The sequence below is a fragment of the Micromonospora sp. NPDC049230 genome (assembly GCF_040647875.1).
In the GTDB taxonomy this organism is placed as follows: domain Bacteria; phylum Actinomycetota; class Actinomycetes; order Mycobacteriales; family Micromonosporaceae; genus Micromonospora.
Map to the genome: position 1 here is coordinate 56,523 of NZ_JBEZCZ010000029.1, position 45,864 is coordinate 102,386.

Annotated in this window: 44 protein-coding genes (1 of these 44 cut by a window edge); 26 read left to right on the forward strand and 18 right to left on the reverse strand. The window is 72.3% G+C overall.

Annotation, left to right across the window (positions count from 1 at the left end):
• Nucleotides 1-50 carry the beginning of an ABC transporter substrate-binding protein gene (locus AB0A95_RS23060; RefSeq protein ID WP_357557788.1) on the reverse strand. The gene continues 1,129 nt to the left of window position 1, outside the view, so the window shows 50 of its 1,179 coding nt (coding positions 1-50); the start codon lies at nt 48-50; the stop codon falls past the left edge of the window.
• Between the two features lie 444 nt (nt 51-494).
• Here AB0A95_RS23060 and AB0A95_RS23065 point away from each other — a divergent pair, with 444 nt between their 5' ends.
• The 4 genes from AB0A95_RS23065 (at nt 495) to AB0A95_RS23080 (ending at nt 5,078) form a co-directional block, all read left to right on the forward strand.
• Complete coding sequence (locus tag AB0A95_RS23065) at nt 495-3,614, forward strand: sensor histidine kinase (protein WP_357557789.1); 3,120 nt, start codon at nt 495-497, stop codon at nt 3,612-3,614.
• Nucleotides 3,611-4,018, forward strand: a complete 408-nt coding sequence (locus AB0A95_RS23070; RefSeq protein WP_030329975.1) for a roadblock/LC7 domain-containing protein — start codon at nt 3,611-3,613, stop codon at nt 4,016-4,018. The genes AB0A95_RS23065 and AB0A95_RS23070 overlap by 4 nt, the downstream gene beginning before the upstream one ends.
• 90 nt (nt 4,019-4,108) lie before the next feature.
• Nucleotides 4,109-4,474 (forward strand): DUF742 domain-containing protein, encoded by a 366-nt coding sequence (locus tag AB0A95_RS23075; protein ID WP_007465174.1) that lies wholly within the window; start codon nt 4,109-4,111, stop codon nt 4,472-4,474.
• On the forward strand, nt 4,455-5,078 hold the full coding sequence (locus AB0A95_RS23080; protein ID WP_184178649.1) for an ATP/GTP-binding protein: 624 nt from the start codon (nt 4,455-4,457) through the stop codon (nt 5,076-5,078). Before AB0A95_RS23075 ends, AB0A95_RS23080 begins: the two co-directional genes overlap by 20 nt.
• Nucleotides 5,079-5,121: 43 nt before the next feature.
• On the opposite strand, the gene AB0A95_RS23085 is transcribed toward AB0A95_RS23080, so the two are convergent.
• The 5 genes from AB0A95_RS23085 to AB0A95_RS23105 are packed head-to-tail and all read right to left on the reverse strand — an operon-like array spanning nt 5,122 to nt 12,659.
• Entirely contained in the window at nt 5,122-6,210 is a 1,089-nt protein-coding gene (locus AB0A95_RS23085; RefSeq protein WP_357557790.1) for a uroporphyrinogen-III synthase, read from the reverse strand.
• On the reverse strand, nt 6,210-6,557 hold the full coding sequence (nirD, locus tag AB0A95_RS23090; RefSeq protein ID WP_357557791.1) for a nitrite reductase small subunit NirD: 348 nt from the start codon (nt 6,555-6,557) through the stop codon (nt 6,210-6,212). The genes AB0A95_RS23085 and nirD overlap by 1 nt, the downstream gene beginning before the upstream one ends.
• Nucleotides 6,554-9,091 (reverse strand): nitrite reductase large subunit NirB, encoded by a 2,538-nt coding sequence (nirB, locus tag AB0A95_RS23095; RefSeq protein ID WP_357557792.1) that lies wholly within the window; start codon nt 9,089-9,091, stop codon nt 6,554-6,556. The genes nirD and nirB overlap by 4 nt, the downstream gene beginning before the upstream one ends.
• Nucleotides 9,088-10,527: an FAD-dependent oxidoreductase gene (locus tag AB0A95_RS23100; RefSeq protein ID WP_357557793.1), complete on the reverse strand. Its 1,440-nt coding sequence runs from the start codon at nt 10,525-10,527 to the stop codon at nt 9,088-9,090. The genes nirB and AB0A95_RS23100 overlap by 4 nt, the downstream gene beginning before the upstream one ends.
• Nucleotides 10,524-12,659 carry a molybdopterin oxidoreductase family protein gene (locus AB0A95_RS23105; protein ID WP_357557794.1) on the reverse strand — a complete coding sequence of 712 codons (2,136 nt, stop codon included), beginning with the start codon at nt 12,657-12,659 and terminating at the stop codon, nt 10,524-10,526. Before AB0A95_RS23105 ends, AB0A95_RS23100 begins: the two co-directional genes overlap by 4 nt.
• A 217-nt stretch (nt 12,660-12,876) precedes the next feature.
• Here AB0A95_RS23105 and AB0A95_RS23110 point away from each other — a divergent pair, with 217 nt between their 5' ends.
• The 7 genes from AB0A95_RS23110 (at nt 12,877) to glmM (ending at nt 18,355) form a co-directional block, all read left to right on the forward strand.
• On the forward strand, nt 12,877-13,572 hold the full coding sequence (locus AB0A95_RS23110) for a methyltransferase domain-containing protein (RefSeq protein ID WP_357557795.1): 696 nt from the start codon (nt 12,877-12,879) through the stop codon (nt 13,570-13,572).
• A gap of 88 nt (nt 13,573-13,660) precedes the next feature.
• The gene (locus tag AB0A95_RS23115; protein WP_088950199.1) at nt 13,661-13,918 is read left to right on the forward strand and encodes a DUF6364 family protein; all 258 of its coding nucleotides are present in this window, start codon (nt 13,661-13,663) and stop codon (nt 13,916-13,918) included.
• On the forward strand, nt 13,908-14,201 hold the full coding sequence (locus tag AB0A95_RS23120) for a hypothetical protein (protein ID WP_354823974.1): 294 nt from the start codon (nt 13,908-13,910) through the stop codon (nt 14,199-14,201). The genes AB0A95_RS23115 and AB0A95_RS23120 overlap by 11 nt, the downstream gene beginning before the upstream one ends.
• 141 nt (nt 14,202-14,342) lie before the next feature.
• Nucleotides 14,343-15,722, forward strand: a complete 1,380-nt coding sequence (locus tag AB0A95_RS23125) for a nitrate/nitrite transporter (RefSeq protein WP_357557796.1) — start codon at nt 14,343-14,345, stop codon at nt 15,720-15,722.
• A gap of 209 nt (nt 15,723-15,931) precedes the next feature.
• The gene (gene rplM, locus AB0A95_RS23130; protein WP_053653864.1) at nt 15,932-16,375 is read left to right on the forward strand and encodes a 50S ribosomal protein L13; all 444 of its coding nucleotides are present in this window, start codon (nt 15,932-15,934) and stop codon (nt 16,373-16,375) included.
• Between the two features lie 20 nt (nt 16,376-16,395).
• A complete protein-coding gene (rpsI, locus tag AB0A95_RS23135; protein WP_357557797.1) occupies nt 16,396-16,881 on the forward strand; it encodes a 30S ribosomal protein S9 in 486 nt (161 codons plus the stop codon).
• 118 nt (nt 16,882-16,999) lie between these two features.
• Nucleotides 17,000-18,355 carry a phosphoglucosamine mutase gene (gene glmM / locus AB0A95_RS23140; RefSeq protein ID WP_357557798.1) on the forward strand — a complete coding sequence of 452 codons (1,356 nt, stop codon included), beginning with the start codon at nt 17,000-17,002 and terminating at the stop codon, nt 18,353-18,355.
• A 65-nt stretch (nt 18,356-18,420) separates the two neighbouring features.
• On the opposite strand, the gene AB0A95_RS23145 is transcribed toward glmM, so the two are convergent.
• Nucleotides 18,421-19,614 (reverse strand): pyridoxal phosphate-dependent aminotransferase, encoded by a 1,194-nt coding sequence (locus AB0A95_RS23145; RefSeq protein WP_357078798.1) that lies wholly within the window; start codon nt 19,612-19,614, stop codon nt 18,421-18,423.
• A gap of 339 nt (nt 19,615-19,953) precedes the next feature.
• On the opposite strand from AB0A95_RS23145, the gene glmS reads away from it, so the two are divergent.
• Nucleotides 19,954-21,867 (forward strand): glutamine--fructose-6-phosphate transaminase (isomerizing), encoded by a 1,914-nt coding sequence (glmS, locus tag AB0A95_RS23150; protein ID WP_357557799.1) that lies wholly within the window; start codon nt 19,954-19,956, stop codon nt 21,865-21,867.
• Between the two features lie 4 nt (nt 21,868-21,871).
• On the opposite strand, the gene AB0A95_RS23155 is transcribed toward glmS, so the two are convergent.
• Nucleotides 21,872-23,479 (reverse strand): alpha/beta hydrolase, encoded by a 1,608-nt coding sequence (locus AB0A95_RS23155; RefSeq protein WP_357557800.1) that lies wholly within the window; start codon nt 23,477-23,479, stop codon nt 21,872-21,874.
• Entirely contained in the window at nt 23,476-23,772 is a 297-nt protein-coding gene (locus tag AB0A95_RS23160) for a hypothetical protein (protein ID WP_357557801.1), read from the reverse strand. Before AB0A95_RS23160 ends, AB0A95_RS23155 begins: the two co-directional genes overlap by 4 nt.
• A gap of 174 nt (nt 23,773-23,946) precedes the next feature.
• Between AB0A95_RS23160 and AB0A95_RS23165 the strand changes: the two genes are divergently transcribed.
• The 6 genes from AB0A95_RS23165 (at nt 23,947) to ung (ending at nt 29,443) form a co-directional block, all read left to right on the forward strand.
• Nucleotides 23,947-24,315, forward strand: coding sequence for a holo-ACP synthase (locus tag AB0A95_RS23165; protein WP_357078810.1), 369 nt, complete (start codon nt 23,947-23,949; stop codon nt 24,313-24,315).
• 54 nt (nt 24,316-24,369) lie between these two features.
• Nucleotides 24,370-25,839: an NAD(P)H-hydrate dehydratase gene (locus tag AB0A95_RS23170; protein ID WP_357557802.1), complete on the forward strand. Its 1,470-nt coding sequence runs from the start codon at nt 24,370-24,372 to the stop codon at nt 25,837-25,839.
• Nucleotides 25,840-25,919: 80 nt separating this feature from the next.
• Nucleotides 25,920-27,038 carry an alanine racemase gene (alr, locus tag AB0A95_RS23175; RefSeq protein WP_357557803.1) on the forward strand — a complete coding sequence of 373 codons (1,119 nt, stop codon included), beginning with the start codon at nt 25,920-25,922 and terminating at the stop codon, nt 27,036-27,038.
• A gap of 55 nt (nt 27,039-27,093) precedes the next feature.
• Nucleotides 27,094-28,197, forward strand: coding sequence for an alpha/beta hydrolase (locus tag AB0A95_RS23180; RefSeq protein WP_357557804.1), 1,104 nt, complete (start codon nt 27,094-27,096; stop codon nt 28,195-28,197).
• Nucleotides 28,194-28,676, forward strand: a complete 483-nt coding sequence (gene tsaE / locus AB0A95_RS23185) for a tRNA (adenosine(37)-N6)-threonylcarbamoyltransferase complex ATPase subunit type 1 TsaE (protein WP_357557805.1) — start codon at nt 28,194-28,196, stop codon at nt 28,674-28,676. Before AB0A95_RS23180 ends, tsaE begins: the two co-directional genes overlap by 4 nt.
• A gap of 65 nt (nt 28,677-28,741) precedes the next feature.
• Complete coding sequence (ung, locus tag AB0A95_RS23190) at nt 28,742-29,443, forward strand: uracil-DNA glycosylase (protein ID WP_357557806.1); 702 nt, start codon at nt 28,742-28,744, stop codon at nt 29,441-29,443.
• A 10-nt stretch (nt 29,444-29,453) separates the two neighbouring features.
• Here ung and AB0A95_RS23195 read toward each other — a convergent pair whose 3' ends face one another.
• Nucleotides 29,454-30,158: a helix-turn-helix transcriptional regulator gene (locus tag AB0A95_RS23195; protein ID WP_357557807.1), complete on the reverse strand. Its 705-nt coding sequence runs from the start codon at nt 30,156-30,158 to the stop codon at nt 29,454-29,456.
• Nucleotides 30,159-30,557: 399 nt separating this feature from the next.
• On the opposite strand from AB0A95_RS23195, the gene tsaB reads away from it, so the two are divergent.
• The 4 genes from tsaB to AB0A95_RS23215 are packed head-to-tail and all read left to right on the forward strand — an operon-like array spanning nt 30,558 to nt 33,022.
• Complete coding sequence (gene tsaB / locus AB0A95_RS23200; protein WP_357557808.1) at nt 30,558-31,235, forward strand: tRNA (adenosine(37)-N6)-threonylcarbamoyltransferase complex dimerization subunit type 1 TsaB; 678 nt, start codon at nt 30,558-30,560, stop codon at nt 31,233-31,235.
• Nucleotides 31,232-31,714, forward strand: coding sequence for a ribosomal protein S18-alanine N-acetyltransferase (rimI, locus tag AB0A95_RS23205; protein ID WP_357557809.1), 483 nt, complete (start codon nt 31,232-31,234; stop codon nt 31,712-31,714). Before tsaB ends, rimI begins: the two co-directional genes overlap by 4 nt.
• A complete protein-coding gene (gene tsaD / locus AB0A95_RS23210) occupies nt 31,707-32,753 on the forward strand; it encodes a tRNA (adenosine(37)-N6)-threonylcarbamoyltransferase complex transferase subunit TsaD (protein ID WP_357557810.1) in 1,047 nt (348 codons plus the stop codon). The genes rimI and tsaD overlap by 8 nt, the downstream gene beginning before the upstream one ends.
• 14 nt (nt 32,754-32,767) lie before the next feature.
• Nucleotides 32,768-33,022 (forward strand): hypothetical protein, encoded by a 255-nt coding sequence (locus AB0A95_RS23215; protein WP_039906914.1) that lies wholly within the window; start codon nt 32,768-32,770, stop codon nt 33,020-33,022.
• A gap of 23 nt (nt 33,023-33,045) precedes the next feature.
• On the opposite strand, the gene AB0A95_RS23220 is transcribed toward AB0A95_RS23215, so the two are convergent.
• The 8 genes from AB0A95_RS23220 to AB0A95_RS23255 all read right to left on the reverse strand — a co-directional run bounded on the left by AB0A95_RS23220 (nt 33,046) and on the right by AB0A95_RS23255 (nt 40,608).
• A complete protein-coding gene (locus AB0A95_RS23220; RefSeq protein ID WP_357557811.1) occupies nt 33,046-33,786 on the reverse strand; it encodes a DUF4142 domain-containing protein in 741 nt (246 codons plus the stop codon).
• Nucleotides 33,787-33,936: 150 nt separating this feature from the next.
• On the reverse strand, nt 33,937-34,233 hold the full coding sequence (locus AB0A95_RS23225) for a DUF1707 domain-containing protein (RefSeq protein WP_357557812.1): 297 nt from the start codon (nt 34,231-34,233) through the stop codon (nt 33,937-33,939).
• A 19-nt stretch (nt 34,234-34,252) separates the two neighbouring features.
• A complete protein-coding gene (locus AB0A95_RS23230) occupies nt 34,253-35,434 on the reverse strand; it encodes an ROK family protein (RefSeq protein WP_357557813.1) in 1,182 nt (393 codons plus the stop codon).
• A 20-nt stretch (nt 35,435-35,454) separates the two neighbouring features.
• Nucleotides 35,455-36,717, reverse strand: coding sequence for an ABC transporter permease (locus tag AB0A95_RS23235; protein WP_357557814.1), 1,263 nt, complete (start codon nt 36,715-36,717; stop codon nt 35,455-35,457).
• Nucleotides 36,714-37,532, reverse strand: a complete 819-nt coding sequence (locus AB0A95_RS23240) for an ATP-binding cassette domain-containing protein (RefSeq protein ID WP_357557815.1) — start codon at nt 37,530-37,532, stop codon at nt 36,714-36,716. Before AB0A95_RS23240 ends, AB0A95_RS23235 begins: the two co-directional genes overlap by 4 nt.
• A 114-nt stretch (nt 37,533-37,646) precedes the next feature.
• Nucleotides 37,647-38,741 carry a substrate-binding domain-containing protein gene (locus AB0A95_RS23245; RefSeq protein WP_357557816.1) on the reverse strand — a complete coding sequence of 365 codons (1,095 nt, stop codon included), beginning with the start codon at nt 38,739-38,741 and terminating at the stop codon, nt 37,647-37,649.
• Between the two features lie 180 nt (nt 38,742-38,921).
• Entirely contained in the window at nt 38,922-39,401 is a 480-nt protein-coding gene (gene ybaK, locus AB0A95_RS23250; RefSeq protein ID WP_357557817.1) for a Cys-tRNA(Pro) deacylase, read from the reverse strand.
• 10 nt (nt 39,402-39,411) lie between these two features.
• Nucleotides 39,412-40,608 carry a methyltransferase domain-containing protein gene (locus AB0A95_RS23255; RefSeq protein WP_357557818.1) on the reverse strand — a complete coding sequence of 399 codons (1,197 nt, stop codon included), beginning with the start codon at nt 40,606-40,608 and terminating at the stop codon, nt 39,412-39,414.
• Nucleotides 40,609-40,867: 259 nt separating this feature from the next.
• Between AB0A95_RS23255 and groES the strand changes: the two genes are divergently transcribed.
• From groES to AB0A95_RS23275, 4 genes are all read left to right on the forward strand, one after another.
• Nucleotides 40,868-41,182: a co-chaperone GroES gene (groES, locus tag AB0A95_RS23260; RefSeq protein WP_030330046.1), complete on the forward strand. Its 315-nt coding sequence runs from the start codon at nt 40,868-40,870 to the stop codon at nt 41,180-41,182.
• Nucleotides 41,183-41,252: 70 nt separating this feature from the next.
• Entirely contained in the window at nt 41,253-42,896 is a 1,644-nt protein-coding gene (groL, locus tag AB0A95_RS23265) for a chaperonin GroEL (protein ID WP_357557819.1), read from the forward strand.
• Between the two features lie 127 nt (nt 42,897-43,023).
• Nucleotides 43,024-44,973, forward strand: coding sequence for a molybdopterin-dependent oxidoreductase (locus AB0A95_RS23270; RefSeq protein WP_357557820.1), 1,950 nt, complete (start codon nt 43,024-43,026; stop codon nt 44,971-44,973).
• A gap of 131 nt (nt 44,974-45,104) precedes the next feature.
• The gene (locus tag AB0A95_RS23275; protein ID WP_357557821.1) at nt 45,105-45,497 is read left to right on the forward strand and encodes a hypothetical protein; all 393 of its coding nucleotides are present in this window, start codon (nt 45,105-45,107) and stop codon (nt 45,495-45,497) included.
• Nucleotides 45,498-45,864: the final 367 nt, after the last annotated feature.

The following is a 45,864-nucleotide window of genomic DNA, read 5'->3' on the forward strand; positions in this document are numbered from 1 at the left end:
ACTACGGCCGATGCGAGCGCCGCGATGGTCGCGGAGCGGATGGGGCTCAACTCAGTCCTCCAGGTGCGGGCGCGGGCGCTGCCCGGTCACCGCCGCTAATCCGTCCTCAGTGGAAGACGGGATCTCCTCTGCCGTACGGTGTGCGCGAAGCCTGCAAAACCTTGCCAATGGCCGGCGCTGTGGTCAAGCGCGGACCCCGGCAGCACTTTCGGGACGGCCATCCCACATGCTGGGGTAACGCAATGTTTGCAAAAGCTCACTTTGCATACACGCGTGACCACTCAGGAGTTACATGCCCTGTTCAGGGGCTTGCGGAAATGAAGGTATCAGTTGCCCGGATCACGGGATGCGCTCCGTCCGACCGTTTCCTACCTCACTGCGGCTTCCCAAACAGGATCTTCTCTGATGAAATCGCGGCCGTGCCGCGCGTGGTCCCCTCCGCTTACGGCATGGCTCGGCGGGTCAGGTGGGGAAGAAACGACGGAGGCGATGTCGTGAGCACCGGACCGACGACCCTGCCCGCGCTCGGCGACAGCGCTCGGCCCGCCCGCCGGCGGATGCCGAGACTGCGCGACGCCCGGATCCGGTCCAAGCTGGCGTTGATCCTGGTCGTCCCGGTGGCGGCGGTGATCGCGCTGGCCACGGTCCGGCTGATCGCCGTTGGCGAGGGCGCCTTCGACGCCACCCGAGCCCGGTCGCTGACGGCCCTCTCCATCGACGTCAGCGCACTCACCCAGGACCTCCAGGCCGAGCGGATGGCCGCGGCGGCCTACCTGGCCACCCCGCAGCAGCCGGCCGACGCGTACAACCTGCGGGTCCGCCAGACGCAGCAGAAGGTGGACGAGTACCGCGCCGAGCGGGGCCGGATCGGCGAGGTGCCGACGGCGCTGCGGGACCGCCTCGCCACCATCGACGACCACCTCGCCACTCTGGACGGCACCCGGCAGAAGGTGCTGGACCGCCGGCAGATGGCGGTCGCCGAGGCGGTGCTCCGCTACGGCGTCATCCTCACCGACCTGGTCGCCTACGGCGACGGCCTGGCCCAGCTGCCCGGCGACGAGAGCCTGTCGGACAGCCGCCGCGCGGTCTCCGCGTTCGCCCGCGCCAAGGCCTCCGTCGCCGAGGAGGAGGCGGTCGCCTTCACCGCGCTGACGGCCGGCCAACTCGACTCGGAGCAGTTCTCCTCCTTCGTGGCCACGCTGACCAGTCAGCAGGAGGCCCTCGTCGCCTTCTCCCTGGCCGCCGACCCGGTCCAGCGCGCGCTTGTCGACAGCACCGTCTCCGGTGACGCGGTCGGCCTGGCCGACCGGGTCGCCAACGACATCACCCGATCGGTTGGGCAGCGCCCGCTGGTCACCGCGCAGGACGCCACCGCCGCCATCGGCGCCGTGAACGACCTGATGCGCTGGGCCGAGATCCAACTACAGGACCGACTGCTCGATCAGGCAGACCAGGCCCGCTCGGATGTCATCCGACAGGCCGTGATCGAGTCGGTTCTGGTGCTGCTGACCCTGATCATCGCCGTGTCGCTGGCCGTGGTGCTGGCCCGCTCGCTCAACCACTCGCTGCGCCGGCTTCGGGAGGGTGCCCTCTCGGTGGCCAACCACGACCTGCCCGACGCGGTGCGGCGGTTGCAGACCATGGGCAGCGTGGGCGACGGCGGGGTGGAGGAGATCGTCCGCCAGGTGCGGGACCCGATCCAACTCAACAACCGCGACGAGGTCGGCCAGGTGGCGTTGGCCTTCAACGTCGTCCACCGCGAGGCGGTGCGGGTCGCCGCCGAACAGGCCGCGTTGCGTACCAGCGTCTCGGCGATGTTCCTCAACCTGGCACGTCGTAGTCAGACCCTGGTCGACCGGATGATCGGCGAGCTGGACGCGATCGAGCGCGGCGAGGAGGACCCGAAGCGGCTCGCGCAGCTCTTCGAGCTTGACCACCTGGCCACCCGAATGCGCCGCAACGACGAGAACCTGCTGGTCCTGGCCGGCGCCGACTCCGCCGTGCCGCGCCGCGACGACGCGCTCGTCGTGGACGTGCTGCGCGCCGCCCAGTCCGAGGTGGAGCTCTACAACCGCATCGAGTTCGGGACCGTGGACACCGACATCTCGGTCGCCGCGCACGCCGTCAACGACGTGGTACGCCTCGTCGCCGAACTGCTCGACAACGCCACCCGGTTCTCACCGCCGAACACCACTGTGGTCGCCGACGGTCGCCGGATCCGCGACTACGTCCTGATCCAGATCGAGGACCGTGGGCTGGGCCTCACCGACGAGCAACTCGACTCGCTCAACCGCCGGCTGGCGGCCCCGCCGAGCGTCGACGTCGCCGCGTTCCGGCTGATGGGTCTGGCCGTGGTCAGTCGGCTCGCCTCCCGCTACGGCATCCGGGTGGAGCTGCGTCGCAACGTCGAGGGCGGCACCGTCGCCCAGGTGACGTTGCCCGCCACCACAGTGGTGCTGCCCAGCAGCCGGGGCCGTGACCAGGTGCTCACCCGGCCGCGTCAGCCGATGGCCGTGGAGCAGACGCCGCTCACCCCGGCCGATCACAGCGAGCAGTTCGCCGGTGCCGCGACCGCGGCGGCGACCCTGCCCGACCAGTGGCGCACCAACACGCCGGCTCCCGCCCAGTGGCAGTCCCCGCTGGACTCGCGGGACACCACCCCTGCCGTACAGGCTGGTGGCTTCGGCGCCACCCGCTCGCCGGCACCGGCCGCCCCGACTCCGGCCGCCCCGCTCCCGCCGGCGCGGCCCGCGTACGGCACCAACGCGGGTGCCTCGGCGGGTGGCCCGACAGTGGCGTACCCGACCATCGATCCGCTGCCCCGGCGCGGCTCGACCGCGGAGGCCGCGGACGGCCGCGGCGCCCCCGGTCTGCCGGTCGGCCCGGTCGCCGGCGCCGGCGCTGTGGCACCGCCGCCAGCGCCGTCGGTGCCCGCCGCACCGGTCACCAACCGGCCGGACTTCCCGGCCGAGGCGCCGATCTTCCGGGAGATGGAGGCGGTCTGGTTCCGGTCGCACGGCGACGACGCCACCGCGATCTTCACCCGGCCCACCTTCGACGAGCCGCCAGCACCCGCCGCTCCGGCCGACGCCGGCCTGCGCACGGGCAGCGGCGGGCGGCCGAGTGCCGCGTCCGCGCCGCCCACGGCACCGGCCCGACCGCCCCTGCCGACCCGCACACCGGGCAGCTCCCACACCGACGGCACCACCACGCCGGGCACCGGGGGCCGGGACAGCGCGACCACCGGCGGGCTCGGCACACCGCCGTCGTACGCGCCGCCGCCGGCCGCCCGGCCGACGCCGGCCGCTCCCGCCGCTCCCACCGTGCCACCCGTGGACCCGGATGCCTGGCGGACCGCGGCGGACGAGGGCTGGTCCCGGGCCAGCCGGGCCGCCGAGCCGGCTCCCGCCGGGACCACCCGCTCCGGGTTGCCCAAGCGGGTGCCGCAGGCGCAGCTCGTGCCGGGTGGCATCGAACCGAAGAGCGGCCGGGACCGCAGCCGGCGGACCCCCGATGAAGTACGCGGTCTGTTGTCGGCCTACCACCGCGGTGTACAACGTGGTCGGACGGCCGGAACGGACCTGAACAGCACCTCGACCAAGGAGAGCCGATGAACAGGCCAGCTGCCATGCAGGACATGGGTTGGCTGCTCACCAACTTCGCCGACAGCGTGGCGGGCATCGCCCACGTGGTGGCGGTGTCCGCCGACGGGCTGCTGCTCGCGTCCTCCCGGGATCTGCCGGCGGACCGGGCCGACCAGCTCGCCGCGATCACCTCCGGCGTGGTGAGCCTGACCGAGGGCGCTGCCCGGATGTTCAGCGCGGGCGGGGTGTTGCAGACAGTCATCGAGATGGACAGCGGGTACCTCTTCCTGATGTCGATCAGTGACGGGTCGTCGATGGCCGTGCTGGCCGCGCGCAGCTGCGACGTGGGCCAGGTGGGTTACGAGATGGCGCTGCTGGTCGAGCGGGTGGGTGCCGCGCTGGTGCCGCTGCCGCGCGACGCGGTGCGCTCGTAGCACCGAGAAGACGGCGCTCGGCCGCGCGCCGAGTCAGGAAACGGGAGGCGGCACACACCGGCTCCGCGGGGGACGAGGAGGTGATCGGGGATGGACCAACGGCGCGCTGACCCGCGTGGCGCGCTGGTGCGTCCGTACGCGGTCACCCGAGGTCGTACCGAGCCTCGGCAGGACATCGCCCTGGAGGCAGTCCTCACCGCGTCCCCCACCCAGGTTGCCGAGTCCCGTTTCGCCGGGCATGACAAGCACCGCATCGCCACGGTCTGTGAGGGCCGAGCACAGTCGCTGGCGGAGATCGCCGCGTATACCCGGATGCCGCTGGGCGTCGCCCGGGTGTTGGTCGCCGACATGGTGGCCGAGAGCCTGCTGACGTTACACACTGCTGCTCCCGCCGAGGGGTTCGAGGAGCGGATGGAACTGCTTGGAAGGGTGCTAAGTGGACTTCGCAGGCTATGACCCCGCTGGGGGGCGGCCAGGCCGGGGAATCGTCTCCGCGAAGATCGTCGTCGCGGGCGGTTTCGGCGTCGGCAAGACGACACTGGTCGGGGCGATCTCCGAGATCACACCGCTGACCACCGAGGCGTTGATGACCGCGGCGGGTGTCGGCATCGACGACCCGTCCAAGGTGCCGGGCAAGGAGACCACAACGGTCGCCATGGACTTCGGCCGGATCACGATGGCCCAGGACCTGATCCTGTACCTCTTCGGTACACCCGGTCAGACCCGGTTCTGGTTCATGTGGGACGAGATCATCCGAGGTGCGGTGGGTGCCGCCGTCCTGGTGGACACGCGCCGGATCACCGACGCGTTCGCCCCGCTCGACTACTTCGAGAACCGCAACCTGCCGTACGTGGTGGCGCTGAACCGGTTCGACGGTGCTCCCCAGTACGAGCTGGAGGAGGTCCGCGAGGCGTTGGCCATCTCGCCGCAGGTGCCGCTGGTGATGACCGACGCCCGGCACCGGGACTCGGTCAAGCAGGTGTTGGTGACTGTCGTCGAGCACGCCATGCTGCGCCTCCAGGCGGAGCACGGACGGGGCTTCCCCACGCCGGTCGGCTGATGCGTGGTGTCACGGCCGGCACCCACCGGCCGGCCGTGACGCCCTAGTCGACGCGTAGCCGGTAGCCGCGCTTGACGATCGTCTGCACCACGCGCGGCGCGCGCAGGCCAGCCCGGAGGCGGGCCACCGCCATCTCCACGGCATGCTCGTCCGCGCCCCGGGGCAGCGTCCGCAGCAGCGCCGTGCGGGACAGCACCCGGCCGGGGGACTGGGCCAGCGCCCGCAGCACCGCCATCGGGGCGGGGGCGAGCGGCCGCAACTCGCCGTCGATCACCGCGGCGTGCCCGCGCAGCGTGAGCAGGTGACCGCCGGCCTTGAACGTCACGGTCCGGCGGGGCAGCTCGTCGACGATGGTCCGCACCAGAGCCCCCAGTCGGGCCCGGCCCGGCGCGCTCACCGGCACCCCGTAGCGCAGCAACGGCTCGGCGGTCACCGCGCCGACGCAACTGGCCAGGACGTCACCGCGGAACGCGGACAACACCGCGTCGGTACGGTCCCCGGACGCGCGCAGGAGTGCCTCGACCGCGGGCGCCGAGGTGAACGTCACCGCGTCCACCAACCGGCCGGTGATCAGGTCGATCAACCGGTGCAGCGGCGCCGGGTCGGTCGGCGGGGCCCACCGGTAGACCGGCACCTCGATCACCGTGGCGCCGGCCGCCTCCAGTGCGAGAGTGCAGTCGGGCTGCCGCTCACCGTGCAGCTGCATGGCGATCACCTGCCCGGCCACGCCGCGTCGGCGCAGGTGGTCGACGACCTCGTCGCAGCTCTCCGAGGCCGGTGACCACTGGTCGTGCAGTCCGGCCGCACGAATCGCGCCGCGCGCCTTCGGGCCGCGGGCCACCACGTACGAGTTGGTCAGCACCGAACGCAGCGGCTCCGCCAGCCCCCAGCCCTCGGCCGCCTCCAGCCAGCCGCGCATGCCGATGCCGGTGTTGGCCATCAGGATGTCCGGCGGTTGGTCGAGGCAGGCGCGGGTCGCCTCGCGCAGCTCCGTGTCGTCGGACAGCGGCACGATCCGCAATGCCGGAGCGAGCACCACCCGCGCACCCCGCCGTTCGAGCAGCGCCGCCAACTCGTCGCGCCGCCGGTCGGCGGTCACCCCGATGGTGAAGCCCGCCAGTTCTTCGCGCATCAACCCTCCTGTCGCAGCCGCACCTCGACCAGCCCGTCGCGGCAGCGCACGTCGTGCCGCCGCACCGTCACCCCCGGCAGGTCGAGACAGTCCCCGCCGCGCAGGTCGTACACCTGCTTGTGCAGCGGTGAGGCGACCGTCGGCACCCCGCCACGGCTGCCGACGATGCCCCGGGACAGCACGTACGCCCCGGAGACCGGGTCGCGGTTGTCGATAGCGAACAGCCCGTCCGCGGTCCGGAAGAGGGCGACCTGCACCCCGTCGACCAGGGCGGCGACGCCCCGGTCCGGGTCCAACCGGTCGAGGAGACAGACGGGGGTCCAGGTCAGCGTGATGGTCTGGGTCATCGCCGTACCTCCGGTAGGCCGAGGGTGACCGGTTGCCGACGGTGCCCGTCGGTCGGCTCGGATCCGGTCGGGGAGTGGTCGCGTACGGGCACCGGCTGGCCGCGTTCCCGGCCGAAGGTGATCGACGGGTCGGGCACGTCGGGAGCGTTGACGAAGGAGGTGTAGCGGCGCAGCCGATCCGGGTCGTCGAGCACGTCGCGCCACTCGTCGGAGTACGTCGCCACGTGCCGGGCCATCGCCGCGTCCAGCTCGGCGCAGAGCCCCAGCGAGTCGTCCACGATCACGGCGCGCAGGTGGTCCAGGCCGCCGTCCATCGCCTCGATCCAGCCGGCGGTGCGTTGCAGCCGGTCGGCGGTGCGGATGTAGTAGATCAGGAACCTGTCGATCAGCGTGATCAGGGTTTCTGTCGACAAATCAGTGGCGAACAGGTCGGCGTGCCGGGGCCGGAAGCCGCCGTTGCCACCGACGTAGAGATTCCAGCCGGTCTCGGTGGCGATGATGCCGAAGTCCTTGCTGCGTGCCTCGGCGCACTCGCGGGCGCAACCGGAGACGGCGGACTTGAGCTTGTGTGGGGCGCGCAGCCCCCGATAGCGCAGCTCCAACGCGATGGCCAGCCCCACCGAGTCCTGTACGCCGTAGCGGCACCAGGTCTCGCCCACGCAGGACTTCACGGTGCGCAGCGCCTTGCCGTACGCGTGGCCGGACTCGAAACCGGCGTCCACCAGGCGTCGCCAGATCTGCGGCAACTGTTCCACCCGGGCACCGAACAGGTCGATCCGCTGCCCGCCGGTGATCTTCGTGTAGAGCTGGAAGTCCCGGGCGACCTCGCCGATGACGATCAGCTTCTCCGGGGTGATCTCGCCGCCCGGGATCCGGGGCACCACCGAGTAGCTGCCGTCGCGTTGCAGGTTGGCCAGGAAGTGGTCGTTGGTGTCCTGCAACGACGCCTGCTCACCGTCGAGCACGTGCCCGCTGCCCAGTGACGCCAGGATCGACGCCACCACCGGCTTGCAGATGTCGCAGCCGCGTCCCCGCCCGTGCTCGGCGATGAGCTGGGAGAAGGTGCGGATGCCGCGTACGCGGACGATCTCGAACAGCTCCCGCCGGCTGACGTCGAAGTGCTCGCAGAGCGCACTGGACTGCACCACCCCGGCCGCGTCCAGCAGTTGCTTGAGCATCGGCACGCAGGAGCCGCAACTGGTGCCGGCCCTGGTGCACGCCTTCAACGCCGGCACGTCGGCGCAACCGTCGGCGATGGCGGCGTCCACGTCGCCACGGGTCACCGCGTTGCAGGAGCAGACCTGGGCGGTGGCGGGCAACGCGCCGGCGTCCGCTCCACCGCCGTCGGGGGCGAGCAACGCCAGTGGAGCCGCCGGCAGCGGGCCGCCCACGCTGGCCCGCAGCGTCGGGTACGCGCTGGCGTCGCCGACCAGCACCCCACCGAGCAGTGTGTGCGCGTCGTCGGAGAGGACCAGCTTCGCGTAGACCCGGGTGGCCGGGTCGGTGAACGTGACGTCCAGGCAGCCCGGGGTCGTGCCGTGGGCGTCACCGAACGAGGCCACGTCGACGCCGAGCAGCTTGAGCTTGGTGGCGGTGTCCGCGCCCGGGAAGGTCGCCGCCCCACCGACCAGCCGGTCGGCCACCACCTCGGCCGTCGCGTACCCCGGCGCGACCAGGCCGTGGCAGGTGCCGTCGACAGCCGCGCACTCACCGACCGCCCAGATCCGCTCGTCGGCGCTGCGGCACGTCTCGTCGACGAGCACCCCACCGCGCGGACCCACCGGCAGACCGGACGTCCGGGCCAGCTCGTCGCGTGGCCGGATACCGGCGGCCACCACCACCAACTCGGCCTCGACCGCGCTGCCGTCGGAGAGTTCCAGGGCGGCGACCGCGCCGTCCGGGCCGGGCCGGATCGCCGTGGTGGCCACTCCGAGATGGGTTCGCACGCCCAGGTCGTCGACGTAGCGGCGGAGCATCGCACCGCCGGCCTGGTCCACCTGCACGGGCATCAACCGGGGCGCGAACTCGACCACGTCGGTGCTCAGACCGAGCAGCCGCAGGGCGTTCGCCGCCTCCAGACCGAGCAGCCCACCGCCGATCACCGCGCCGACCCGCCGGCCCCGCGCGTACTCCCGGATCGCCGCCAAATCGTCAAGGGTCCGGTAGACGAAGACCCCGGGCAGGTCGGCCCCGGGCACCGGCGGCACGAACGGGTACGACCCGGTGGCCAGCACCAGCGCGTCGTAGTGGTACTCGCCCACGGCGGTGGTCACCACCCGCCGCTCCCGGTCGAGGGCGGTGACCGGCTCACCGAGGCGCAGCCGCACCCCCTCGTGCGGGGTGTGCACGTTGAGCTCGTCCTCGCTCACCCCGTCGAAGTACGCCGAGAGTCGCACCCGGTCGTACGCCGGACGCCCCTCCTCGGCCAGCACTGTCACCCGCCAGCGCCCGTGCGGGTCGCGGGCGCGCAGCGCGTCGACGAAACGCTGCCCGACCATGCCGTTGCCGATGACGACCAGTTCGCCGTCGTTCATCGCGTCACCTCCACCGATTCCGCTTGGCTGAGCCAGTCGACGATGCCGCCCACCGCGTCGCGGCAACCGCCGCATCCGGTGCCGGCCCGGGTCGCGGCCACCACCGCGTCGACAGTTCGGGCCCCGGAGCGCCAACTGCGCACCAGAGCGCCCTTGCTCACCGAGTTGCACTGACAGACCGTGGCCCCGTCCGGCATCAGTGCCGGAGACGCGGCCGGTGTCGCGCCAACAGTGCCGAGTGCCCGGCCCAGCAGGAGTGCCCGCCGGTCGGTCGGCACCGGGTGGCCGCGGTCGAAGAGTTGGATCACCGTGCCGACGGCCGGGTTGTCGCCGAGCAGGATCGCGCCGACCAGCCGCTCGTCGTGGATCCGCAACCGGGCGTACGTGCCCCGGCTCGGGTCGGCGAAGGTCAGCTCCTCACCCGGCCCGCCGCCCACCGCGTCACCCATCGACGCGAGATCGATCCCGGCGGCCTTGAGCCGGGTCACCACCGGCCGGGGTCGGTAGCGGGCCAGCGGGTCCGTCCCGGTGAGCACGTCGGCGAGCACCCGGGCCTGGGCCCAGGCGGGTGCGACAAGCCCGGTGAGCACGCCGTCGTGCTCGGCGCAGTCGCCGATCGCCGAGATGGAGCGGTCGCTGGTGCGCAGCCGGTCGTCCACGAGCACGCCACGGCCGACGCTCAGCCCGGCCGCCTGCGCCAGGGCGGTGTCCGGGCGGACGCCGCAGGAGAGCACCAGCAGGTCGGCGTGCAGCGTCCGACCGTCGGCCAGGTCGAGGCGTACGCCAGTGGCGTCCGCGGCCACGCCGATCGCCGGCACCGCCAGGTGGATGTCGACGCCGAGACCGGCGAGCGTGCCGGCGAGCACCGCACCGGCCGCCGGGTCGAGCTGCCGTTCCATCAGGTGCCCACGGGGGTGCACCACTGTCGTGGTCAACCCGCGGGTGGCCAGGCCGCGGGCGGCCTCCAACCCGAGCAGGCCGCCGCCGAGCACCAGCGCGCTGCGCGCGCCGTCCGCCGCGGCGAGGATCCGTCGGCAGTCGTCCAGGGTCCGGAACGGCACCACCCGCTCCGGCAGGTTGGCCGGGTCGAGGCCGGGCAGTGGCGGCACCACCGCCCGCGCCCCGGTGGCCAGCACCAGGTGGTCGTAGCCGATGCGTTCGCCGTCGGCGGTGTGGACCTCCCGGGCGGCCCTGTCGACAGTGGTCACCGGCACGCCGGTGCGCAGGTCGATGCCGTGCCCGGCGGCCTCGGTCAGCTCCACGTCCGGCTCGTCGACCCGGCCGGCCAGCAGGGTGGAGAGCATGATCCGGTTGTACGCCCGGTGCGGCTCCGCCCCGAGCACTGTGACCTTCCGGTCGCCCTCCCGGGCGTGCAGCTCTCCGGCGAGGCGGGCACCCGCCATCCCGTTGCCGACGATCACCACCCGGGCGGTCATGCCTTCTCCACCCGGACCGCGCAGATCTTGAACTCGGGCATCCCGGAGATCGGGTCGACCGCGTCGTTCGTCACCGAGTTGGCTCGCCCGGCCCCCGCGTAGTGGAACGGGGCGAACACCGTGTCCGGTCGGATCCCGGCGCTGAGTCGGGCCGGTGCGCACAACTCTCCTCGGCGCGAGGTGACCCGCACCGGGTCTCCGTCGTCGACGCCCAGCCGGGCGGCCAGGTCGGGGTGCAGCTCGACGAATGCCTCACCGGCGGCGCGGCGCAGCGCGGCCACCCGGCGGGTCTGGGTGCCGGACTGGTACTGCGCCAACACACGGCCGGTGGTGAAGTGCAGTGGGTACGCCGCGCTGACCTCCTCGGCCGCGGGCCGGTGGTCGACGGGGTGGAACCGGGCTCGGCCGTCCGGGGTGGCGAACCGGTCGGCGAAGAGCCGTGGCGTGTCCGGCCCGTCCTCGGTCGGGCAGGGCCAGTAGACGCCGTCGTCGGCGTCGATCCGGGCCCAGTTGATGCCGGCGTAGTCGGCGGCCCCGCCGGCCGAGGCGCGGCGCAACTCGGCGAAGACGACGGCCGGGTCGGCCGGGAACCGCGCCGCCGCGACGTCGGTGTCCGTTGCCTCGGCGGTCGCCAGTCGGGTCGCGAGGTCGGAGATGATGGCCAGGTCGGTCCGGACGTCCGGCGGGGGCGGGCGGAGCGCGCGCCGGCGCAGCACCCGACCTTCCAGGTTGGTCATTGTGCCGTCCTCCTCGGCCCACTGCGCGGTGGGCAGCACCACGTCCGCGAGCGCGGCCGTTTCGGAGAGCAACAGGTCGGCGACGACCAGCAGGTCGAGGTCGCGCAGCCGGCCCTCGATCCGTGCCGCTCGCGGGGCGGAGATCACCGGGTTCGAGCCGAACACCAGCAACGCCCGGGGACCCGCCGGTGTGCCGAGCGAGTCGAGGAGTTGGTAGGCCGGCACACCCGGGCCGGGCAACTCGTCGGCCGGCACCCCCCAGACGCCCGCCACGTGCTCGCGGGCCACCGGGTCGTCGATCTTCCGGTAGCCGGGGAGTTGGTCGGCCTTCTGCCCGTGCTCCCGCCCACCCTGACCGTTGCCCTGGCCGGTGAGGCAGCCGTACCCCGAACCGTCGCGGCCGGGCAGACCCAGGGCGAGGGCGAGATTGACGTACGCGCTGACCGTGTCCACGCCCTTGGCGTGCTGCTCGGCACCACGGGCGGTCAGGATGATCACTCGACCGCCGGTGCCCAACGCGCGGGCGGTCGCCTCCAGGTCGGCCACCGGCACTCCGGTGAGTTGTTCCGCGCGGGCCGGCCACCAGGCGGCGACGCTGCGGCGGACCGCCTCGAACCCGGAGGTGCGTTCGGCCACGTACTCCCGGTCGACCCAACCCTCGGTGAGCGCGATGTGCAGCAGCGCGTTGGCCACCGCGAGATCGGTGCCGGGCAGGGGTTGCAGGTGCAGGTCGGCCTGGCGGGCGGTGGCGGTGACCCGGGGGTCGACGACGATCAGTTGCCCCCCGTTGCCGCGCTGCTCGGTGAGCCAGCGCACCAGCGGCGGCATGGTCTCCGCCGGGTTGGCGCCGACCAGCAGCAGCGTGTCGGCCCGGCCCAGGTCGGAGAGCGGGAACGGCAGCCCTCGGTCGATGCCGAAGGCGCGCATCCCGGCGGCTGCCGCCGAGGACATGCAGAACCGTCCGTTGTAGTCGATGTGCCGGGTGCGGAGCCCGATCCGGGCGAACTTCCCCAACGCGTACGCCTTCTCGTTGGTCAGGCCGCCGCCGCCGAAGACGGCGACCGCGTCCCGTCCGGCCGAGTCCTGGACGGCGCGGATGCCCGCCACGACCCGGTCGAGGGCGACGTCCCAGCTTGCCGGGCGCAGCGCACCGCTGGCGGGGTCGCGCACCAGGGGGGTGGTCAGCCGCTCCGGGTGGTCGAGCAACTCGGCGGAGGTCCAGCCCTTCTGGCAGAGCCCGCCGCGATTGGTGGGGAACTGACGGGGGTGGACCGTCACCCCGTTGTCGTCCTCGCGTAGCACCATCCCGCACTGAAGCGCGCAGTACGGACAGTGCGTCGCCACCTGCCGGGGTGCGGACCCCGATCGAGTTGCCGAACGTGCACCGTCTGTCATGTCGGCAAAGCGTGCCGCCAGGCGGTTTCCAGTCCGGGTCCCTTCTGTTTCGGTCCTGTCAAGTGGGGCTCACACCGCACGGGGGCAGTGGGCGTGGACGGTAGGTGGCGTCGTCGCGTCGGCGGTCGGCGCGGCGGCCCAGCTGCTGCGCAGTAGCGCTCCGCACTGCCTGCTGCCTATAATGTGGGAAATCTGTCCCAATATCTAGGAGGCGGTAATGAGTGTGGTGGACGTCTTCGACGCCGTGGCCGGCACCTACGACGAGGAGCGTCGGCGACTGATCCCCTGCTTCGACGCCTTCTACGGCACCGCGGTCCAGGTGGCCGCCCCACCGCTGCGCGCCGCGCTCGCCGCCGGGCGTACCCCGGAGGTGTTGGATCTGGGCGCCGGCACCGGCCTGCTGTCGCTGCTGCTTGCCGCGGCGGTGCCCGGAGTTCGGCTGACCCTTGTGGACGGAGCGCCGGCGATGCTCGCGCGCGCCACCGAGCAACTGCGCGACCGGGACGTGCCGCACCGGTCCGTGCTGGCCGACCTGTCCGGCGAGCTGCCGCCGGGCCGGTACGACGCGGTGGTCAGCGCGCTGGCGATCCACCACCTGGACGACGCCGGCAAGCAGGCGCTCTACCGGCGGGCCGCCGCCGCGCTGGCGCCGGGCGGGGTGTTCGTCAACGCCGAGCAGGTCGCCGGGCCGACCCCGGAGCTGGAACGGCGCTACGACGAGGTGTGGATGGAGCGCATCGCCGAGCTTGGCGCGTCCCCCGAGGAGATCGCCGGTTCCCGGGGGCGGATGCGGCACGACCTGCCGGCGACCGTCACCGACCAGTGCCGGTGGCTCGCCGAGGCCGGTCTGGTCGACGTCGACTGTTACTTCAAGGAGTGGCGCTTCGCGGTGTTCGGTGGCCGGGCCCAGTGAGCTGCCGAAATGGGCGTTTGGACACCGGTGGCCGAGTCCGTGAGCGTGGGGATGACTGGCAGTCATACCGCTGGGTAGTCTCAGCGGCATGACTGCCAAGGTGACTCTGTCGTTTACCGACGAGACGATCGAGGAGGCGCGGCGGTTCGCCAAGCGTGAGGGGCTGTCGCTCTCCGCCTGGATGGACCAGGCCGCCCGCGAGAAGGCGCTGCGCGAGGTCTTCACCGCGCACGCCGCCGCCGTGGGTCGCGCCGGTCTGGACCTGGAGTCCGCCGCTCTCGCCGACGCCCGCGAGGTGGGCATGGTCAACGACCTGCTCTCCGGCGGACGACCGCGTGCTGCGTAGGGGAGAGGTCTGGCGCATCGAGGGCGCCCGGGAACGCCTCGGCCTCGTGATCAGCTCGGACGTCTACAACTCCACAGACGTGCCCATCGTGATCGTCGTCGAGGTGGTCGAGGAGTCGCTGCTGCGCGACTCGCCGCTCGCCGTGGCGATGGGCCGGTACGTGGTGATGCCCGACCGCATCTCCTCGCCGATGAAGAAGTGGTTCACCGACTGCGTGGACGTCGCCGACACCGACACCATGCTCCGGGTCGGCCGCGCGCTGCGCATCCTCCAACAGCTCTGACCGGGCCCGGGCGGCCCACGCTCACGATCGCCACCGGCCCGTGGTGCGGTCCCCGTTTCCGGGCCGACCCAGGACGGGCACTGCCAGGTAATCAGGCGTTCCTAGCGTTTCTCCTCGTCACATCGACGAGAAGGAGCCGCCGTGAGCACGCTCACCAGCACCGCAGTCACCGCCGCGCCACCGGCCGCCACCGCGCGCGGGCGGCGGCTCGACGACTGGCGTCCCGAGGACCCCGAGTTCTGGCAGACCACTGGCGCGTCGATCGCCCGGCGCAACCTCTGGGTCTCGATCTTCGCCGAGCACGTCGGCTTCTCGGTGTGGAGCCTCTGGTCGGTGACAGTGCTCTTCCTCGGCCCCGCGTACGGCATCGACCCGGCCGGGAAGTTCCTGCTCACCGCCGTCCCGGCGGCACTGGGGGCGGTGCTGCGGCTGCCCTACACGCTGGCGGTGGCCCGTTTCGGCGGACGGCGTTGGACGACCATCAGCGCCCTGTTGCTGCTGGTGCCCACGGTGCCGATGACGGTGTTGCTGGAGCCCGGGGTGTCCTACACCACCCTGATGGTGCTCGCCTGCCTCACCGGCGTCGGCGGCGGCAACTTCGCCTCCTCGATGGCGAACATCAACCTGTTCTACCCCCAGCGGCTCAAGGGTCGGGCCCTCGGGCTCAACGCCGGGGGTGGCAATCTCGGCGTACCCGCCGTGCAGTTGGTCGGGCTGGCGGTCCTCGCCACCGCCGGCGCCGCGTACCCCCGGTTGGTCCCGGCGGTCTACCTGCCGCTGATCGTGCTGGCCGCGCTGGCCGCGACCCGCTGGTTGGACACCGTGCCCGGGGCGCGCAACGAGCCGGGCGCGCTGCGCGAGGCGGCCCGCGACCCGCACACCTGGGTCATGTCGCTGCTCTACATCGGCACCTTCGGCTCGTTCATCGGGTTCGGGTTCGCCTTCGGTCAGGTGCTCCAGCTCCAGTTCGCCGAGCGGTTCCCCACCCCGGTCGACGCCGCCTGGCTGACCTTCCTCGGTCCGCTGATCGGCTCGCTGATCCGGCCGCTGGGCGGGCACCTCGCCGACCGGCTGGGCGGCTCCCAGGTGACCTTCTGGAACTTCGTGGCGATGGCCGCCGGCGCGGGCACCGTCCTGTACGCGGCCCGGGAGCAGTCCTTCGGGCTCTACCTGGCCGGGTTCCTCGCCCTCTTCGTCTTCTCCGGCATCGGCAACGGCTCCACCTACAAGATGATCCCGGCGATCTTCCGGGCCCGGGCGGCGGAGTCGGTGGCCGACGGCCGGCGCGATCCGGAGGATGCCGCTCGTTGGGCGCGGCGGATGACCAGCGCGTTGATCGGCATCGCGGGTGCGATCGGCGCCTCCGGTGGGGTGCTCGTCAACATCGCGTTCCGCCAGTCGTTCCTCGGCTCCGGCAACGCCGACGCCGCCTACGTGGCCTTCATCGGCTGGTACGCGCTGTGCTTCGCGGTCACCTGGGTCGTCTACCGTCGTCCGGGTGCCGACCGGCTCGCCGTGTGAGCTGGGCCACGGTCGGCGGGTCGCCGGGCGGCACCGCACCCCCGTTTTGACCTGCGGACACCGCGCCGGGTATCGTTGCCTGCTGTTGTACGACATCCAGAGGCGTGCCCTATCAGGTACGCTTGGTCGTTCGTGCGCGCTGGTCCGGCCTGCAAGATCTGGTCACCTCGGCGCGCGACCCCAGACCGACGACGAGACAAGGTAGACCTGTGCGTACGTACAGCCCGAAGCCGGGTGAGATCGAGCGTCAGTGGCACGTCATCGACGCCTCTGATGTCGTGCTGGGCCGCCTGGCCACCCACGCCGCCACGTTGCTGCGTGGTAAGCACAAGCCGACTTTCGCGCCGCACGTCGACACGGGCGACTTTGTCGTCATCGTGAACGCGGGCAAGGTTGCGTTGACCGGCAACAAGCGCCAGACCAAGGTTGCTTACCGCCACTCCGGTTACCCGGGTGGTCTGAAGCAGATCGGCTACGACGAGCTGCTGACCAAGCGCCCCGAGCGGGCCATCGAGCTGGCTGTGAAGGGGATGCTCCCGCACAACAAGCTCGGCCGTCAGCTGATCAAGAAGCTGAAGGTGTACGCCGGTGCCGAGCACCCGCACCTCGCGCAGCAGCCGGTGCCGTTCGAGATCAAGCAGATCGCGCAGTGAGCGCGGGCGAAGGAAGCAGCATGACCGACATCACCACCGAGACCGAGGTTGCCCAGGAAGCCCCTGAGGCCCCTGAGGCCACCGAGGCGCCCGCGCCAGTCGCCCGCGCGCCTCGTGGTGACCGGCCGATCCAGACCGTGGGCCGCCGCAAGGAGGCCATCGTCCGGGTCCGTATCGTCCCGGGCACCGGCAAGATCACCTGCAACGGCCAGGACCTCGAGGCGTACTTCCCGAGCAAGGTGCACCAGCAGCTCATCAAGGACCCGCTGGTCACCGCCGAGAAGCTCGAGCAGTTCGACATCATCGCCAACCTGCGGGGCGGCGGCACCACCGGCCAGGCCGGTGCGCTGCGGCTGGGCATCGCCCGCGCGCTGATCGTCAACGAGCCCGATGACCGTCCGGCCCTGAAGAAGGCCGGCTTCCTCACCCGGGACGCCCGGGTCAAGGAGAGCAAGAAGTACGGCCTCAAGAAGGCCCGTAAGGCTCCCCAGTACTCGAAGCGCTGATCTTTTCCAGCGCGTTGTACTTCTGACGGACGGCCGGTTCGCCTCCCCCCGACTCGGGGGAGGCAGCCGGCCGTTTCGCTTTCTCCACTTCGGCAGCGCACCACGGAGGTTGGCGGGTATGGGTCGGTTGTTCGGCACGGACGGCGTACGCGGGCGGGCAAACGCGGATCTCACCCCGGAGTTGGCGCTGGCGCTCGCGGTGGCCGCCGCGCACACGCTCGCCGAGACGGACCGCAGCCATCCGCCGCTGGCCGTCGTGGGCCGCGACACCCGGGCCAGTGGCGAGATGCTGGAGGCCGCCGTGGTCGCCGGCCTGACCAGCGCCGGTGCCAACGTGGTGCGGGTCGGCGTGCTGCCCACCCCCGCGGTGGCGTTCCTCACCGCCGAAGCCAAGGCCGACCTCGGCGTGGTGCTCTCCGCGTCGCACAACCCGATGCCGGACAACGGCATCAAGCTCTTCGCCGCCGGCGGGCACAAGTTGCCCGACGAGATCGAGATGAAGATCGAGGCCGCGGTGGAGGCCAACGCCACCACCGCCTGGGACCGGCCGACCGGTGCCGGCATCGGCCGGGTGCACGACCTGCTCGACGGTGCCGACCACTACGTCCAGCACCTGGTCGGCGCCGTGCCGCACCGGCTGGACGGGATCAAGGTCGTGGTCGACTGTGCCAACGGCGCCGCCGCCGAGGTCGCCCCGGTCGCCTACCGGGAAGCCGGCGCGGAGGTCGTGGCGATCCACGCCGAGCCGAACGGCCTGAACATCAACGACGAGTGCGGCTCCAACCACATCGAGGCGCTGCGCGAGGCAGTGGTCCAGCACGGCGCCCACCTGGGCATCGCCCACGACGGTGACGCCGACCGGATCGTGGCGGTCAGCGCCGACGGCGACGAGGTCGACGGCGACCAGGTGATGGCGATCCTCGCGCTGGCCATGCGGGATGCCGGCACCCTCACCCAGGACACCCTGGTCGCGACGGTGATGAGCAACCTCGGCCTGCGACTGGCCATGTCCGCGCAGGGCATCCGGCTGATCGAGACCAAGGTCGGCGACCGGTACGTCCTGGAGGCCCTGCGCGCCTCCGGCCTGGCGCTCGGCGGGGAGCAGAGCGGCCACATCGTCATGCCCGCGTACGCCACCACCGGCGACGGGGTGCTCACCGGCCTGCACCTGATGGCCCGGATGGCCGCCACCGGCCAGTCGCTCGCCGAGTTGGCCTCGGTGGTCACCAAGCTGCCCCAGGTGCTGATCAACGTGCCGGTCGGCGACCGGACCGTCGGCGCCGCCGCACCCGCTGTCCGTGCCGAGGTCGAGCGGGCCGAGGCCGAGCTGGGCGAGACCGGCCGGGTGCTGCTGCGCCCGTCGGGCACCGAGCCGCTGGTCCGGGTGATGGTCGAGGCCGCCACCGAACAGACCGCCAGCGAGATCGCCGAGCGCATCGCCGAACTGGTCCGCACCGCCAGCCCGGCCGGGTGACCGTGCCGGACGGCACCGGCCCGGCCCGTGCGACAGGCTGACCGCGCCGGACGGCACCGCGCCGGTCAGTGGCGCTCGCGCAGCCCGCGCAGCCGGCTGACCGCCTCGGTCAGCACCTCCGGGCGCTTGCAGAAGGCGAAGCGGACAAGTCGCCGGCCCGCCTCGACGTCGTCGTAGAAGACCTGCGTCGGCACGGCCACCACGCCACAGCGCTCCGGCAGCGAACGGCAGAACTCCACCCCGTCCCGGCCGCCCAGGGCGGTGATGTCGGCGGTGACGAAGTACGTCCCCTCCGAGTCGAGCACCTCGAACCCGGCGTCGGTGAGACCACCGACGAGCTGGTCACGCCGCTGTTGGAGGCTGTCCCGGAAGCCTGTGTAGTAGTCGTCCGGCAGGGCCAGCGCCACGGCGACCGCCGGTTGCAGCGGGGCCGCGTTGACGTAGGTGAGGAACTGCTTCACCCGCAGCGCCGCCGAGACCAGCGCCGCCGGGCCGCTCGCCCAGCCGATCTTCCAGCCCGTGCAGGAGAACGTCTTGCCCGCCGACGAGATGCGCAGCGTCCGCTCCCGCATCCCGGGCAGGGTGGCCAGCGGCACGTGCGGGTTCGCCGCGTCGGTGAAGACCAGGTGCTCGTACACCTCGTCGGTGACCGCGTAGGTGTCGTGCTCCTGGCACAGCTCGGCGACCAGCGCCAGCTCCGCCGGGGTGAAGACCTTGCCGGTCGGGTTGTGCGGTGAGTTGAGCAGCACCAGCCGGGTCCGTGGCCCGAACGCCGCGCGGAGCGCCGCCGGGTCGAAGGCGTACCGGCCATCGGCCGTGGGGCGCAGGGTCACCGGCCGCCGGACCGCGCCGGCCAGTGCGATCGAGGCGGCGTACGAGTCGTAGTACGGCTCGAAGCAGACCACCTCGTCGCCCGGTTCGCAGAGGGCGAGGATGCTCGCCGCGACCGCCTCCGTCGCGCCGGCGGTGATGACGATCTCGCCGTCCGGGTCGTACGACAGGTCGTGGAACCGCAGTTGATGGGCCGCGACGGCCGCGCGTAGGGCGGGGATCCCCGGGCCGGGCGGGTACTGGTTCTGCCCGCCGCGCAGCGCCTCGACGGCGGCGGCAAGCATCTCCGGTGGGCCGTCGGTGTCGGGGAAGCCCTGGCCGAGGTTGACCGCGCCGGTCCGCGTGGCGAGCGCGGACATCTCGGCGAAGATCGTCGTACCGAACGGCCGCATCCGGGCCACCAGCGGGTCGACATCGGTGCTCGTCACCTGCGCCAGCCTACGGCCACCACCCGTGCGAGGCCCAGCCCCACCGGCCGTGCTTGATCGACTCGGCATTCGTGAAACGGGGGTGTCCGGGGCACTCCGACACCGCGATATCAAGGAACCCGTGTCGATCAACCGCGGCCGGCGTGGCCCGCGTGGCCGGCGTGGCCCGCGTGGCCGGCGTGGCCCGCGTGGCTGGCGCGGCTGGCGCGGCTGGCCGTGAAGGGGGCCGGGAAGCTCGTCCCGTGGTGACCCGCCGAAGCCCCGATCGCTCAGATTACGTGATTGATAACCCGACTTTCGAGCACCCATGATGAGTGAAACTGGGTTAGGCTGCGTGCCATGTGTGGAATCGTGGGATACGCGGGCGCACGCCCCGCACTGGGGATCGTGCTCGACGGGCTGCGGCGGCTGGAATACCGCGGCTACGACTCGGCGGGCGTCGCCATCGTCTGCGACGACCAGCTGCTGACCGAGAAGAAGGCCGGCAAGCTGGCCAACCTGGAGAAGCTGCTGTCCGAGCGGGCCGCCGCCGACCCGACCTCCTGCGCGGCCAGCCCGATCGGCATCGGTGACGGCACCACCGGCATCGGGCACACCCGGTGGGCCACCCACGGCGGGCCGACCGACCGCAACGCCCACCCGCACGTCGCCGGCGACGGACGGGTCGCGGTGATCCACAACGGCATCATCGAGAACTTCGCCAAGCTCCGTGGCGAGCTGGAGGCCGACGGCGTCCAGTTCACCAGCGACACCGACACCGAGTGCGCCGCGCACCTGCTCGCCGCCGCGCTGGCCGACCTGCGCGCCGCCGGCCAACCGGACGGCCCGCAGTTGCTCGCCGCCGGCATGCGCGTGGTCTGCCAGCGACTGGAAGGCGCCTTCACCCTGCTCGCCGTCGACGCCTCAGTGCCCGGCGCGGTCGTCGGGGCCCGGCGCAACTCACCACTCGTGGTCGGCCGGGGCGAGGGGGAGAACTACCTGGCCAGCGATGTGGCCGCGTTCATCGAGCACACCCGGGAAGCGGTGGAGCTGGGCCAGGACCAGATCGTGCTGATCACCGGCGACAGCATCGAGATCACCGACTTCGACGGTCAGCCCGCCGCCGGCAAGGACTTCCACATCGACTGGGACTCCTCGTCGGCCGAGAAGGGCGGCTACGACTGGTTCATGCTCAAGGAGATCGACGAGCAGCCGCAGGCCATCGCCGACACACTGCTCGGCCGGCTCACCGAGTCCGGTGAGATCGCCCTGGACGAGGTCCGCCTCAGCGACCAGGATCTGCGCGACGTCGACAAGATCTTCATCGTGGCCTGCGGCACGGCATACCACGCCGGCATGGTCGCCAAGTACGCCATCGAGCACTGGACGCGGATCCCCTGCGAGGTGGAGCTGGCCAGCGAGTTCCGCTACCGCGATCCGGTGCTCGACCGGTCCACGCTGATCGTGGTGATCTCGCAGTCCGGCGAGACGATGGACACCCTGATGGCGCTGCGCCACGCCAAGGACCAGAAGGCGCGGGTGCTGGCGATCTGCAACACCAACGGCTCGACCATCCCCCGCGAGTCGGACGCCGTGCTCTACACCCACGGCGGGCCGGAGATCGCCGTCGCGTCGACCAAGGCGTTCCTCACCCAGGTCGTCGCCTGCTATCTGATCGGCCTGCACCTGGCCCAGGTGCGCGGGATCAAGTTCGCCGACGAGGTGGGCGCTGTCGTCGCGCAGTTGCAGGAGATCCCGGGCAAGCTGCGGGAGCTGCTCGACCGGATCGAGCCCGTCCGTGAGCTGGCCCGGGAGTTGAAGTCCGAGCCAACAGTGCTGTTCATCGGCCGGCACGTCGGCTACCCGGTGGCCCTGGAGGGCGCGCTGAAGCTCAAGGAGCTGGCGTACATGCACGCCGAGGGCTTCGCCGCCGGCGAGCTGAAGCACGGCCCGATCGCCCTGATCGACAAGGGCACTCCGGTGATCTGCGTGGTGCCCTCGCCGGTGGGCCGGGGCATGCTGCACGACAAGGTCGTCTCCAACATCCAGGAGGTCCGGGCGCGCGGCGCGCGGACGATCGTGATCGCGGAGGAGGGCGACGAGGCGGTCGTCCGGTACGCCGACCACCTGATCTACGTGCCGCGTACGCCGACCCTGCTGGCCCCGCTCGTCACCACTGTGCCGTTGCAGGTGCTCGCCGCCGAGATCGCCGCCGCCCGTGGGCACGACGTGGACCAGCCCCGCAACCTGGCCAAGTCGGTCACCGTCGAGTAGACCCTCAGCCACCCGACACCACCTGGCCCAACACGACCCGGGCCATCCCGTCCAGCGCGGGATTGCCCGGGTCCCAGTAGCCGCTGTGCCCGCCTCGCCCGCTGGGGAGGACCCGACCGCCGAACCCCGGATCCGACGGGTCGTGACCGAACCACAGCTCGTGCGCGACCCGGTCGGGCCAGCCCAGCACGGCGGCCAGTTGCGCCGCGCTGAGCGGGGTGCGCAGGCCCAGCTCGTCCACCGGGCGGGCCTTGCGGATCACGTCGTCGGGGGCCTTGCCCGCCCAGACCTCCCCGGGTGGCACGCCCAGCTCGGCGGCGTGCGACGCGCCGACCCCGGGCGAGCCGACGAAGACCAGCGCGTCGGCGGCCAGCCCGTGCTCCCGGGCGGTCGTCCCGACCACAAGTGACCCGTAGCTGTGCCCGAGCACTGTCTGCCGGGCCGGCGGCCCCTCGTGGCTGACCCGCAGCCCCTCCTGAAAGCGGTGCAGCGCCGGGCCGGCGTCGCGGGCCTGGCGTGCCGAGGCGGCCTCGGTAAGGAAATCCGGAGCGTCGTAGTCCAACCAGAGCACCGCCGCGCTGCGCTCACCCGGCGCGAGCGCGACGCACCGGTCCAGCACGCGCGCCGCCCTGCCCAGCTGACCGGGAGCGTCGTTGAGACCGGCGGTCGACCCCGGCACGTAGGTCAGCACCCGGTCGGCGTGGTCCGGGTCGCCGAGCGCCAGCACCGCCCGGCCCTCACCGGCCGGATCCAACCCCAGCAGGTACGCCCGCGGCTCGCCCCCTGCCGTCAGCCACCCGGCCAACGCGTCCAGGCCGGCCAGCCGCCCGGCCACCCCGTGCAGGCGGACCGCCGCGAGCGGCCCCGGCGGCACCGAGGTCAGCAACCGTCGCCGCTCCGCCAGCAACTCCGCGCGCCAGACCCCGAGCCGCAACCGGTTGGCCTGGTCCCGGGCGGCCACCGGCACCCCGTCCAACCGGCCGACAAGAGCGCTCTCGTGCCCGATCAGCCACCGGCGCTGCGTCGGCGTCAACCCGGACCACCAGGCGCGGACCAGTGCCGGTGCGGCACCTGCCGCCGGCCGACCCGGTGGCGGCGGGGACGCCCAGCCGGACGCGGCGGCCTGGGCCAGCTCGTCCAGTCGGTCGGCGGCGACCCGGTCTGCCGCCCCGGCCCGGTCGAGCGCGTCACGCAGAGCCGCCGCGAGCCGAGCCGCCGCCACGCCGACCCGCTCGGTGGGCCGGACCCGGGCGGGATCGACGTGCACCCCGCCCGACCGGTCCACCACCAGCCCGCCCGCGTCGGCCAGGGCGACCGCCTCGGCGAGCCGCGCCTTCGCGACAGTCAGTCGGCCGGCCAACTCGGCCAGCACCTGGTCGACCTCGATCAGTGCGGGCACGATCGAGGTCAGCTCGTCACGCAGACCGGCGAGCCGGGCGTCCGCCGCCGTGGCCGCCGCACCGGACCACCCGCCCCGCAGGCGTGTGCCGGCCCCACCCAACTCGCCAACCCGTCGGTCGACCGGCCCGGTCAGGCCGGACCACGCGGCCCCGGCGGACCGCCAGCCACCCGGATCGGCCGCCCACAGTTGCCGGTAGCCGACGCCGCTCACCGGGGCAGCGCGGCGAACCGGTCGGCGGCCCGGTCGTCCACCGACTCGTACGCCTCGGCCGCCGCCCGGACCCCACCGGAGGCCGCCGCGACCTGGGCACCCAGGCGGCAGAACCAGGCGTGCCCGGCCGCCTCCAGCCCGGCCAGGGCCGCGCCGGCTCGCCACTCCGGCGCGGCCACCAGCAGCCCGGGCACCCGCGCGAGGCCCAACGCCAGCCGGTGTGCCTCGTCGTCGAGCGTGCCGGCGACCGCCCGCAGCTCCTCCGGCCGGACGGCGAACAGCTCTTCGGTCATGACCACACCCCCGTGCGCGATCGGCATCGACGCGCTGACGCTAGGCGGGCTCGGCGGCCCCGGCGGTGCCCTGTGGACGACGGGCGGTGGGCCGTACCCCGGCTTGTCCACAGGCGTTGCCCACCGCGAGCCCGACGGCTAATCTGCGGCCCCGGCCGCCGGTAGGGTGGTGTGGTGATCGTCGCTGTCGGCATCGACGTCGTCCTGGTCGACCGGTTCGCCGGGGCCCTGGCACGGACGCCGCTGCTCGCCGACCGACTCTTCACCACCGCCGAGCGGCACACCCGCTCCGGCAGCCCGCGCCCACCGGAGTCGCTCGCCGCGCGGTTCGCCGCCAAGGAGGCCGTGGCCAAGGCACTCGGCGCTCCGGCCGGGCTGAGCTGGCACGACTGCGAGATCATGGCCGACCCGGACGGCCGTCCGTGGCTGGCTGTCGCCGGCACCGTGGCGGCGGCGGCCGAGGCGCGCGGAGTCAACCACTGGCACCTCTCGTTGTCGCACGACGGGGGGATCGCGTCGGCGATGGTGGTCGCGGAACGGTGACGTCGACCGGGCGGGCCAGTCGGGCCACCCGTGAGCGGATGGGGACACTGTGGCATGAGATCGGTGTGGCGGGTGGCCGACGTACGGGCGGCCGAGGCGGGGCTGATGGGCACGCTGCCGGAGGGGACGCTGATGCAGCGGGCCGCCGCCGGGCTGGCCCGCAGGGCCGCGCTGCTGCTCGCCGAGCGCGGCGGGGTCTACGGCGGCCGGGTGTTGCTGCTTGTCGGCTCGGGCGACAACGGCGGCGACGCGTTGTACGCCGGGGAGCGACTGGCCCGCCGGGGTGTCGACGTGTCCGCGCTGCTCCTGACTCCCGGGCGTGCCCACGCGGCGGGGCTGGCCGCGCTGCGGGCCGCCGGCGGTCGACCGGTGGAGCAGCCCGGCGGCCCGGTCGACCTGGTTCTCGACGGCATCGTCGGCATCGGGGGCGCCGGTGGGCTGCGGGCGGCCGCGGACGAAGTGGTCCAGCGGCTCGGTGAGCTGCGCGGGCGCGACGGCAACCGCGCCACGGTGCTGGCGGTGGACGTGCCGAGCGGCGTCGCGGTGGACACCGGCCACGTGCCGCTGGCCCAGTCCGGCCGGCCGGCCGCGGTCCACGCCGACGTGACTGTGGCGTTCGGCGCGCTGAAGCCCGCCCTGGTGGTCGGGCCGGCCGCCGCCCTGGCCGGGCAGGTGGAGCTTGTCGACATCGGGTTGCGGCAGTGGTTGCGGGGCACCCCGGCGCTGCTGGTCACCGAGTGGTCCGACCTGGTCGACTGGTGGCCGAAGCTGGGCCCGGCGTCGGAGAAGTACACGCGGGGCGTGGTGGGGGTCGCGACCGGCTCGGCGACCTACCCGGGTGCGGCGGTGCTCTCCGTGGGCGGCGCCCTGGCCGGGCCGACCGGCCTGGTTCGCTACGCCGGCGGTGCCCGCGCCGAGGTGCTGCACCAGCACCCGTCGGTGATCGCCAGTGCGCGGGTCGCCGACGCGGGTCGGGTGCAGGCCTGGGTCTGCGGCTCCGGGCTGGGCACCGGCGCGGAGGCGGCGGCCGAGCTGCGCGCCGTGCTGGCCGCCCCGGTGCCGGTGGTGCTCGACGCCGACGCGTTGACCCTGCTGGTGGACGGCTCGCTCGCCGACCGGCTGCGCGGTCGGGACGCGCCGATCGTTGTCACCCCGCACGATCGTGAGTTCACCCGGCTCTGCGGTGAGGAGCCCGGCGCCGACCGGGTCGCCGCCGCGCTGCGGCTGGCCGCCTGGATGAACGCGGTGGTGCTGCTCAAGGGTGACCGCACGGTGATCGGCACGCCGGACGGTCGGGCGTACGTCAACCCGACCGGCTCCCCGGCACTTGCCACCGGGGGCACCGGCGACGTGCTGGCCGGGCTGCTCGGGTCGCTGCTGGCGGCCGGGGTGCCCGCCGATCGGGCCGCGGCCTCGGCCGCGTACCTGCACGGGCTCGCCGGTCGGGAGGCGGCCCGGGGTGGGCCGGTGACCGCGCCCGACGTGGTGACCGCGCTTCGCCCGGTTGTCGCCCGGCTGGGCTGATCGGGCCGTTCCGGTCGGGCCGGCGTCCGGGGCCGTGCGTCGCCGCCCCCGGTGATCACGGCGGAAAGTAGGCTGGGCGTATGTGGCAGGCCGAGGTACGCGTCGATCTTGACGCGATCCGCGAGAACGTGGGCAGACTCCGCTCCGGCACCACCGCCGAGCTGATGGCGGTGGTCAAGGGCGACGGGTACGGCCACGGCATGCTGCCGGCCGCTCGCGCGGCCCTCGACGCCGGCGCGGACTGGCTCGGTGTCTGCACCCTCGACGAGGCGCTCACCCTGCGCCGGGCCGGCGTGACCCAGCCGGTGCTGGCCTGGCTGCTCGCGCCCGGCCTGCCGCTGCACGAGGGGGTCAGCGCCGGGGTGGACCTGAGCGCGGCCAGCCTGTCGCAACTGAACGAGATGATCGAGGCGAGCCGGCTCGCCGGGCGCCCCGTCCGCCTGCACCTGAAGATCGACACCGGGCTGTCCCGGGGCGGGGCGACGGTCGCCGACTGGCCGGCGCTGCTGGACGCCGCCGCGAAGGCGCAGGCCGACGGTCTGGTCGAGGTGGTCGGCGTGTGGAGCCACTTCGTGTACGCGGACCTGCCCGGTCACCCCACCATCGACCGTCAACTGGCCGTCTTCCACGAGGGGCTGGCCATGGTCGAGCGGGCGGGGCTGCGACCGCGCTGGCGGCACCTCGCCAACTCGGCGGCCACCCTGACCCGCCCGGACACCCACTTCGACCTGGTTCGCCCCGGTCTGGCCCTCTACGGGCTCTCCCCGGTGGCCGGTGAGACGTACGGGCTGCGGCCGGCGATGACCGCCCGCGCCCGGGTGATGCTCACCAAGCGGGTGCCGGCCGGCACCGGGGTCTCCTACGGGCACACCTACACCACGCAATCCGACGCGAACCTGGCAGTTGTCCCGCTCGGATACGCCGACGGGGTTCCCCGACACGCCTCCAACACCGGGCCGGTGCAGCTCGGCGGCGCACGGCGGACGATCTCGGGGCGGGTCTGCATGGACCAGTTCGTGCTCGACTGCGGCGACGACCCGGTGGCGGACGGCGACGTGGCGACCCTCTTCGGCAGCGGCGCCGACGGCGAGCCGACAGCCGACGACTGGGCCGAGGCGGTCGGCACGATCAACTACGAGATCGTGACCCGGTTCGGCAGCACGCGGGTGCCCCGGGTGTATGACGGCGAGCGGCCGTGAGCGCGAGGAGTGAGCCGGGGTTGCGAGCCCCGCAGTCGCGAACCGAGGTGGTGCCGTGAGTTATCGCATTCCGCGTCCGCGGACCGCGGTGGGCCGGGTCGCGGGGATCGTCGGCGCCGCGGTGGGGGTGGCCGCGGCGGGCCTGGCGGCCGGGGTGGCGACCGAGCGCACCCTGGTCCGCCGGCTCAAGGCCGACCCGGCCGACCGCTACGCGCACGAGGCGTTCGGCGAGCAGCGGTACGACGAGGCGTTCCGCCTGGCGTTGCCGGACGGCACGGACATCCACGTCGAGGTGGTCGAGCCGACCCGGCCGGTGCCGGGGCAGCCGACGGTGGTGCTGGTGCACGGCTTCTGCCTGGACATGGGCACGTTCCACTTCCAGCGCCAGATGCTCGCCGCCCGTGGCGACTACCGGATCGTGGCGTACGACCAGCCCGGTCACGGTCGGTCCGGGCGGCTGGAGACCGGGGAGTACGACCTCACCGTGCTCGGCCGGACGCTGCGCCAGGTGATCGACCGCACCGCACCGGACGGGCCGCTGGTGCTTGTCGGCCACTCGATGGGTGGCATGACCATCATGGCGTTCGCCGAGCTGTTTCCGGAGCTGTTCGGTGACCGGGTGGTGGGCACCGTCCTGATGGCCACGTCGGGCGGGCTCATCGCGGAGACCAAGCTTGTCGCGCCCGCGCTGCTCGGCCGGGTCGGCGGCCCGGTGCTCTACATGGTCAGCAACGCCACCCGCTACGGCGGTCCGGTGATCGACAAGGCCCGCAAGTCGACGTCGAACGTGGCCTGGCTGCTGACCCGCAAGTACGGCTTCGGCACCCGCAAGCCCAGCCCGGCGCTGGTGTCCTACGTGGAGACGATGAATTCTCGGACGTCGGCCGACACGGTGACCCGCTACCTGCGGACCCTGGCCACCCACTCGCGCTTCCCGGCTCTGGCGGCGTTGGCCGCGACGCCGGTGCTGGTGGTGGTCGGCGACAAGGACATGATCACCCCGGTGGTCCACTCCGAGGAGATCGTCCGGCGGCTGCCACACGCCGAGTTCGTCAAGATCAAGGACAGCGGTCACGTGGTGATGCTGGAACACGCCGACGAGGTCAATGCCGCGCTCGCGCGGTTCCTCGAGTCACTCGGGAAGCCGGAGGAACTGTGAGTCACGTCGTCAAGCTGCCCACCGTCGAGGACACCCGGGAGTTCGGCCGACGCCTGGCCGGGCTGCTGCGGGCCGGTGACCTGGTGTTGTTGACAGGTCCGCTGGGCGCCGGTAAGACCGCGCTCACCCAGGGCGTCGGCGCCGGGCTCGGTGTCGTCGGCGACATCACCTCGCCGACCTTCGTGATCGCCCGGGTGCACCGCCCCGATCCGGCCCGGGGTGGCCGGGTAGCTCTGGTGCACGCCGACGCGTACCGGTTGGGTGCCGCCACCGACCCGCGCGCCGAGATCGACGACCTGGACCTCGACGCCTCGGTGGACGATTCGGTGACAGTCGTGGAGTGGGGCGAGGGCCTGGTGGAGCAGTTGGTCGACGCGCACCTGCGGGTTCGCATCGACCGCCGCGACGACGACACCCGGATCGTCGAGCTGGATCCGGTCGGTGGCGACTGGGCCCGGCGGCTCGCCGACCTGGGCTAGCCCGGCGGCTGTCGTACCCGATGCCTAGAGTGCGGGGGACCGACCCGCGCTGTGAGAGGTTCCTGATGCCCGACGACGCCCCCGCCCTCGACCTGTTGGCCCTGCTGCCGGAGCAGTGGCGTGCCGTGCTCGCCCCCCACCTGGACGACGCCCGCACCGCCGCGCTTGGCGAGTTCGTCGCCCGGGAGTACGCGACGCAGACCGTCTTCCCGCCGCTGGAGGACCTGTTCTCGGCCTACCGGCTGTGCCCGCCGCAGAGCACCCGGGTGCTGATCCTCGGGCAGGATCCCTACCACCGGGCCGGGCAGGCACACGGGTTGAGCTTCAGCGTCCGTGACGGTGTGCCGGTGCCGCCGTCGTTGCGCAACGTCTTCAAGGAGTTGGGCGAGGACGTCGGCGTTCCCAAGCCGCGCAGCGGCAACCTCGACGGTTGGGCCGCCCAGGGCGTGCTGCTGCTCAACGCGGTGCTCACAGTGCGCCAGGCCACTCCGGGCTCGCACGCCAACACCGGCTGGGAGGAGTTCACCGACGCGACGATCAGGGCACTTGACGCGTCCGCCGACCGGGTGGTCTTCCTGCTCTGGGGTGGCTACGCCCGTAAGAAGGCGGCCCTGGTCACCAACCCGCAGCACGTGGTGCTGGAGGCCGGTCACCCCAGCCCGATGAACCCGCGCGGTTTCCTCGGCAGCCGCCCGTTCAGCGCCGCCAACAAGGCGCTCGCCGACGCCGGCCTGCCCACCATCGACTGGGAGCGCACCGCCGGCTGACCTCCGCCGCTCAGCTTCCGCTGGCCTGCTGCCGGGCCCGGTAACGGCGCAACAGTTCGGCGGCGCGCGGCTCGGTCAGCTCCAGCTCGACAAGCGGCACGACCTGGTAACTCCGCTCACCGTGGCGCACCTCGATCGTCTCGGGTAGCTCGTCGCACATCGTGGCCCTGATCTCCCCGTACAGGGTCGACCAGCGGTGTTCGCCGGGCTCCTCGGGCTCCAACCGCACCCCACCGAACTCTTCCCAGCGGGCGTTCCACCGCTGGCCGTAGTTCGTCTCCAGCCAGCGGGTGAACGGTTTGGAGTCCTGCCAGCGCAGGGCGATCTCCAGCCCGTCGACCGGCACCGGCGCGCCCTGCACCAGCGCTGCGGTGCCCCCGGTGATCACCTTCGGAAAGTCGGGGAGCCGGCTCAGAAGCTCATCCAGGCCAAGCGCGTCGATCCGCTCGGCGATCGGCCGGGCGGCCAGGTCGTCGATCCGAGCGTCGAGGTGTGCGTCCAGCGGCTCAACCCCAACGACCAACTGCACGTCCATGGCGGCAAGTAACCGCTCCAACACCGGGATGGTCGGCGCTCGCTCGCCACGTTCGATTCTGGCCACCGCGGCCTGGCTGACCTCGGCCAGCGCGGCCAACCGGCGCTGGCTCAGGTCGCGCAGGTGTCGTTGATGCCGCACGGCGGCGCCGAGAAGGGTGACAAGGCGAGTGGATGACATCCCAGCATGGTGGCCCGGGTGCGGGATGTCCGCGATCCCACTGCGGCAGATCGGGGCGTGCGGCCGGGTCGCACCGCACATCCCGGTCTGTGACGCGGCGGGCGGTGGCGGCACCCCGGCCAGCGTCACCCGCTGCCCGAGCGGGTCCCGGCCGGGAAGACCTATGGCGATGAGTGTGATGCCAGTGGGTCATCAAGATGACTCACCGGCATCACACTCAATTGGAAGCTGTGGCGTCACCGCTCTCCGTTGGTTCGCCGCCCGGACCGGCGACGTTATGCCGGGGGCGACCGGGAGGACCAGCGGGGCAGCCCCGGGACGGCCGTGCGAGGGCCGTGGATGGTGGCGGGGGGCGGGGCGTGACCGGGGTGCTGGGCGGGGCGGCTAGGCTGGCTTACCGTGCTCGTACTCGTGGTGGACAGCTCGACCCCTGCGGTGACCGCGGCGTTGGTGGAGGTCTCGGCGGACGGTGTCGTGTCCCGGGCGCACCGGAGCACTGTCGATGCCCGCGCGCACGGCGAACTGCTCGCCCCTCAGGTGGACGCGGTGCTCGCCGACACCGACGCGCGGCCACGTGACCTCGGCGCCATCGTCGCCGGGCTGGGCCCGGGTCCGTTCACCGGGCTCCGGGTCGGCCTGGTCACTGCCGCGACGATGGGTCAGGTGCTCGGCATCCCCACGTACGGCGTCTGCTCGCTGGACGGGATCGGCTACCCGGCAGCGTCCGGTGAGCCGGTGTTGGCCGCCAGCGACGCCCGGCGCAAGGAGCTCTACTGGGCCGTCTACGACGGTGCCGGCCAGCGGATCGTCGGCCCCGAGGTGTCGACGCCGGCGGTGGCCGCCGCGCGCGCCCGGGAGTTGGGCGCGACGATCGCGGTCGGCGACGGCGCGCACCGGTACGCCGAGACTCTGGACCTGCCCGTCCGGGTCGAGCCGCGCTACCCGGACGCCACGGTGCTGGCGCTGCTGGCCGCCGAGCGGATTCGGGCCGGCGCCCCTGGCGAGCGACTCACCCCGCTCTACCTGCGCCGGCCGGACGCCGTGGCGGCGACCGGTCGCAAACCGGTCCTGCCATGACCGGGGTACGCCTCGTTCCGTTCCGCTGGTGGCACATCGACGACGTGCTGCCGATCGAGGCTGACCTCTTCGGCGCCGAGCAGTGGTCGCCGGCCATGTTCTGGAACGAGCTGGCCAACGGACACCACTACCGGGTCGCCGTCGACGCGGACGGTTCGGTGCTCGGTTACGCCGGGCTCGCCGGTGTTCCGCCGGGCGAGGTGTGGGTGCAGAACATCGCCGTCCGCCGGGACGTCCAACGGCGCGGCGTGGGCCGTGTCCTGCTGGAGGAACTGCTCGCCGAGGCGGCCCGGCGCGACGCCCGCAGCACCCTACTGGAGGTCGCCGTGGACAACGCCGCGGCCCAGCGGCTCTACGCGACGTACGGTTTCGAGCCGATCGGGGTGCGGCGCGGCTACTACCAACCGAGCAACACCGACGCGCTGGTCATGCGGCGCGACGCCGAGCCGACCGGGGACGGACCACACCACAATGGCTGACGAACCGCTGATCCTGGGTATCGAGACCTCCTGCGACGAGACCGGCGTCGGCATCGTGCGGGGGCACACCCTGCTTGCCGACGCGCTCGCGTCCAGCGTCGAGGAGCACGCCCGCTTCGGGGGCGTGGTGCCCGAGGTGGCCAGTCGGGCACACCTGGAGGCCATCGTGCCGACCATGGACCGGGCCCTGACCGAGGCCGGCGTCACCCTGGCCGACATCGACGCCATCGCTGTCACCTCCGGGCCCGGGCTCGCCGGCGCGCTGCTGGTCGGCGTCGCCGCCGCGAAGGGGTACGCGGTCGCCGCCGAGAAGCCCGTGTACGGCGTGAACCACCTTGCCGCCCACGTCGCGGTGGACACCCTCGAACACGGCCCACTGCCCGAACCCGCCATCGCGCTGCTGGTGTCCGGCGGGCACTCGTCGCTCCTGCTCGTCGACGACCTGGCCCGGGGAGTCACCCCGCTGGGTGCCACCATCGACGACGCGGCAGGTGAGGCGTTCGACAAGGTCGCCCGACTGCTGGGGCTGCCGTTCCCGGGCGGGCCGCCGATCGACCGGGAGGCCCGCGCCGGCGACGCCGCCTCGATCGCCTTCCCACGCGGGCTGACCGCCGCGAAGGACCTCGCCGCCCACCGGTACGACTTCTCGTTCTCCGGGTTGAAGACGGCGGTGGCCCGGTGGGTCGAGGCACGTCAGCGGGCCGGCGAGCCGGTGCCGGTGGCCGATGTGGCCGCGTCCTTCCAGGAGGCGGTCTGTGACGTGCTGACCAGCAAGGCGCTCGCCGCCTGCCGTGCGCAGGGCATCGAGACCCTGGTGATCGGCGGGGGAGTGGCGGCGAACTCGCGGCTGCGGGCGATGGCCGAGCAACGGGCCGAGAAGTACGGCATCCAGGTGCGGGTGCCCCGGCCGAAGCTGTGCACCGACAACGGGGCGATGGTGGCGGCCCTCGGGTCACACCTGGTCGCCGCCGGGGTCGCGCCCAGCCGGCTGGATCTGCCGGCCGATTCGGCACTGCCGCTGACCACGGTCAGCGTGTGACGGGAGCGGCGGACATGATCGTGCGGATGTGGGAGGCACGCGCCGAGGCGTACGGGGTCGCCGACCTGATCACCTGGGTGTGTGACACCGCCCTGCCCGAGTTGGAGCACGACCCGCTGCATGTCTCCAGCGAGGTCTTCTCCTCCACGGATCATCGCGTGGTGGTCATCTCCAAGTGGCGCAGCAGCCCGCGCCCGCTGCCCGACCCGCCCGCCCTGCTGGTGGCCCGCGCCCCGCACTCCTGGGACTTCACCCAGGTCGACCGCTGACGCGAGCCACCAACGAGAGGCGGTCAGCCGCGGCGCAGCATCCGGTACGTGGCGATTCCGCCGGTGCCCAGCGCGGCGAGGAAGACCAGCCAGACGACAGTGCTGCTGACCCCGACCTGGGGGCCGGCGTTCGCCTTGGCGGCGGCCAGCAGCCCGTCCTCACCGGGGGCGGGCAGCGCGGCCGGCGGCAGCTCCGGCCAGCGGACCAGCCCGGTGCTCTCCAGCATCTGCATGTGGTGCTGGACGAACGCGTTGGCGTCCTCGCAGAGCTTGCGGACTGTGGCGTCCCGGGTGCTGGCGCGGACCGCGCCGATCACCGGGAAGATCTTGCCGTGGGCGACCCGGAGCCGGGTGACGAAGATCTGGTCGAAGCGGGCGCCGGAGGCCTTCTGCATCTCGGCCAGCCAGCCCTTCTGCTCGGCCGTCGGCTCGCTGGGGATGCTCGCGCCCAACTTGTTGGCCGCGTCCACAGTGAGCTGGTCGAGCCGCTGGTGCTCGCTGGCGATGCCCGCGCCGATCTCCCGGACCTTGGCCGACTGCCCCTTCTCGGCGGCCATCTGGCCGGCCGGCATCTCCCACAGCCCGGCCAACCGGACCCCGTTGAGCAGCGTCATGTCGGCGGCGTTGAGCTGCTGGCCGCCGGCCGGTGCGGCGACGGCCACGCCGGGCAGCACACCGACCGCCGCGATGATCGCGATGAGCAGCATCGCCGCTCGATGGGTCCGGTTGCCCAGTCGGCGGTGGGCGGATCTGAGCGGTGCCATGTCTGTGGGGCCTCCTCGGTCCGGACCGAAACGCGTCTGGACCGGGCAGCCGCACCCTGCCGGCTGCCCGTCCGCCCACTGGTACGGACCGATCGCGCGATCAGTTCATCTGAGGGGCGACGCGGATCAGCGGGAAGCGGGTCGAGCCGATCAGCGGGTGACGGCGAGGAAGCCGCCGAGCAGCAGCAGAGTGAGCGCGGCGGCGGCGAAGAGCATCAGCAGCTCTCGACGCCCGTGCTCGACGGGGTCGGCACTGACGGCCGGGGCGGGCAGGGGTGGCAGGTCGCGGGTCAGCGCGGCCAGGTCACCGAGGGTGCGGGAGGTCCACACCGCACCGGCCCGATCGGAGAACTCGTCGAGGGTCAGCCGGCCCGCCGCCGTGTGCCGGTGCAGCTCGGCGACCACCCGGTTGCGGTCGTCGTCGGAAGCGCGCAGCTCGACATCCACACTGGACAGCGTACGCGGATCAGCCCACGTCGAGGGGGTCGGCGAGGAGCCGTTCGAAGGCCAATTCGGCGGCCCCGAGCAGGGGTGCGTCCTCGCCCAACTTCGGCGTACGCAGCCGGACGTGCTCCAGGCAGGCGGCGAGCGCGTTGGAGTTGAGCCGGCTGCGCACCTGGGCCGCCGAGGCAAGGTAGAGGTGGCGCATGGTGCCGCCGAAGATGACCATTTCCGGGTTGAAGACGTTCACCAGGTTCGCCAACCCGAAGCCGAGCCAGTCACCGGCCTGGCGGACGGCGGTCTGGGCGCGGGCGTCGCCCCGGTCGGCGGCGTCGAAGACGGCCAGCAGCGCGTCGGGACCTCGGGCGTCGGAGCGTCCGGCGGCACGGAGCAGGCCGTGCTCGCCGATCTCGGTCTCCCAGCAGCCCCGGGAACCACACTGACAGAGCCGCCCGTCGACGACCACCTTCATGTGGCCGACCTCGCCGCCGTAGCCGCCGTGCCCGGTCAGCCGACGCCCGCCGGCGATGATGCCGGCTCCCACTCCTACGTCGCCGTACAGGTAGATGACGTTGTCGCAGCCGGCCGCCACACCCCGTGCGTGCTCGGCGAACGCGGCGACGTCCGCCACGTTGCCCACGGTGACCGGCACCCCGATGCCCAGTTCGGCGGCGAGGGTCGCGCCGATCGGCTCGTCGACCCAGCCGGTGGTGGGGCCGAGTCGCACCAGGCCGTCGTCGCGGCGGACGATGCCGCAGACCGCGACGCCGGCGCCGACACAGATCGCGTCGTGCGGCACCGTCTGCTGCATCTCCTTGAGCGCGCCGGCCAGCAGCGGCGCGGCCTCCGCGGCCTGTAGGCCGCGCGGCCGGTCCAGGTCGCGGCGGTCCAGGACCGCGCCACCCAGCCCGATCCGGGCCGCGCGCAACCGGTCCACCTCGACGGAGTACGCGTACGCGTAGACCCGGGCCGACTCGGGCCGGACGACCAGTGACGGTCGGCCGGCCCGGCCGGTCTCCTTTGGTGCACCCTCGCTGACCAGACCCACCGCGGACAGGTCGGCGGTGAGCGCGCCGATGGTGCTGCGGTTGAGGCCCAGCGTGGTGGTCAGTTCGGCACGTGTCGTCGCCCCGTGGACGTGCACGTGCCTCAGCAGGGCCCCGAGGTTCTGCCGTCGGACGTGATCCTGGCTCGGTCCTGGGCGCATCCTGGTGCTACCTCCCGCGGCTAGCGGGTGCCGGTGGCTGCCGCGCGGCGGCGGGAGAGTGCGTCGACGCTGGCGGCGAGCAGCAACACAATGCCAGTTACCACGTACTTGACTCCCGCGCTGTAACCCATCAGGCCCATTCCGTTTTCGATGACCGCGACCACCGCGCCGCCGAGGACGGCGTCGAGGACGCGGCCCTTGCCGCCGAAGAGGCTGGTGCCGCCGATGACCGCCGCGCCGACCGCGTAGAGCAGTACGTTACTGCCACCGGTGTTCGGGTCGACCGAGTTGGCTCGGCTGGCCGCCACGATGCCACCGATGGCGGCCATGGACGAGCAGATCACGAAGACGGAGATCCGGATCCGGTCGACGCCGATGCCGGCGCGGCGGGCCGCTTCCCGGTTGCCGCCCACGGCGTAGATGTGCCGGCCGTAGCTGGTGCGTTGGAGCACGAAGGTCCAGATGACCAGCAGCACCGCGATGATCGGCACCACGATCGGCACACCCTTGAGCGAGACGATGAGGACGTTGCGGCTGCGCTCCAGGTTGAGCACGTACACCGCGGTGCCGAGGATGAGGGCGAGCCCGCCGATCCGCAGCGCCACCACCGCGATCGGGTCGGTGATCAGACCACGGGCCGACCGGTTGCGGTGGCGCAGCAACTGCACCGCCGCGTAGCCGACGACGGCGACAGCGGTCAACGCCCAGCCCAGGATGGGGGTGAGGTTGCGGTTGGCGATGGCGACCAGCACCTCGTCGCGGACGGAGATGTTGGTGCCCTCCTGCACGAGCAGCAACACGACGCCCTGGAAGGCGAGGAAGCCGGCGAGAGTGACAACGAAGGACGGAATGCCGATCTTCGCGACCAGCAACCCGAGCGTGGTGCCGATGACCACACCGGTGGCGATCGCGGCGAGCACGGCGACCCACCAGGGGTAGCCGAGGACGGTGACCACATTGGCCAGCACCGCCGCGCAGACGCCGCTGGCGAAGCCGGCGGAGAGGTCGATCTCGCCGAGCAGCAGCACGAAGACCAGGCCCATCGCGATCAGCGTGACCGCCGCGCCCTGGGTGAAGAGGTTGGCGAAGTTGCCGGCCGAGAGGAACGACGAGGGCCGCATGATCGCGAAGACCGTGCAGAGCACGATCAGGCCGAGTACGGCCGGGAGCGCGCCGACGTCGCCGCCGCGTACCCGGCTGAAGTAGTTGCGGACGTGGCCCCCGACGGTCGGCGCCGGTGTGACGGCCGCGGGGCCGTCCTTCCGCACGGCGGTGGTGGTCATCGGGCGCCTCCTGAGGTCGGGTCGGCCGGCTGCGGGCCGTCGCCGTTGCTGCCCGGGTCGGTGGCGAGGCCGAGCCCGCCCGAGCGCCCGGCGGTGATCAGCTCGACCACCTGGGCATGCGTGATGTCGGTGGTCTTCACCTGGGCGACCATCTGGCCGAGGTACAGCGCGGCGATCCGGTCGGAGACGGCGAAGACGTCGTTCATGTTGTGCGAGATGAGCACCACGGCCAGGCCGTTGTCGGCGAGGCGGCGGACCAGTTCGAGAACCTGGGCGGTCTGTGCCACGCCGAGCGCAGCGGTCGGCTCGTCCAGGATGACGAGCTTGCTGTTCCACAGCACCGCCTTGGCGATGGCCACGGTCTGGCGCTGACCGCCGGAGAGGCTGGACACGTGTTGACGCAGCGAGGTGACGGTGCGGATGGAGAGCCCGGCCAGCGTCTCGGCGGCGAGCTGTTCCATGCTCGGCTCGTCCAGGACGATGCCGCTGTGCTTCTCCCGGCCGAGGAACATGTTCTGCACGATGTCCAGGTTGTCGCAGAGCGCGAGGTCCTGGTAGACGACCTCGATGCCGAGTGTGGCGGCGTCCCGGGGGCTGCCGATGTGCACCGGTTCACCGTTGAACAGGATCTCGCCGGCGTCGGTGGGGTAGATGCCGCTGATGCACTTCACCAGGGTCGACTTGCCGGCGCCGTTGTCGCCGACAAGTGCGGTCACTTCGCCCGGGTGGACGCTCAGGGCGACGTCGCGGAGCACCTGGACGGGACCGAAGCTCTTGTCGATCCCGCGGAGTTCCAGCAGGGGAGTCGCGGACACGGGGGTCTCCTTCTTAAGGGAGGGTCGGGGCCCGTCCGGCGGGCGCCGCCCGGCACGGGAGGGCGCTCCCGTGCCGGGCGGCGATTGTCGTTCCGGCGGGTACTGCGGCGTCGGTCAGCTGATGCCGGCTTCGGCGCAGAACTTGGCGTAGGCCCCGGTGCAGACCTGCTCCTTGGTCGCGTAGCCGTCAGCGACGACGTCCTTGACGTTGTCCTTGTAGATGGCCTTCGGGGTGAGCAGCACCGAGGGGACGTCGCGGCCACCCTCCGGGTCCTTCACCGTCTGGCCGGTGTCCTTCTTCTCGCCCTTGGCCAGGGTGATGGCCAGGTCGGAGGCCGCCTTGGCCTCTTCCCGGACGGCCTTGTAGACGGTCATGCACTGGTCACCGGCGAGGATGTTCTGCAGACCCTCGACGCTGGCGTCCTGCCCGGTCACCGGCACCTTGCCGTTGAGCTTGTTCTTCTTCAGGATCGAGATGGCGGCGTTGCCGAGAGTGTCGTTGGCGGCCAGCACGCCGTCGATCTTGCCCTTGGTCGCGGTGAGCTGCTGCTCGAAGATGGTCGCGGCGGTGGGGCCGTCCCAGCCCGGCACGGCGTCGTCCGGGCCCTTCGTGTATTCCTTGGAGTCGAACTTCGGCTTGAGCACCGAGTCGTAGCCGGCCTTGAACAGGGTGGCGTTGTTGTCGGTGGGGGAGCCGTTGAGGTACGCCACGACCGGGTTCTTGGCGCCCTTCTCGGTCAGGCACTTCGCCAGACCCTCGCCCTGGAGCTTGCCGACTGTCTCGTTGTCGAAGCTGACGTAGTACTGGGCGGAGCCGCCGAGGGTGAGCCGGTCGTAGTCGATGGTGGCGACGCCCTGCGACTTGGCCTTGTCGAGCACGGCCTTGCCGGTGCCGGAGTCCAGGTTGACGATCATCAGGGCGGTGACGCCGCTGGTGATCATCTGGTCGGCGATCGTCTGGAATGCGGCCTTGTCGTTCTGGGCGTTCTGGATGTCGTATTGGACGCCGGCAGCCTTGAACGCCTCTTCCAGGAAGCGGCGGTCCGCCGTCTCCCAACGGGGGGAGGACTTGCTGTCCGGAAGGATCACGCCGATCTTGGGAGTCTTGTTCGAGCCGGCCTTGTCGCCGCTGGAGTCGTCGCTGCAGGCGGTCAAGCCGCCGGTCGTGAGCAGGCCCACGGCGGCGATGGTGAGGATCCCCTTACGCATGTGCAGGGTCCTTTCGGGGGTGGGGGAGGTGTTGTTTTTGTTGTGTCCGGCAACGTATTGCGCGTCACACCGCCTCCACAAGACCGCTCAGGTGCCTAGTTTGTTGGCAGCGATAACAATTCAGCAACGCGACTGTTACTCCGTGGGTATCCCACGGCGTAGTCGACGTAACGAAGGGCGTCAGCGGGTCTGCAACGGCGCGGTACGGGCGTCGGTCAGCGCCACCAGATCCGCCGCTGCCAGTTCGAGTTGCAGGCCGCGCCGACCAGCCGACACGTAGATCGTCGGAAGATCCAACGCGGATTCGTCAAGCACCGTCGGCAGTCGCCTGCGCTGCCCGAGCGGGCTGATCCCACCCCGTACGTAGCCGGTGGCCCGCTCGGCGACGGCCCGCTCGGCCAGCGCCGCACGCTTGCCACCGACCGCCGCCGCGAGCGCCTTGAGATCCAGCTCGCCGGTGACCGGCACGACCGCCACGGTGAGCGCGCCGTCGACCTCGGTCACCAGCGACTTGAAGACGCGCTCCGGTGCCACACCGAGCGCCACCGCCACCAGCGCGCCGTAGTTCGGGGCGTCCGGCGACACCCGGTAGGGATGCGTGCGGTGCGCGACTCCGCGCTTGACCAACAGTGCCGTCGCCGGGGTGCCCTGTCCTGCCACACCAGCGAAACTAGTCGACCGGCCGACCGATCAGCACTGTCGGTGCGCCGGCGACCCGGGTGAGCACCAGACTCGCCGCCGCGTCCCCGGCCAGCCGCAGATCCCGCCGGAGCTGCTCCGGGGTGAGCGCGGAACCCCGCTTGAGGATCTCCACCCGGCCCACCCGGCGCTCGCGCAGCAGCGCCCGCAGTCGCTTGAGCGAGAACGGCAGCACGTCGGTGATCTCCAGACAGCGCGCGTACGGGGTGTGGGTCGGCTGGTCGGCGTAGAGGTAGGCGATGCTCGGGTCGCCCAGGTTGGCGTCCAACTCGGCGGCCAACTCGGCGACGAGGTGCGCGCGGATCACTGCCGGGTCGGGGTCGTACAGGTAGCGCCGGGGCGACCCGACCGGCGCCTCCTCGGCACCCGAGCCGGTGAGCTGGTGGCGGCGGGTCTCGCCGCCCTCCTGGCGATAGAGCGTGGCGCGGCGGGGCACCTCCGCCAACTCCCCGCACCAGAGGGCGGCCTCGACCAGGTCGCCGTCCACGCCGACCCACTCGGCCTCCGCGCCGACCGGGATGAGCGCGTGGTCCAGGCCCGGCGCCACCTTCACCACTGTGCGCGGCACCCGTTCGGCCAGCCCGGTGACGAAGTCCCACGGTGGCGAGTAGGCGCGCGGGTCGAAGATCCGTCGACCGGTGCCGCTGCTGCGGCGGGCCGGATCGCAGAAGACCCCGTCGACCCCTGACACGTCGAAGGCTGTGGCATCCCCGCACTCGACGGTGAACAGCTCGGCCAGCCCGGCCGCCGTGGCGTTGGCGGCGGCCATCGCCGCGGTCACCGGGTCGGCCTCCACCCCGTACACCCGGATGCCGGCACGGGCGGCGGCCAGCGCGTCCGCGCCGAGGCCGCACCCGAGGTCGGCCAGGGTGCGCACACCGGCCGCGGACAGCCGGGCGGCCCGACGGTCGGCGACCACCCGGCGGGTGGCCTGCTCCAGGCCGGGACGGGTGAGAAACATCCCGGCGGCGACCGGACCGAACTTGCCGACCGCCCGGTGCCGCAGCTCCGCCTGGGTGAGCGCCGCGGCGGCCAACGTCGGCGGCACCCCGGCCGCGCGCAGCGCCGACGCCGCGACCAGCGGATCACCGCCGGCCAGACCGGCCGCCGTCGCGAGCGCGGCCGACCCCTCGGGGGTACGCAGAGCCGCCAGCTGATCGAGATCCACCCGGTCATTCTCCGGGTGGACCCGGAAATCCGGGCTGGCGGGGCGCGACTCGCTGGCACTCTCCTTGACGGAGTGCTAGCCACGGAATAACCTGCGATTAGCACTCTCACCCTGAGGGTGCCAGCTTCCGGGTCTCGCGACCCGGGTGCGCACGCCAGGCGGACCGGCACCCGCGACGACGGTCCCGCCCGGTGGCATGAGGCAGATTGACGCTGGTTGGCCCCGCCGGCCAGCAACGAAACCAGTACCCCAGGAGGGTATGCCCGTGACTACCGCGACCAAGGTTGCGATCAAGCCGCTCGAGGACCGCATCGTGGTCCAGGCGAACGAGGCTGAGACCACCACGGCGTCGGGCATCGTGATCCCCGACACCGCCAAGGAGAAGCCGCAGGAGGGCACCGTCCTCGCTGTGGGCCCGGGGCGCGTCGACGACAACGGCAACCGGGTTCCGGTTGACGTCCAGGTCGGCGACACCGTCCTTTACTCGAAGTACGGCGGCACCGAGGTCAAGTACGCCGGCGAGGAGTACCTGGTGCTCTCCGCCCGCGACGTCCTCGCGGTCATCGAGAAGTAAGCAACCGATCAGTTCCATTGCCCCGGTCCGGCTCGCCGGGCCGGGGCAATGGCGCTTCGAAGGGACATTAATGGCGAAGATCCTGAGCTTCTCGGACGACGCCCGACACCTGCTGGAGCACGGTGTCAACGCCCTGGCGGACGCGGTCAAGGTCACCCTCGGCCCGCGTGGGCGCAACGTCGTCCTGGACAAGAAATTCGGTGCGCCGACGATCACCAACGATGGTGTGACCATCGCCAAGGAGATCGAGCTCACCAACCCGTACGAGAACCTTGGCGCGCAGTTGGTCAAGGAGGTGGCGACCAAGACCAACGACGTCGCCGGTGACGGCACCACCACCGCGACGGTGCTGGCCCAGGCCATGGTTCGCGAGGGCCTGCGCAACGTGACCGCCGGGACCAACCCGGCCGGCCTCAAGCGGGGCATCGACGCGGCGGCCACCAAGGTCTCCGAGGCGCTGCTCGGCCGTGCTGCGGAGGTCACCAGCAAGGAGTCGATCGCGAACGTGGCGACGATCTCCGCGCAGGACGCCACGATCGGTGATCTCATCGCCGAGGCGATGGAGCGGGTCGGCCGCGACGGTGTCATCACCGTCGAGGAGGGCTCGATGCTCACCACCGAGCTGGACGTGACCGAGGGTCTCCAGTTCGACAAGGGCTTCATCTCGCCGAACTTCGTCACCGACCTGGAGAGCCAGGAGTCCGTCCTTGAGGACGCGTACATCCTGGTCACCACCCAGAAGATCTCGGCGATCGAGGAGCTGCTGCCGCTGCTGGAGAAGGTCCTACAGAACAGCAAGCCGCTGCTGATCATCGCCGAGGACGTGGACGGCCAGGCGCTCTCCACCCTGGTGGTCAACTCGCTGCGCAAGACCCTCAAGGTCTGCGCGGTCAAGGCCCCGGGCTTCGGTGACCGGCGCAAGGCGATGCTCCAGGACATCGCGATCTCCACGGGCGCCGAGCTCGTCGCCCCGGAGCTGGGCTACAAGATCGACCAGGTCGGCCTGGAGGTGCTCGGCACCGCTCGGCGCATCGTGGTCGACAAGGAGAACACCACGATCGTCGACGGTGGCGGCCAGAAGGCCGACGTCGCCGACCGGGTGGCCCAGATCCGCAAGGAGATCGAGGCCTCAGACTCCGACTGGGACCGGGAGAAGCTGGCCGAGCGGCTGGCGAAGCTCTCCGGTGGCATCGCCGTCATCAAGGCTGGCGCGGCCACCGAGGTCGAGATGAAGGAGCGCAAGCACCGCATCGAGGACGCCATCGCGGCGACCAAGGCCGCGGTCGAGGAGGGCACCGTCCCCGGCGGCGGCGCCGCCCTGGTGCAGATCCGCTCGGTGCTCGACGACGACCTGGGCTTCACCGGTGACGAGAAGGTCGGTGTCTCGGTCGTGCGCAAGGCGCTCGTCGAGCCGCTGCGCTGGATCGCCCAGAACGCCGGTCACGACGGTTACGTCGTGACGCAGAAGGTCGCCGACCTCGACTGGGGCAACGGTCTCGACGCCGCCAAGGGCGAGTACGTCGACCTGGTCAAGGCCGGCATCATCGACCCGGTGAAGGTGACCCGCAACGCGGTCACCAACGCCGCATCGATCGCCGGCCTGCTGCTCACCACGGAGAGCCTCGTGGTGGAGAAGCCGGAGCAGGCCGAGCCGGCCGCCGCCGGTGGCGGTCACGGTCACGGCCACGGTCACCAGCACGGCCCGGGCTTCTGACCCGGTAGCCGAACCGGGGCACACCGCCGTACGGCGGTGTGCCCCGGTTCGCTCTTTGAGCCGGTCGGTCATTACCGAACGCTGACGTTGTTGGCGACCGGGCAAGATGATCGCGCACACTGGGCCGATGAGCACCACGTCGCGGCGGTACGCCGCGCTGGCCGGGGTCACCGCCGCCGCCGTCGCGATCGGAATCGCCGAACCGGTGGCCGTGTTGACCGGCCCTCGGTCGGCGCCCCTGGTCGCGGTCGGTGGTGTGGTCGTCGACGCCGTCCCCGAGTCGCTGAAGCAGTTCGCCATCGACGTCTTCGGCACCGCCGACAAGATCGCACTGCTGGTCGGCACGGGCCTGCTGCTCGCAGCGTTCGCCGCACTCTTCGGTGTGCTGGCGGTCCGCCGGCTGGCACTCGGCCTTGCCGGCATCGCCGCGTTCGGTGTCATCGGCGTGGCCGCCGCGTTGACCCGCTCCGGTGCCGACGCGGCCGACGCGCTGCCGTCACTTGTCGGAGCCGGTCTCGGTGCTCTGGTGCTCTGGCTGTTCATCGCCGGCCCGTTCGAGCTGGACCCCTGGCCCTGGTCACCCCCCACCCCGACCGTGCCGCCGGCTGGGTCGGTGCCGCCTGCCGGGCCGGCGCGGGGATCGCGGGCCGAGCCGTCCTCGGCGGCCTCGCCGACGGCCGACGGCGTGCCGGAGTCGCCGGCCGCTCCGGTGCCGCCTGTTGGGTCGGTGTCGCCGGCCGCTCCGGTGTCGCCTGTTGGGTCGGTGTCGCCGGCCGCTCCGGTGTCGCCTGTTGGGTCGGTGTCGCCGGCCGCTCCGGTGTCGCCGGCTGCTCCGGTGTCGCCGGCTGCTCCGGTGTCGCCGGCTGCTCCGGTGTCGCCGGCTGCTCCGGTGTCGCCGGTTGGTCCGGTGTCGCCGGTTGGTCCGGTGCCGCCCGCTGCGCCGGTGCCGGTGGCTCCGGGTGGGCAGTTCGCAGCGGCGAACGAGTCGGAGGGTGCTACGGGAGTCGACCCCGAGTCGCGGCGACGGTTCCTCACCGGCAGCGGAGTGCTGCTCGGCACCGCCGTGGTGGCCGGTCTCGGTGGGCGCTGGCTGGCCGGCCGGCGCGGGGTGTCCGCCGCCCGCGACGCGATCCGCCTGCCCGCGCCGGTCGCCCCCGCACCGGCCCTGCCGGCGGGCGCGGACCTCTCGGTGGCGCAGCTCGCGCCGTACGTCACCCCGAACTTCGGTTTCTACCGGATCGACACCGCGCTTGTGGTGCCCCAGGTCGACCCGGACACCTGGCGGCTGCGGATCCACGGGCGGGTCGGCGCCGAGCGCACCTACAGCTACGCGGATCTGCTCGCCCGTCCGCTGGTCGAGCGGTACGTCACGCTGGCCTGTGTCTCCAACGAGGTGGGTGGGGACCTGATCGGCAACGCCCGCTGGCTCGGCGTACCCCTCAAGGAGTTGCTGGACGAGGTCGAGCCAGACGGCGACGCCGACCAGGTCGTCGGCCGGTCGGTCGACGGCTGGACCTGCGGCACCCCCACCGCCGCGTTGCGCGACGGACGGGACGCGCTGTTGGCGGTCGGCATGAACGGCGAGCCACTGCCGGTCGAGCACGGCTTCCCGGTCCGGATGGTCGTGCCCGGCCTCTACGGTTACGTCTCGGCCTGCAAGTGGGTGACCGAGCTGGAGCTGACCCGTTTCGCTGACTTCGACGCGTACTGGGTGCCGCGCGGCTGGTCCGCCCAGGGCCCGATCAAGACTCAGTCGCGGATCGACACACCCCGGGGGCGTAACCGGCTGACCACCGGCCCGGTCACTGTCGCGGGTGTGGCCTGGGCGCAGCACCGGGGCATCAGCCGGGTCGAGGTACGCGTCGACGGCGGCCCCTGGCAGCAGGCGGCGCTGGCCCCGACCGTGTCGGTGGACACCTGGGTGCAGTGGTCCTGGCGCTGGGACGCCACGCCGGGCGAGCACCGGCTCCAGGTTCGTGCGACGGACGCGACAGGCGAAACCCAGACCGAGCGTACGCAGGACGTCGCCCCGGACGGCGCCACCGGCTGGCACACGGTCACCGTCACCGTCCGCTGAGCGGGCGGCGTCGTTCCGCAGCGTGGGCGCGGGCTGCTGTGCCGTGGCCGACCGGAGTACGCGGACTGCCGTATCCCCGATGACGTCGCCGGGCGGACGCGGACCGAACCGTACCGGGACAGGGTGAAGCCATGACTGTTACCGCACGGACGTTCACCATCGCCGGCCTCGTCGTCGGCGCCGCGGGCATCGGCGTGCTGTGGGCCGCCGGCGTCGAGTTTCCCGTCGCCGTACCGCCCGGGATGATCATTCTGTTGGCTGGCGCCCTCTTCGTCGCGTTCGCACCGTGGCGCTGGTCGCCTGCGGTGGGCGCGCTGCTGGGCCTGTTCGTGGCCGTCGGGTTCGCGATCAGTCCGACCGGGGTGGACAACCTGCTCGGGCGGCACGGCGCCGACGTGGCGACCGGCCAGTTGATCCAGCTGATCGGGGTGCTGACCGCGCTGGTCGCCGGGGCGCTCGCCACGAACGCCGCCCGTCGGATGCCGCAGAATCACCCATCCCGGCGGCCCGGGGTCGCTCGCTGAGGCGGCCCGGGGGCGCTCGCTGAGGTCGCCGGCGAGCAGATCCCATCAGCGGAGGCGGGTCGACTGCTGCTGGGGCGGAGTGGTCGCGCGTGGATCGTGTCGCAACCTGTGCTGCCGGCCAGACCCGGGAACGCCGCTGGCCGGCACCCGATTTGCGGGGTGCCGGCCAGCGGTCGGTGTCGTGCTGGTGCTTGTCGTGCGGTGGTGCTGGTGTGCTGGTGTGCTGGTGGTGCGGTGGGTCAGCTGTTCCAGTGGTGGGCGACGAGGTCGGTGGCCTGCTGCTCCCACTGGGCGTAGGCGTCGGGGTAGGCGGAGACCTGGACGGTCTGCGCGGCCTCGGTCAACGGCATGTCCTGCCACCCGTCGA

Bases quoted from the DNA above. Each gene is read 5' to 3' on its own strand.
- AB0A95_RS23070 (WP_030329975.1), top strand. From the start codon at position 3,611: ATGAACAGGCCAGCTGCCATGCAGGACATGGGTTGGCTGCTCACCAAC.
- AB0A95_RS23075 (WP_007465174.1), top strand. From the start codon at position 4,109: ATGGACCAACGGCGCGCTGACCCGCGTGGCGCGCTGGTGCGTCCGTAC.
- AB0A95_RS23085 (WP_357557790.1), bottom strand. From the start codon at position 6,210: ATGCGCGAAGAACTGGCGGGCTTCACCATCGGGGTGACCGCCGACCGG.
- nirD (WP_357557791.1), bottom strand. From the start codon at position 6,557: ATGACCCAGACCATCACGCTGACCTGGACCCCCGTCTGTCTCCTCGAC.
- nirB (WP_357557792.1), bottom strand. From the start codon at position 9,091: ATGAACGACGGCGAACTGGTCGTCATCGGCAACGGCATGGTCGGGCAG.
- AB0A95_RS23100 (WP_357557793.1), bottom strand. From the start codon at position 10,527: ATGACCGCCCGGGTGGTGATCGTCGGCAACGGGATGGCGGGTGCCCGC.
- AB0A95_RS23105 (WP_357557794.1), bottom strand. From the start codon at position 12,659: ATGACAGACGGTGCACGTTCGGCAACTCGATCGGGGTCCGCACCCCGG.
- AB0A95_RS23110 (WP_357557795.1), top strand. From the start codon at position 12,877: ATGAGTGTGGTGGACGTCTTCGACGCCGTGGCCGGCACCTACGACGAG.
- AB0A95_RS23115 (WP_088950199.1), top strand. From the start codon at position 13,661: ATGACTGCCAAGGTGACTCTGTCGTTTACCGACGAGACGATCGAGGAG.
- rpsI (WP_357557797.1), top strand. From the start codon at position 16,396: ATGACCGACATCACCACCGAGACCGAGGTTGCCCAGGAAGCCCCTGAG.
- glmM (WP_357557798.1), top strand. From the start codon at position 17,000: ATGGGTCGGTTGTTCGGCACGGACGGCGTACGCGGGCGGGCAAACGCG.
- glmS (WP_357557799.1), top strand. From the start codon at position 19,954: ATGTGTGGAATCGTGGGATACGCGGGCGCACGCCCCGCACTGGGGATC.
- AB0A95_RS23160 (WP_357557801.1), bottom strand. From the start codon at position 23,772: ATGACCGAAGAGCTGTTCGCCGTCCGGCCGGAGGAGCTGCGGGCGGTC.
- AB0A95_RS23170 (WP_357557802.1), top strand. From the start codon at position 24,370: ATGAGATCGGTGTGGCGGGTGGCCGACGTACGGGCGGCCGAGGCGGGG.
- alr (WP_357557803.1), top strand. From the start codon at position 25,920: ATGTGGCAGGCCGAGGTACGCGTCGATCTTGACGCGATCCGCGAGAAC.
- ung (WP_357557806.1), top strand. From the start codon at position 28,742: ATGCCCGACGACGCCCCCGCCCTCGACCTGTTGGCCCTGCTGCCGGAG.
- AB0A95_RS23195 (WP_357557807.1), bottom strand. From the start codon at position 30,158: ATGTCATCCACTCGCCTTGTCACCCTTCTCGGCGCCGCCGTGCGGCAT.
- rimI (WP_357557809.1), top strand. From the start codon at position 31,232: ATGACCGGGGTACGCCTCGTTCCGTTCCGCTGGTGGCACATCGACGAC.
- tsaD (WP_357557810.1), top strand. From the start codon at position 31,707: ATGGCTGACGAACCGCTGATCCTGGGTATCGAGACCTCCTGCGACGAG.
- AB0A95_RS23215 (WP_039906914.1), top strand. From the start codon at position 32,768: ATGATCGTGCGGATGTGGGAGGCACGCGCCGAGGCGTACGGGGTCGCC.
- AB0A95_RS23220 (WP_357557811.1), bottom strand. From the start codon at position 33,786: ATGGCACCGCTCAGATCCGCCCACCGCCGACTGGGCAACCGGACCCAT.
- AB0A95_RS23230 (WP_357557813.1), bottom strand. From the start codon at position 35,434: ATGCGCCCAGGACCGAGCCAGGATCACGTCCGACGGCAGAACCTCGGG.
- AB0A95_RS23235 (WP_357557814.1), bottom strand. From the start codon at position 36,717: ATGACCACCACCGCCGTGCGGAAGGACGGCCCCGCGGCCGTCACACCG.
- AB0A95_RS23245 (WP_357557816.1), bottom strand. From the start codon at position 38,741: ATGCGTAAGGGGATCCTCACCATCGCCGCCGTGGGCCTGCTCACGACC.
- groES (WP_030330046.1), top strand. From the start codon at position 40,868: ATGCCCGTGACTACCGCGACCAAGGTTGCGATCAAGCCGCTCGAGGAC.
- groL (WP_357557819.1), top strand. From the start codon at position 41,253: ATGGCGAAGATCCTGAGCTTCTCGGACGACGCCCGACACCTGCTGGAG.
- AB0A95_RS23270 (WP_357557820.1), top strand. From the start codon at position 43,024: ATGAGCACCACGTCGCGGCGGTACGCCGCGCTGGCCGGGGTCACCGCC.
- AB0A95_RS23275 (WP_357557821.1), top strand. From the start codon at position 45,105: ATGACTGTTACCGCACGGACGTTCACCATCGCCGGCCTCGTCGTCGGC.